A 55,469-nucleotide genomic window follows, 5' to 3' on the forward strand; every position below is an offset into this window, starting at 1 on the left:
CGCGCGATGGAGACCGCGGGCCTGTCGCCCAAGGACATCTCGCACGTCAACGCACACGCCACCGCCACGCCGATCGGTGACACCGCGGAGGCCAACGCCATTCGCGTCGCCGGTGTGGAGCACGCCGCGGTCTACGCGCCGAAGTCGGCGCTGGGCCACTCGATCGGCGCCGTGGGCGCGCTGGAGTCGGCACTGACGGTGCTGGCCCTGCGCGACGGGGTCATCCCGCCGACGCTGAACTACGAGACGCCGGACCCGGAGATCGATCTCGACGTCGTCGCGGGTGAGGCACGGTATGGCGACTATCAGTACGCCATCAACAACTCGTTCGGGTTCGGCGGCCACAATGTGGCCCTGGCCTTCGGCCGTTACTAGGCACGAACGAGTTCGACAGAACCGAGAGGACCGCGCCTGAGTATGGCTACACCGACAACAGGGAACGGACTCCCCGACGTCGTCGTGACCGGTATGGCCATGACGACCAGCGTCGCCACCGATGCCGAAGGCACGTGGCAGGCGCTGCTGGAGGGCAAGAGCGGCATCCGCCTGCTCGACGACCCCTTCGTCGAGGAGTTCGACCTGCCGGTGAAGATCGGCGGCCATCTGCTCGAGGAGTTCGACGGGGAACTGACCAAGGTCGAGAACCGTCGGATGTCCTATCCGCAGAAGATGGCCACCGTGCTCGGGCGGCGTGTCTGGGCGAACGCCGGGTCCCCCGAGATCGACACCAGCCGTCTGCTGGTGTCGATCGGGACCGGCCTCGGCGGCGCCGAGGCGCTGGTGTTCGCCTACGACGGCATGCGGGACCGCGGCATCACCGCCGTGTCCCCGCTGTCGGTGCAGATGTACATGCCCAACGGCCCGTCGGCCGTGGTGGGTCTGGACCGTGGCGCCAAGGCCGGGGTGGTCACCCCGGTCTCGGCGTGCGCGTCCGGCTCCGAGGGCATCGCGCAGGCGTGGCGCAACATCGTGCTCGGTGAGGCCGACATCGCGATCTGCGGCGGTGTCGAGCAGCGCATCGAGGCCGTGCCGATCGCGGGCTTCGCCCAGATGCGCATCGTCATGTCGACCAACAACGCCGACCCCGCCGGCGCGTGCCGCCCGTTCGACAGGGACCGCGACGGCTTCGTGTTCGGCGAAGCGGGCGCGCTGATGGTCATCGAGACCGAAGAGCACGCCAAGGCGCGCGGCGCCACGATCCTGGCGCGCCTGATGGGCGCGAGCATCACCTCCGACGGCTTCCACATGGTGGCCCCGGACCCCGACGGCGAGCGGGCCGGCTTTGCGATGAGCCGCGCCATCCAGCTCGCGGGGCTGCAGCCCAGCGACATCGACCACGTCAACGCCCACGCCACCGGCACCAGCGTCGGCGACGTCGCCGAGGGTCAGGCGATCAACAAGGCGATGGGCGGGCACCGGCCCGCGGTCTACGCGCCCAAGTCCGCACTCGGCCATTCGGTGGGCGCGGTGGGCGCCGTCGAGTCGATCCTCACCGTCCAGGCGCTGCGCACCGGCGTCATTCCCCCCACACTCAACTTGAAGAACCTCGATCCCGAGATCGACCTCGACGTCGTCGCGGGCGCGCCCCGGCCGGGCGACTACACCTACGCCATCAACAATTCGTTCGGTTTCGGCGGGCACAACGTCGCACTCGCCTTCGGCAAATACTGAAAGCAGGAGACACCTATGACCACCATCGAGAATCGCTCCGCCACCGACATCAACGAGTCCCTCGACCCGCGCGACCCGATGCTGCGGTTGGCGACCTTCTTCGATGACGGCACGGTCGAGCTGCTGCACGAGCGCGACAAGTCCGGCGTTCTCGCGGCCGCAGGCACCGTCAACGGCGTGCGCACGATCGCGTTCTGCACCGACGGCACCGTGATGGGTGGCGCGATGGGCGTCGACGGATGCAAGCACATCGTCGACGCCTACGACGTCGCGATCGACGAGCAGAGCCCGATCGTCGGCATCTGGCATTCCGGCGGCGCGCGGCTGGCCGAGGGCGTCAAGGCGCTGCACGCGGTCGGCCTGGTCTTCGAGGCGATGATCCGCGCCTCGGGGTACATCCCGCAGATCTCCGTCGTCGTGGGCTTCGCCGCCGGCGGCGCCGCCTACGGTCCCGCGCTGACCGACGTGATCATCATGGCTCCCGACAGCAAGGTCTTCGTCACCGGACCGGACGTGGTCCGCAGCGTCACCGGCGAGGACGTCGACATGGTCTCCCTCGGCGGCCCCGAGGCGCACCACAAGAAGTCCGGTGTGTGCCACATCGTCGCCGACGACGAGCTCGACGCCTACGAGCGGGGCCGTCGCCTGGTCGGGCTGTTCTGCCAGCAGGGCCACTTCGACCGCAGCAAGGCCGAGGCCGGCGACACCGACCTCAAGGCGCTGCTGCCCGAGTCGGCGCGCCGTGCCTACGACGTGCACCCGCTGGTCGAGGCACTTCTCGACGAGGGTGTGCCGTTCGAGGAGTTCCAGTCCCGCTGGGCCCCGTCGATCGTGGTCGGCCTGGGCCGGTTGGCCGGCCGCACCGTCGGCGTGATCGCGAACAACCCGCTGCGCCTGGGCGGCTGCCTGAACTCCGAGAGCGCGGAGAAGTCGGCGCGTTTCGTGCGGCTGTGCGACGCGTTCGGCATCCCGCTGGTCGTGGTCGTCGACGTGCCGGGCTACCTGCCGGGTGTGGACCAAGAGTGGGGCGGCGTGGTCCGTCGCGGTGCCAAGCTGCTGCACGCGTTCGGTGAGAGCTCGGTGCCGCGCGTCACGCTGGTCACCCGCAAGATCTACGGCGGTGCCTACATCGCGATGAACTCGCGATCGCTGAACGCCACCAAGGTGTTCGCATGGCCCGAGGCCGAGGTCGCGGTGATGGGCGCCAAGGCCGCCGTCGGCATCCTGCACAAGAAAAAGCTGGCCGCCGCCGCCCCCGAGGAGCGCGAGTCGCTGCACGAGGCGCTGGCCATCGAGCACGAGAAGATCGCCGGCGGCGTGGATTCGGCCATCGAGATCGGCGTGGTGGACGAGAAGATCGACCCGGCTCACACCCGCTCGAAGCTGACGCAGGCGCTCGCCGAGGCGCCGATGCGCCGCGGCCGCCACAAGAACATCCCGCTGTAGTCCCGCGAGCAGACGCGAACTCGAGTGATTCCGGGCCGGAATTGCTCGAGTTTGTGTCTGCTCAGCGGAGGTAGGCGAGCATCTCCTGCGCCGCGGGCAGCGCCCGCTCACGGTCTTCGGCGACGAGTCCGATGCGGGTGCGCCGGTCGAGGATGTCGTCGACGGTGAGCGCGCCTTCCTGAGCGACGGCGTGCTCGAATTCCGCTCTCGTCACATCGATGCCCTCGGCGACCGCGTCCGCGGGTCGCGGGCACGTTGCGCCGGCCACCACCGCGGGCGCCTCGACACCGTAGCGGGCCACCAGCGACGCGGGTAGCTCTCCCGAGTGCTCCTGTGTAGCAACGGGATTCGCGGGCGCACCCACCAGCGGGAGGTCGCGGGTGCGGCACGGCCCGGCAGCGAGCCCACGCAGCGCGACGGCGCGGTCCACGACATCCTCGGCCATGAACCGGTATTCGGTCAGCTTGCCGCCGATCACGCTCAGCACTCCGGTCGGGGACTCCGTGACCGCGTGCTCGCGCGAGACGTCGGCGGTGCGACCGGCACCGGTGTCGATCAACGGACGCAGCCCGGCGTAGGAGCCGACCACATCCGCGGGCCCGAGTGAGGTCGCCAGCGCCGTGTTCACGGTGTCGAGCAGGAACTGCACTTCCTGCGCCGTCGGCTCGGGCACATCCGGAATGGCGCCGGGGGCGTCTTCGTCGGTCAGACCCAGGTAGACGCGCCCCAGCTGTTCGGGCATCGCGAACACGAACCGGTTGATCTCCCCCGGTATCGGAATGGTCAGCGCTGCAATCGGATTATCGAACGCCGAGGCGTCGAACACCAGGTGGGTGCCGCGGCTGGGCCGCAGCCGCAACGACGTGTCGACCTGTCCGGCCCACACGCCGGTCGCGTTGACCACTGCGCGCGCCGACACCTGGAGCGTCTCCCCCGTCAGGGTGTCGGTCAGCGTCACCGAGGTTCCCGACGCCGCGCTCGCGTCGACCCGGGTGAGGATGCGGGCGCCGTGCTGCGCGGCCGTGCGTGCCACCGCGGTGACCAGGCGCGCGTCGTCGACGAGCTGGCCGTCGTACGCGAGCAGCGCACCGTCGAGGCCGTTGCGACGCACCGTCGGCGCCAACGCGATTGCCGCTGCGGCATCGACGCGGCGCGAGCGTGGCAGCACCGATGCGGGCGTGCCGGCGAGAGCGCGCAGACCGTCGCCGGCCGCGAAGCCGAACCGGACCAATGCCCGTGAGGCACGGTTCATCTCGGGGAGCAGCGGCACCAGCTGCGGCATCGCGTGCACGAGGTGAGGAGCGTTGCGCGTCATCAGGATTCCGCGCTCGACGGCGCTGCGGCGGGCGATGCCGATGTTGCCGCTGGCGAGGTAGCGCAGGCCGCCGTGCACCAGCTTCGAACTCCAGCGGCTGGTGCCGAACGCCAGGTCGTGTTTCTCCACCAGGGCCACCGACAGCCCGCGCGTCGCGGCGTCCAGCGCGATCCCGACGCCGGTGATGCCGCCGCCGATCACGAGCACGTCCAGCGGCGCGCCGTCGCCGAGCTGCTGCAGTTCGGTCGCGCGCCGCTGGGCATTCAATGCCGCACTCATGCGGTGAGGTATCCGTTGAGGGCGCGGGCCAATTCGACGTTGATGGCGTGGGCGTCGAGCAGCTTTTCGACCATCTGCGCGGACTGGATCGTGGACTGTGTGATCAGCAGGCACATCGCACCCATCTCCTGCGGGTCGCCGGGACGCACACTGCCCTCTTCCTGACCGGCCTTGATCGCTTCGGCGAGCGCGTCGATGAGGATCTGCTGGCTGGTGCCCAGGCGTTCGGCGATGTAGACCATCGCCAGGTTGGGCGCGTTGCGGATCACCGACTGCACAACGTCGTCGTTGCGCAGATGCTCGGCGACCGCCACCACGCGCTCGACCGTCGCCTCCCGGCCGGCGCCGCGATCGGGCACCTGCTCGAGCACCCCGGAGATGCGCACGGTGAGCAGCTCGGCGATCACCCAGCGGATGTCGGGCCAGCGTCGGTAGATGGTCGGGCGACTGACCCGGGCGCGCCGCGCGATCTCGGTCATGGTCGTCCGTTCGACGCCGTAGGCGAGGATGCACGCCGCCGCGGCGTCGAGAATGCGCTTTTCGACACTCGAATCGGAGTTACGGATTGACACCATCTGTAATACTGTAACGCATGTCCTCGCTCGCCGGCCAGCCCCCACATCCACCGATGGCATGGAACGCCTGGGGCGATCCCGCCGCGGCGAAGCCGCTGTCGCCCGGTATCCGCTCCCTGCTCACGCAGGCCCTCGGCATCGACGCCGAGCCCGCCGAAGAACCCACGCTCGAGCAGGTCAGGGTCCGCCCATCGGCTCTGTCGCCGAGTGACCGGGAGGGGCTCGCTGCGATCGTCGGCGCCGAGAACGTCCTCGTCGACGATCGTGACCGGCTGCTGCGCGCGGGCGGCAAATCCACGCTGGATCTGTTGCGGCGCAGGGATTTCGGCGTGCAGGACGGCCCGGACGCGGTACTTGTGCCCGGCGTCGACGACGAGGTGGCCGCCGTGTTGCGGTTCTGCGCCGACCACAGCATCGCGGTCGTTCCGTTCGGCGGTGGCACCAGCGTGGTCGGCGGCCTGGATCCGTTGCGCGGGGACTTCAAGGCGGTCGTGTCGGTGGATCTGCGTCGATTCGACGAGCTGCACTCGCTCGACGAGGTGTCGTGGGAGGCCGAGCTGGGCGCCGGCCTGACCGGCCCCGAGGCGGAGAAACTCCTGGGCGAGCGCGGCTTCTCGCTGGGCCACTTCCCGCAGAGCTTCTGCTTCGCCACGATCGGCGGGTTCGCTGCAACGCGGTCGTCGGGCCAGGACTCTGCGGGCTACGGCCGCTTCGACGACATGGTGCGTGGCCTGCGCGCCGTCACCCCGGCCGGGGTGCTCGACGTCGGCCGGGCACCCGCCTCGGCCGCCGGACCGGACCTGCGTCAGGTGCTCCTGGGCTCCGAGGGCGCCTTCGGCATCATCACCAGGGTGCGGGTCCGCGTCCATCCGGTCCCCGAGACCACGCGCTACGAGGCGTGGTCGTTTCCCGACTTCGCCACCGGCGCCGCCGCGCTACGGGCCGTCGCGCAGACCGGGACCGGACCGACGGTGATCCGGCTCTCCGACGAGGCGGAGACCGGCGTCAACCTCGCCACCACCGACAGCATCGGGGACGCCCAGATCACCGGCGGCTGCCTGGCCATCACAGCCTTCGAGGGCACCGAGGCGCACGTCGCCAGCCGCCACGCAGAGACGCGAGACCTGTTGAGCGCCAACGGCGGAAAGTCACTCGGCGAGGGCCCGGCACGGGCGTGGGAGCACGGTCGGTTCAATGCCCCCTACCTACGGGACGGGCTGCTGTCGGCCGGCGCGCTGTGCGAGACGCTGGAGACCGCGACGTCGTGGTCGAACGTCCCAACGCTGAAGGCTGCCGTCACCGACGCACTCACCCGCTCGCTGGCCGACTCCGGCACGCCGGCGCTGGTGCTGTGCCACATCTCGCACGTCTACCCCACCGGCGCGTCGCTCTACTTCACCGTCGTTGCGGCCCAGCGCGGCAACCCAATCGAGCAGTGGCGCGCCGCCAAGACAGCCGCCTCGGAGGCGATGGTGCGCGTCGGCGCGACGATCACCCACCACCACGCGGTCGGGGCCGACCACCGCCCCTGGATGCGCGACGAGGTAGGTGACCTCGGCGTCGCCGTACTGCGTGCCGTGAAGTCGACCCTCGACCCCACCGGAATCATGAACCCGGGCAAGTTGATTCCGTGAACCGGATCGTCGTCCTGACCAACCCGGCCTCCGGGCACGGCAACGCACGCCACGCGGCCGAACGGGCGATCAGCCGCTTCCAGGAACGCGGCGTCGACGTCGTCGCGCTCGTCGGGCGCGATCCCGCCCACGCGCGCGAACTCGTCGAGGGCGCGTTGGAGCGAGGCATGGACGCGCTGGTGGTGGTCGGCGGCGACGGCATCGTCTCGCTCGCCCTGCAGATCGTCGCCCAGACGGAGACACCCCTGGGCATCATCCCGGCCGGCACCGGCAACGACCACGCGCGCGCGTACGGCATCCCCACCGGGCCCGAAGCGGCCGCCGACGCAGTGGTCGACGGCGAGATCGGCACCTACGACCTGGGGTTGATCACCGGCGCCGACGGCACCCGGCGGTGGTTCGGCACGGTGATGGCGGCGGGCTTCGATTCCCTGGTCACCGACCGGACCAACCGGATGCGCTGGCCGCACGGGCGCATGCGCTACAACCTCGCCATGCTGGCCGAGATCTCCCAGCTGCGGTTGCTGCCGTTCCGACTCTCGTTCGACGGCACCGAAGTCGAGACCGAACTCACGCTGGCCGCGTTCGGCAACACCCGAAGCTACGGCGGCGGCATGCTGATCTGCCCCGGCGCGGACCCGACCGACGGGCTGCTCGACGTCACGATGGTCGCCTCGGCGTCGCGCACCCGGCTGGTCCGCCTGTTCCCGACCGTGTTCAAGGGCACCCATGTGAACCTGCCGGAGGTGACGACGCGGCGCGCCGCGACGATCACGGTCGACTGCCCCGGCATCACTGCGTATGCCGACGGCGAGTACGTGTGTCCGCTGCCCGTGGAGCTCACCGTGGTGCCGGGCGCACTCCGGGTCCTGCGGCCGGCTACCCCACGCCGCGGCTGAGCCAGCTGACCTCGGCGCCGACCCCGCCGTCGCGGTAGGCCTCGAGCGCCTCGTCCCACGCGGTGCCGAGCACGGAGTCCAGTTCGGCCGCCAGCGTGTCGGCACCCGAGGCCATCAGCGTGCGCAGCCGCATCTCCCCGACCATCACGTCGCCGTTGGCGCTCATGGCGCCGCTCCACAGGCCGAGTTGGGGGGTGTGGCACCAGCGGTGCCCGTCGACGCCGTGGCTCGGGTCCTCGGTGACCTCGAATCGCAGAACCGACCAGGACCGCAGAGCGTTGGCCAGCTGAGCGCCGGTACCCACCGGGCCCACCCAGTTCGTCACGGCACGCAGCTGCCCGGGCATGGCCGGTTGCGGCGTCCACTTCAAGTTCGCCCTCGCGTTGAGGGTCGACGACAACGCCCACTCGACATGCGGGCACACCGCCGCGGGTGAGGCATGCACGTACACCACACCCGTCGTCGTGTCGGCGAATTGATTCGCTGCACGCATCTGTTGCTCCTTCGGCTCCACGAGGGACGTCTTCCCCAACGACCTGGCGGTTTCCGAACGAGTCAAAAGATGCAGTTGTGTCTTCAGAGAGAATTGTGCCTTGTGAGACGCGTGTTGCGCTAGTCCGCCCGGTAATCTCTCAGAACTTCATCAGACAGGGCGGGCATCACGTCGTGCGCCCAATCGCCGAACGGCCGGTCGGTGAGCACGACCAGGGCCAATGCGGCGTCGGGGTCCACCCACAGGAACGTGCCCGATTGGCCGAAGTGCCCGTAGGTCCGCGGCGAGTTCTGCGCTCCCGTCCAGTGGGGTGATTTGCCGTCCCGTAGTTCGAAGCCGAGTCCCCAGTCGTTGGGCCGCTGCCTACCGAACCCGGGCAGCACCCCGTCGAGGCCGGGGAACTGCACCGACGTGGCGGCCTCGTGCATCCGCTCCGACACCAGGGCCGGTGTCAGCAGTTCGCCGGCGAACGCCGCCAGGTCCGCCACGGTCGACGTCGCGCCGTAGCCGGCCGCCGGGGCACCCCCCTCGAGGATCGTGTCCGACATCGCCAGGGGCCCGAACACCGATTCGGTCAAATAGTCGGTGAACGGGATACCGGACTCGCGCTCCATGGTCTCGGCGAGCACGGCGAAGCCGTGGTTGGAGTAGATCCGCCGGGTGCCCGGTGCGGCCAGTACCTTCGCCGAGGTCATGTCGTAGCCCGCGGCGTGCGCGAGCAGGTGACGCACGGTCGACTCCGGCGGCCCGGCCGGCGTGTCGAGCTCGAACACCCCCTCCTCGACCGCGATCTGTGCTGCGCGCGCGGCGAGCAATTTGGTCACCGAGGCGAGGGCGAAGGTTCGGGACTGGTCGCCGTGGTGGGCCAGGGTCCCGTCCGGCCCGACGACCGCTGCGGCCACAGTGGGGACGGGCCAGTCGGCCAGGACGTCGAGTGCGCTCATCGGTGATGAGCGTAGCGAGGCACATATTAGGGTTCAGGCATGACTCAAACGGTGCGCGGAGTGATCTCTCGTTCGAAGGGCCAACCGGTCGAAGTGGTCGACATCGTGATCCCCGACCCGGGGCCGGGCGAGGTCGTCGTCGACATCCAGGCGTGCGGGGTCTGCCACACCGATCTGCACTACCGCGAGGGTGGCATCAATGACGAGTTCCCGTTCCTGCTCGGCCACGAAGCCGCCGGCATCGTCGAAACCGTCGGTGAGGGCGTCACCAATGTCGCACCCGGTGACTTCGTGATCCTGAACTGGCGTGCGGTGTGCGGGCAGTGCCGTGCCTGCAAACGCGGCCGTCCGCACCTGTGCTTCGACACGCACAATGCCGCGCAGAAGATGACGCTGACCGACGGCACCGAGCTGACGCCCGCATTGGGCATCGGCGCGTTCGCCGACAAGACCCTGGTGCACGAAGGTCAGTGCACGAAGGTCGATCCGGCTGCCGATCCCGCCGCGGCCGGGCTGCTGGGCTGCGGCGTGATGGCCGGTGTCGGTGCGGCCATCAACACCGGCGCGGTCAACCGCGACGACACCGTGGCTGTCATCGGCTGCGGCGGCGTCGGCGACGCCGCCATCGCCGGGGCCGCGCTGGTGGGCGCCAAGCGCATCATCGCCGTGGACATGGACAACCGGAAGTTGGAGTGGGCCAGGCAGTTCGGGGCCACGCACACGATCAACGCCAAGGAACTCGACGCGATAGAGACGATCCAGGATCTCACCGACGGGTTCGGCGCCGACGTCGTGATCGACGCGGTCGGACGGCCCGAGACGTGGAAGCAGGCGTTCTACGCCCGCGATCTCGCCGGCACCGTGGTCCTGGTCGGTGTCCCGACCCCGGACATGACGCTGGAGATGCCCCTCATCGACTTCTTCTCCCGCGGTGGGTCGTTGAAGTCGTCGTGGTACGGCGACTGTCTGCCCGAACGCGACTTCCCGACGCTGATCTCGCTCTATCTGCAGGGCCGGTTCCCGCTCGACAAGTTCGTCTCCGAACGCATCGGGCTCGACCAGATCGAAGACGCGTTCGGAAAGATGCACGCCGGATCAGAAGACGTAGTGCTGCGCTCGGTGGTGCTGCTGTGAGCGCCATCCAGCGGTTGGTCACCAGCGGCACGTTCGAACTCGACGGCGGCAGCTGGGATGTCGACAACAACATCTGGCTCGTCGGCGACGACGACGACGTCGTGGTGTTCGACGCCGCGCACAGCGCGGCGCCGATCATCGAGGCGGTCGGCGGCCGCAACGTCGTCGCGGTGGTGTGCACCCACGGTCACAACGACCACGTCACGGTCGCACCCGAGCTCGGCAGAGCCCTCGACGCACCGGTCCTGCTGCACCCCGCCGACGACGTGCTGTGGCGGATGACCCACCCCGACAGCGACTTTCGAGCGGTGAACGACGGCGACTCACTGCAGGTGGCCGGTATCGAGCTGCGCGCCCTGCACACCCCGGGCCACTCACCGGGCTCGGTCTGCTGGCATGCGCCCGATCTCGGCGCCGTGTTCAGCGGAGACACCTTGTTCAACGGCGGTCCGGGTGCCACCGGGCGGTCGTACTCGGACTTCCCCACCATTCTTGATTCCATCTCGGGACGGTTGGGCGCACTGCCGGGCGACACCGTCGTCTACACCGGGCACGGCGATTCCACCACTGTCGGCGACGAGCTGGTGAACTACGACGAGTGGGTCAAGCGCGGCAGCTGAACCGCCTGGCAGGACAGCGTCACCGACCGTCGAGGATCACCGGACCGGGCACCGGCCGGGGCCGGCGCCCCGATCGGATCCACCATGCGATCGCCACGGCGAGCTCGAGCAGGCCGAGCGCGATCAACCCGCCGCAGACCCACAGCGCCCAGTCCGGTGAACTGTCCTTCCCGAAGGCCAGCCGCGGGTTGATGTAGCCGCCCACCGTTCCGCCTGTCCGGACGTCGTACACGCCGCTCTGGGCGATCTGCGCGGTCCAGATCCGCACGCGCACATCGTTGTTCACCGAGGTGGTCGAACCGATGACTTCGGTGAGCACCGGCTCGGGAACGCCGTCGGGTGCGTCGATGCCCAGCTTCAGCGGGGGCACCGGGAAACCGCCGTCGATTCCGCCCGGCACCGCGGTGTGGAAGTTGATCGTCACCTCACCCGCGGGCAGCGCCACCCGTCCCGACCCCGGCACCGGGACCTCACCGTAGGCATCGAAGTCGTCGTAGACGAAGGCGCTGAGCGCGAGTGTCAGGATCAGACCGACCACGCCGACGATCAGCATGATCGCGGCGCAGATCAGCGCGACGCGGGGGCCGAGCCGTCCCAACACGTGCGCCAGTGTCGCACGCATGGCTTTTCGTCGGCGCAGATCGCATGCAGCGACTACCGTCTCGAAGATGCCCGAGTCGAGCATCGTGGTACGACCGGAACCGGTCGACAGCGGCAGCTACACCGCTGGATCACGGCTGCAGGCCGCCGGGCTGTCGCGGGCGATCGAGATCTTCCGCGAAGCCGCCGCTGCGGTACCGCTACCCGCCCCGCCGCAGCCGATCGTACTGGCCGACTACGGCGCGGGGAACGGGCACAATTCGCTGCTGCCGATGGGCGCGGCGATCTCCGTGCTGCGCAGCAGAACCCGACCGGAGCACTCGGTGCTCGTCGCCCACACCGACCGGCCGAACAACGACTTCACCGCGCTGTTCCGGACCTTGGACGAAGACCCGGACACCTATCTGGCCAAGGACGCGGCGGCCTTCGCCTCCGCCGTCGGCCGCTCGTTCTATTCGCAGATCATGCCCTCCAACAGCGTCAACCTCGGCTGGAGCGCGTGGGCGATCCACTGGCTGAGCCACGTTCCCGCGCCGGTTCTCGGCCCGCACCTGCAGGTGGCCACCTGCGGTGACACAGAGCTGCAGGCGGCTTACGCCAAGCAGGCGGCGCGGGACTGGCACGAGTTCGTCGCGTTCCGCGGCCGCGAGCTGTGTCCCGGCGGTCGGCTCGTCGTGACGACGATGGGCGTCGGCGAGGACGGCGACGCAGGGTTCCGGCCGCTGCTCACCGCGATGGTCGATGCGCTCGCCGAAGCGACGGCTGCCGGGGTGGTCAGCGCCGACGAGGCAGCACGGATGTGCATCCCGACCGTGGCCCGGCAGGCCGCCGACTTCACGGCTCCGTTCGCGCCGTCGGGGATCTTCGAGCGGCTCGAGATCGAGCACCTGGAGATCGTCGACGCCCAGGACCGGTTCTGGGAGCGGTATCAGGCCGACAAGGACGCAGCAGAGTTCGGGGCGCGCTGGGCGGGCTTCGCGCGCGCGTCGATCTTCGCCGCGCTGACGACGGCACTGGAGGGCGGGCCGGCGAACCCGCGCGCCGCCGACCTGCACGAGCGGCTGGAGAAGGGCATCGCCGAACGGCTGGCCGCCGCCCCGGAACGTACCCGCATCCCCCTCGCCTACGTGGTGCTGGTCAAGCGGCGCTGAGGTCAGCGGATGGTGCCCATCCCGGGGATCAGCGGCAGATCCAACGCGGTGACCCAGCCGGGCGAGAGCGCGTTGACCGCGGGCACCGCGTTGAGGGCGCGCAACCCCGTGGCCAGACAGCCCGCCGCCGCGGCGTCGCGGCCGGACCCGTCGGTGAACCGGAACGCCGTCTCCTGGCTGATGCTGGGCGTGCCCTCGATGTCGACGCGGTACACGTCGTTCTGGTTTCCCGACGGCCACTCCGGAGCGGCGTCGTTGCCGATCCGGTTGACGTGTTCGAGCTGGATGCGCGTCTGCCCCTGATAGACGCCGTTGATCGTGAACCGCACCGCCGCAACGTTGCCCGCCTCGATGACGCCCTTGGCGGTCGGCCGGTCGACGGGGGTCACCCACTTCTCCCACGTCGTGGTGATCTCGTCGAGCATGATGCCGGCGGCGTGCGCGATCATCGGAACCGTTGCACCCCAGGCGAACACGAGGATGTCGGGATGCTCCAGCATCGCCGTGTACTCCGGTGGCCTGCCGATCCCCATCTCGCGGTCGTAGTCGCCGGTGTAGTTCGTGTAGTCCAGGAGTTCCGATGCGCGCACCGTGCGGACCTGCGAGCACAACCCCATCAACGTCATCGGGAACAGATCGTTGGCGAAGCCGGGGTCGATGCCGGTGGTGAAGCACGACGACTCCCCCAGTTCGCAGGCGACGGTGACGGGTTCGATCCAGTTGGGAGGATTCAGATGCATGGTCGGCCAGATCCACGGCGTCATCGCGGTGGAGCACACATCGATTCCGGCACGCAGGAACCGGGTGATGACCTCGATGTTGGTGTCGGCGTGGGCAGCGGTCGGCCCGTAATGCACCAGCGCGTCGGGTTTCAGCGCGATCAGCGCGTCGATGTCGTCGGTGGCGCTGATCCCCACCGGCGTCGGAAGTCCGCAGATCTCACCGACATCGCGGCCCACCTTGTCGGGGTTGCTCACGCCCACTCCGACGAGTTCGAAGCCGGGATGATCGACGACTTCGGCAATGACCATCTGTCCGACGAAACCGGTGCCCCAGATGACGATCCGCTTCGCATCCGCGTGTGTCACGGCGATTCCCCTAGAAGCAGCGCCGTAGTCCGCCTGGCTCACAGATCAACGGATATCGGTCGACCGGGGTCGACAGCGGCCCCTTGTAGGCCATGGTGAACGGGGTCACGATGATGCCCGGCGGCAGGCCGCAGTTGCCGTTGTGCTGGGTGCTGCGGGTTCCTGTCATCGTCGCATCGTCGAACTTGACCACCTCGACTGTCGGCGCCCATGAGCCGTCCGGGCACTGCATGCCCCGGTCCTTCGGGGTGGTGAAGGCCCACTGGCCGCCGGTGAGCACGGCGTCGCCGCCGATCAGGTCGCCGCCGGCCTGCACGTGTAAGCGACAGCCGACGGGCAGGTAGAGCGGCTCCCGCAGATCGCCGACGACGGGAACGCAGGACGGGAAGACCGTCCAGGTACCGGACGCGCCGCCGTCCTGAGTGATGGTGAAGACGCCTTCGATCACCTGGTCGGCCCGGGCGGGGGTGGCGGCGCCCAGTGCTGCGCAGACACCGAACAGAAGGGCGGCCAGGGTGCGCATCATCGTCACGCCGAGCAGTATTTCAGCCGGGCACGGACAAAGTCACCGGTTTGCCGGTTCGCGACTTCGGGTAGAAGACCGGCACTGGCTCGAGTACCGGGGTGGTGAAATATGACGAGGACGGCGGTGTCAACCGCTGTCCTCGTCATCTGTGCACTCATCGCGGCGCTGACCGGATGCTCGACGGGCAGCCGGGTCAACCTGGGTCAGGGTGCCGCCGGATCGCTGATCGCCGCGATCGCCGGGGAACCCGATCAGCTCGACCCCCACAAGACCACCGCCTACTTCTCGTTCGAGGTGCTGGAGAACGTGTTCGACACCTTGGTCGAACCCGACGAGAACCTGCAGATGCGTCCGGCGCTGGCGACGTCGTGGGAGGTCTCGCCCGATCAGCTGTCGTGGACGTTCCACCTGCGCCCGGGCGTCACGTTCCACGACGGCAGCCCGTTCACGGCCGACGACGTGGTGTTCTCCTACCGCCGGATCATCGACGAAAAGCTCGCCAACTCCGACAAATTCAGCGCGGTCACTGCGGTCGAGGCACCCGATCCGGCCACGGTGCTGATCCGGGTCAGCCGGCCGACACCGAACATGCTGACCAACCTCGGTGGCTTCAAGGGCATGGCGATCGTGTCGCGGCGCAACGTCGAGAGCGGGCAGATCGCGACCCACCCCGTCGGCACCGGCCCGTTCCGCTTCGCCGGCCGCAAGAGCGGGGACTCGATCTCACTGGTCGCCAACCCCGACTACTGGGACGGCCCACCCGGTGTGCCGGGGGTGGTGTTCCGTTTCATCTCCGAACCGTCGACGGCCCTGTCGGCGCTGCAGGCGGGCGAGGTGGACTGGACGGATTCGATTCCGCCGCAACGTGTCCGGCAACTGTCCGAGGACGATTCGATCCAGTTGGCGGTCACCCCGAGCAACGACTACTGGTATCTGGCGCTCAACGAGGCGAGGGCGCCGTGGAACGACGTGCGCGTGCGCCAGGCGATCGCCTACGCCATCGACCGCGACGCCATCGTCGCCGCGACCAGTTACGGCACCGCGAAGGTCAACGAGCTCGCCATCCCGGAGGGCAACCCCTGGTACACCCCCTACGACCGCTACCGCACCGGTGGCCTGGACAAGGCGCGGGAGCTGCTGGCCGAGGCGGGCGTCGCGCCGGGCGATCTGGACATGCTGGTGACCACCGAATACCCCGAGACCGTGACCGCGGCGCAGATCATCGCCGACAACCTGGCGCCGCTCGGGTTCACGGTGAAGATCCGCACCGTCGACTTCGCGACCTGGCTCGACGAACAGAACCGGGGGAACTTCGACATGCTGATGCTCGGCTGGCTCGGCAACATCGACCCCGACGACTTCTACTACGCCCAACACCACACCGACGGCTCGAGCAACGCCCAGAAGTTCTCCGATCCGGAGGTGGACAGGCTGCTCGACGCCGGCCGTGTCGAAACCGACCCCGCCGCCCGCAAGGCCGACTACGACCGGGCCGCCACGCTGATCGCCGACGAGGTCAGCTACATCTTCTTGTACAACTCCTCGGTGATCCAGGCATGGAACCCGGCGCTGACGGGATACGAGGCCCGCCGTGACGGCGCGGTGCGTTTCCGGGATGCCTCGCTGGACGGGGGCGGCGACGCCTCGTGACCACGGCCCTGACCCACCCGATCACCCGGTTCGTCGCGCGCCGGGTGCTGTACTCGCTGATCGTGCTGCTGGGTGTCACCGTCGTGGTGTTCGCCCTGGTGCACCTGGTGCCCGGCGACCCGGTACGCATCGCACTCGGCACCCGCTACACACCCGAGGCGTACGAGGCGCTGCGCAGCGCCAGCGGATTGGACCGGCCGATCCTGTCGCAGTTCTTCGGCTATGTCGGCTCGGCGCTCACCGGTGATCTCGGGGTGAGTTTCCGTAACGGTGACCCGGTGACCGTGACCCTGATGGAGCGTCTGCCCGCCACGCTGTCGCTGGGCCTGGCGGGCATCGTGATCGCCGGGCTGATCGCGCTGCCCGCCGGTACCTACTCGGCGCTGCGCGAGGGCCGCCTCAGCGACGCCATCGTCCGGGTGACCAGCCAGTTCGGCGTCTCGATCCCCGACTTCTGGTTGGGCATCCTGCTGATCGGCCTGTTCTCCACCACGCTGGGCTGGCTGCCCACCTCCGGGTACCGGCCGCTGTTCTCCGACCCGGCGGGGTGGCTGCACCACGTCATCCTGCCGGGGCTCACCGTCGGTGTCGTCGCGGCAGCGATCATGACCCGCTACGTGCGCGCCGCGGTGCTCGACGTCGCCGCCATGGGTTATGTGCGGACCGCGCGCTCCAAGGGGCTGTCCCCGCGGGTCGTCACGTTCCGGCACACCGTGCGCAACGCGCTCGTGCCCATCCTGACCATCACCGGGATCCAGCTCGCCACCCTGCTCGGCGGCGTCATCGTCGTCGAGGTCGTGTTCGCGTGGCCCGGCCTGGGCCGGCTCGTCTACAACGCGGTCGCCGCGCGCGACTACCCCCTGATCCAGGGTGCAGTGCTGCTGATCGCCGCGCTGTTCCTGGCGATCAACCTCATCGTCGACGTGCTCTACGCGGTGGTCGATCCGAGGATCCGGCTGGCATGACGACCACCGACAGCACCCGCGTCTCGTCGTGGCGGCTCCTGGCCCGCAACCCGGTCACCGCCGTCAGCGCGCTGGTCCTGCTCGCCGTCGCCATCATCGCCGTGTTCGCGAACGCCATTGCGCCGCACGGTGTCAACGACGTCGACGTACCCGATGCACTGCAGCCGCCCAGCGGGGCGCACTGGTTCGGCACCGACGAGCTGGGCCGCGACGTGCTCTCCCGGGTCGTGGTGGCCACCCAGGCGTCGATGCGGGTGGCGGTGATCAGCGTCGCGTTCGCGGTCGTGGTCGGCGTGACGGTCGGGGTGCTGGCCGGATACCGCGGCGGCTGGCTCGACACCGTGCTGATGCGCGTCGTCGATGTGATGTTCGCGTTCCCGGTCCTGCTGCTCGCGCTGGCCGTGGTCGCGATCCTGGGTCCCGGGCTGACCACCACGATCCTGGCGATCGGCATCGTCTACACCCCGATCTTCGCGCGGGTCGCGCGGGCCAGCACGCTCGGCGTCCGCAGTGAACCCTTCGTCGCGGTGTCGCATGCGATGGGCACCCCCGACCACATGATCCTGCGCCGGCACATCCTGCCCAACATCGCCGGCCCGCTGATCGTCCAGACCTCGCTGTCGCTGGCCTTCGCGATCCTGTCGGAGGCGGCGCTGTCCTTCCTCGGGCTGGGCATCCAGCCGCCGGAGCCGTCGCTGGGCCGGATGATCTTCGATTCGCAGGGATTCGTGACGATGGCGTGGTGGATGGCCGTGTTCCCCGGCGCGGCGATCGTGGTGATCGTGCTCGCGTTCAATTTGCTGGGTGACGGGCTGCGCGACGTGCTCGACCCGAAGCAGCGCAGCAGCGCCGAGGCCCGCGGGATGCAGCGATGACCGTGCTCACCGTGACCGACCTCGGGGTGCGCATCGGCGCACGCAGCATCGTCGACGGCGTCTCGTTCTCCGTGGACCGAGAGCAGACCGTGGGCATCGTCGGAGAATCCGGCTCGGGCAAGACGATGACGGTGCTCGCCGCCACCGGCCTGCTCGATGCGCCGGGGGCGCGCGTGTCGGGAGCCAGCACGCTCGCAGGCGAGCCGGACATGCAGCTCGTCGGTGCGCGACCCAAAGACCTTCGCCGCGTGCACGGTTCGCGGATCGGGTTCGTGTTCCAGGATCCGGGCACGTCCCTCAACCCCCTGCTGACGCTGGAACGTCAGATCACCGAGTCACTCGAGACCCACCGCGGGGTGACGCGTCGGGAGGCGCGGTCGCGGGCCGCCGAGCTGCTCGACGCGGTGGGGCTGCCGGACCCGCAGACACGGCTGCATGCCTACCCGCATCAGCTCTCGGGCGGTCAACGCCAACGGGTGATGATCGCCATCGCGCTGGCGTGCGATCCGGAGCTGCTGATCGCCGACGAACCGACCACCGCGCTCGATGTCACCACGCAGGCGCAGATCATCGAGTTGGTGCGCGCGCTGCAGCTGGACTTCGGCACCGCGGTGGTCTGGATCAGCCACGACCTGGGCGTCATCGGTCAGGTTGCCGACGACGTGACGGTGCTGCGCGACGGCGCCGTCGTGGAGCAGGCGCCGATCCTCGACATCTTCGACCGGCCCCGCGACGAGTACACCCGCGACCTGCTGGCCGCCCGTCCCGTCCTCGATGTCGCCGGCCCGCAGCCGAATCCGGACGCCGAGCCGCTCCTCGAGGTGGACGGCCTGGACGTCTCGTTCACGGTCACCACCCCGGTCGGCAAGTCCACCGTGCACGCCGTCGACGACGTCTCGCTGCACATCCGGCGCGGCACCACGCTGGGGTTGGTCGGCGAGTCCGGATCGGGGAAGTCCACCGTCGCCGCGGCTCTCACCGGCCTGGTGACACCCGACCGCGGCAGCGCGACGCTGGCGGGCACCGACATCCTGCACGTGAAGCGTTCCGAGGCCAAGGCGCTGCGCCGACGGATCGGCCTGGTGTTCCAGGACCCGTTCTCGTCGCTGAATCCCCGTGCCCGCGTGGAAGCCTCGATCGCCGAACCGCTGACGGTACATCGCCTGGTCGACGGTGCCTCGGCGCGGCGCACACGGGTCGCCGAGCTGCTCGACCTGGTCGGGCTGCCCCGCGAGTTCGCGCAGCGCTACCCCCACGAACTGTCCGGCGGGCAGCGGCAGCGGGTGAGCATCGCCCGCGCTCTGGCCGCCGAACCGGATCTGCTGATCCTCGATGAGGCCACCGCCGCTCTCGACGTCTCGGTGCAGGCCCGCGTGCTCGATCTGCTGGCCAGGCTGCAACGGGAGTTGGGCCTGGCGTATCTGCTGATCGGCCACGATCTCGCGGTGATCCGCACCCTGAGCCACGACGTCGCGGTCATGCGCAACGGTGCGGTGGTCGAGAACCGGCCCGCCGAAGAGTTGTTCGCCGACCCGGAGCACGACTACACCCGCGCGCTGCTCGCAGCAGTACCGCCGGTGCGCCCGCGCGCTGCGTTGTAGCCCTCCGTGAGAGGGTGCAGTCATGGGTCAACTCAGCGGCAAGGTCGCGTTGGTCACCGGAGCGTCGGCCGGCTTGGGCGCGGCGACCGCCCGGTTGTTCGTCGAGCAGGGCGCGACGGTGTTCGGAATCGCCAGGGACGCAACACGAATGGCCGAGGTGTTCGCAGACCTGCCCGGTAGCGGATACGCGTCGGTGGACATCTCCTCGCGGGAGGCGTGCGCGGCGGCGGTCGCGGACTGCGTCGAGAGGTTCGGCCGCCTCGACGTGCTCGCCAACATCGCGGGTTTTCACCGCATGCGGCACACCGCGTCGATGACCGACGAGGACTGGGACGTCGACCTCGCGGTGAACCTGACCGCACCGTTCGCGCTCTGCCGGGCCGCGCTGCCGCACCTGCTCGAATCAGGCGGCAACATCGTCAACGTGTCGTCGATCGCCGGCGTGGAGGGTGAGGTGTACTCCGCCGGTTACTGCGCGGCCAAGCACGGCCTGGTCGGCCTGACACGGGCACTGGCGATCGAGTTCACGAAGGAGAAGCTGCGGGTGAACGCGGTGTGCCCCGGGGGAATGCCGACCGCTCAGACCACCGAGTTCGAAGCGCCCGAGAACGCCGACTGGGACCTGATCATGCGTATCGCCTCGCCGCGCGGATTCATGGCGACCGAGGACGTCGCCAAGGTCATCGCGTTCTTGGCCAGCGATGACGCCGCCGCGATCCACGGCGCGGTCTACCGCGTCGACAACGGCAAGGGTGCGGGCTGAATCAGGAAGCGGCGCAGCATCTCTCGCTCGAGTTCCGGGTCGGCGAGGGGCCACACGACGAACGACAGCGTGACGCGGACGATCCACTGCGCGGCGGCACGGTCATCTGCGGCGTAGCCGGTCAGTTCCGCGGCGATGGCGGCCAGCGGTGATGATTCGACGAGCCATCCGATGCGGCCACCGCTTCCCGCCGACGCGATCAGCGCGCGTCCCAGGGGGTCTGCGCGAATACGGTCGAGCGCCACGACGACCGCGGTGACCGTTAGTTCCGAGCCCTCCAGACCGTCGACGGCAGATCGCACGTGCGCGACGATCTGCTCGGCGCTACGGGCGAGCACGGCGTCCCGGATCTGGTTCTTGCCGCCCGCGTTGCGGTAGATCGTCGCTCGCGAGCAGTGCACGCGGGCCTCGAGGGCCGCCATGTCGAGGGCCTCGATGCCGTGTGCGGCGATGAGCTCGGCCGCTGCGGCGTAGATGCGCTCGGCCGCCGCAGCGCGCCGATCGCCGACCAGCCAGTCGTTCGTCATCGCATCGCCCTTCTGAGATGTCCGACCGGCATGTTCTCACGGTGAGACGGCGATGACGCCGGATTCTTCCATCGCACCAGGTCAACCCGCGGTGGTGAGACGTCACGACTGTCGAGACCCGGAGCGACGCGTCGAGTTGACCGGTGCCCCTTGACCGCCGTCACCTCCGCCTCCCACCCTGACAGCGTGACTGGCGAACTCGGCGCGGCGCTGTTCGACGAGGATGCGATCCAGGACCCCGCTGCGCTGTACGCCCGGATGCACTCGGTCGGTCCGCTGCACCGCATCGGAGAATCCGACTTCCATGCTGTCTGCTCGTGGGATGCGGTGATCGAGGCGGTGGGCCGCACCGACGACTTCTCGTCCAACTTGACCGGAACGATGCTGCATCGCCCCGACGGCACCATCGACGTCTTCGGCATGGATGATCTCGGCGGTTCGACCCAGGTGCTCGCGATCGCCGACGATCCCGAACATGTCACCCACCGCAGGCTGCTTCTCCCCCACCTGGCTGCCAAGCGGATCCGCGAGCTCGAATCGTTCGTCACCTTCACGGTGGGCCGGTTGTGGGACGAGGCGTTCGATGGGGACCGGGTCGAGTGGATGTCCGCCGTTGCCAACCGATTACCGATGATGGTGGTGTGCCGGCTGATCGGGGTTCCCGACGACGACGTCGACCGGCTGACGGCGTGGGGCTACGCCAGCACGCAGCTGCTGGAAGGTCTGGTCGGCCCTGAGGAACTGGCGGCGGCCGGGGCGGCTGTCGGAGAACTGAGCTCCTATATCGCGAGCCTTCTCGACCGGCCGGCACCGGCGGGCACACTGTTGGCGGACCTCGTTCAGGCCTGCGCGGCAGGCGATGTCGACACGGTCACCGCGCAGGTGATCATGGTGACGCTGTTCAGCGCAGGCGGTGAATCCACCGCGTCGCTCATCGGATCGGCCACCCATGTCTTGGCGACCCGACCCGATCTGCAGCGCCGGCTCCGCGACGACCCGGCACTCATCACGCCGTTCATCGAAGAGGTGCTGCGATTCGAGCCGCCGTTCCGTGGGCACTACCGCCATGTACTGCGCGACTGCGAACTCCACGGATATCGGCTGCGCGCGGGCGCGCGACTGGTGCTGTTGTGGGGCGCCGCGAACCGGGACCCGACCCACGTCGAATCGCCCGACGAATTCCGCCTCGACCGTCGAGACAGCAAGAGCCACCTCGCGTTCGGCCGGGGCGCGCACTTCTGCGTCGGCGCGTCCCTCGCGCGGCTCGAGACGCGCCTCGTGATCGAGCACCTGGTGAGGCACACGCATGGTGTGCGCGCGGTGGGGCAGGCTCGTTGGCTGCCGAGCCTGCTGGTGCGACGCCTGGAGGCGCTGAACCTGTCGGCTCAGAACGGCGGTGGTTCGTAGGTTTCGGCCAGCCTGGCTTGGTGTTGTCGCTCGAGTTCGGCGTCGAGTTCCAGGCGCTGCCGCCGTTCGCGTGCCACCCGGTCCCGTCGGTCTTGCTCGCGGGTTGCCCTCCGTCGCGGCATCATTGCGGTCTTGTTCGAGGTGCCCGGCACACTCTCGGAATCACGGAGACTCCCAGTCGACAACAGGAGACTCGGAAAGAGTTGTCCGCCATGAGGATCAGTGACGTAGACCAGCCCGGTAGGCGCGATGAGCACAACCGTGCCGTCGGGCCGCTGCTCGTCACGCCATCCGTTGGCGCCGGTGTAAAAAGTCTTGATCAGATGATGAACTCGGCAGTAGAGCTTGGTGTTCGACGTATGCGTCGCACCCGCGGGCCACGGCGTCGTGTGGTCGACGTCACATCGCTGCGCCGGAGCGTCACAACCCGGGAAGCGACACGTCAGGTCCCGCCAGTGCAAGAAATCCGCAAGCTGGCGCGATGGCCGATACCCGCACTCCGCATCATCACTCGGCCTGCGGACGGGACGCACCTTGGCGCCCGCAGAGGCATTGCGCACCTCCTCGGCGGGCAGGATGCCGAAGCCGTCCAGATAGCCGGGTGCGTCGCTGCTCCCATCGACGGTCGCCTCCTCGGCCAGGATGTGCACGACTATGCGGGCCGCCGAAGCCTCGAGCGCCGCCGCGGAGCAATCCGGCGACGCACAGCAGCACGCCAACGTCGATTCACCGCGGCCGAGAGCACCGCACGCGGCTGCCCGCCGTTGCATAGCGGTGCGAGGATCGGCCTCGCACACCGTGGCGGCCAGCGCGTCGAGCCGCTTGTCCAATGCCGCGGCATCGAGCGCGTTCAGCCGCCCGCCGGCGAATGCTGTGCCGGGTACGTGGGGTTCCACACTGAAATACAGGTTGTCGCGGAAGTCCGGCGGGACTCGAACGCCGGCCGGGTCGAATGTTGCGACCCACTGATCCACCCGGTCTTTCAGCTTGTTCTCCGACAGACGCATCCAGCCGATCAGCTTGGGCGCGATGACTGCATCCAGCGCGGCGACAACGTCGCTCTCGACGTTGTCGGTGCGATTGAGCACGATCCGCACCATGCGTAGGTCGATCTCCCCGCGCGAGAAGACGGCCGCGACCCCGGGGAGGCGCGAATGCAGCGACACTGCCATGCGGACCTGGCTTACAGCGCGCGAACGGCTGATGTTCTGCGCGGCAGACACTTCCGCAGCCACCGCCTCGGTGACGTCGACAACCCAGTGTTCCGCCCCCGGATGCTCACGAGTCCTCAATGCGTGGAGCCGGGCCACTGCGGCGAGACGCTCAGCGATTGCGCGCGACTCCGCGCGAGCGGAGCAGCCCATTGCAAGGACGCAATCAATGGCGTCAGCCGAACCGAACATACGTGGCGCTCCTAGTGTTCTCATGGGCGCGTTCATGCTGGTCAGCAAGGTTTTGCGGTGCGATACAACGGGATCGGCGTTCCTTGGGTGAATTGAGGGACGCGCACGCGGTGTGCCTCTAGGTTTCGGGGTTACCACACCAACCGCAACCACAAGGAACGATCCGCGTGCGCGTCAGTACTGCATTTAACCGTCTGCTGGCCATTCCCGGAGCCACCGTCACCGACGTCGTGATCGGCGATGGCGACATCGAGGTCATGCTTCGGCCCCGAGCCCGGCTGATGACCTGTCCGTGCGGCAAACGGTGGCCCACCGCATACGATCGGCGCCGCCGGCGGTGGCGACATCTTGACCTGGCGCGTTGCCGGCTCTGGCTGGTCTATGACATTCGGCGAGTGAAGTGCCCCAAGTGTGGAGTGACCACCGAAGCGGTGCCCTGGGCCCGACCCCTAGCCCGCCATACCCGCGACTTCGAAGACATGGTGCTGTGGCTGGCTCAACGCACCGACCGCACCTCTGTATCGACGTTGATGCGCTGCGCCTGGGAGACGGTGACCGCGATCATCCACCGAGGCGTCGCCGAATTGCTCGACCAACGCCGACTCGACACGCTCTACCGTATCGGCGTCGATGAGATCTGCTACCGCCACCCGCACCGCTACCTGACGATCATCGGCGACCACGACACCGGCACCGTCATCGATATCCAGCCCGGACGAAGCAAGGAGTCCTTAACGAACTTCTATGACAGTCAACCTGATTCGATCCTCGACCAGATCGAAGCAGTCAGCATGGACGTCTCAAGCATCTACACCAGCGCCACGAAAGAACATCTCCCCAAGGCGGTCATCTGCTACGACGGCTTCCACCTGATGCAATGGGTCAACCGCGCCCTAGACCGCGTCTACGCCGAATCGATGACCGGACCCGGCCGGACCGCAATGAGCACCGCAGACTGGAAAACCGGACGCTGGGCGCTGCGCACCGGAGAGAACAAACTCAGCGACACCAAACGCGACCTGGTCAACCACATCACCCGCACCAACCGACGCATCGGACGGGCCTGGACCCTCAAAGAACAAGCCCGCGACCTCTACCGCTACGACCATCCACCCGGGGTCGCCCGCCAACGACTCAAAGCCTGGATCACCGCCGCCAAACGCTCCCGCATCCCCGTCTTCATCTCCCTCGGCAAACGCTTCCAGACCTACTTCGAGCCCATTCTGGCCGCCATCGAACTCCGCATCTCCAACGCCCTCCTCGAAGGCATCAACGCCACCACCAGGCTCGTCAACGCCCGCGGCTACGGCCACCACTCCGCCCAAACACTGGCCGCAATGATCTACCTCTGCCGCGGCGGACTACACCCCCAGCTACCCACAAAAACATGAGGAGCCGCACATACGTTCGATACTACCCAACGGGTCCGACAGATTTTGCCGCCCGAATTCAGCCGCCCCACACCGTCATCAGCGTCACGTAGCACGCCGTTCCGACCAGGATGCTCAGCAGCGCCCGCCGCTGCCACAGCTGCAGACCCGCCGTCACCGCCACGGACACGGCCAGCCACAACAGCTGCAGCGCGGTGTCACCGACCACCGTTTTCACCGAGTACAGCGCCAGCATCACCATCACGCCCACCGGCATGTGCACACTGAGGTAGCGCACCACGGCGCTGTGGCGCATGGGAGCCAGCGCCCCGAACGGCAGCGCGCGCAGCGCCCACGTCACCGCCGCGCTCACGCCGACGAGTAGCGCGATGTACCCGGTGTCAGGCATGGCGCGTCCGTCGCCGCAGCAGCAACAGCGCCGTGAACCCGGCGAACGCGCACACCAGCATCTGGCCCGGTACCAGCAGCCACGCCGCGGCAGCACACAGGACCGCCGCAACGGCGGTGACCCGGTCGGGCCGCTGCCGGTAGGCCTCGATGCCCAGCACGATGAACAGCGCGGTCAGCGCGAAGTCCAGGCCGACCAGCCGATCGATAGGCAGCACCTCGCCCAGCAAGCCGCCCAGAGCTGCGCCGGTCACCCACAGCAGGTGAAACATCAACTGCATGAACAGGATCGGACGGGTGGTCCACCCCTGCGCCTGCGGACTGACCGCAACTGCATACGCCTCGTCGGACAGCGTGTACGTGCTGTAGAGCTTCGCCCCGAGCCCCCGCACCCGCTGCAGCGGGAACGACAGCGCGTAGAAGATGTGCCGGGAATTGACCACCAGCGTGGTGAGTGCGACCGTCGCGACCGGGGCGCCGCCCGCCACCAGCGCGACCATCAGGAACTCGAGCGATCCCGCATAGATCACCCCGGCGAACACGGGCGCCCACCACCAGGCCAGCCCCGCATGCACCACCAGGAAGCCCAGCGCCATGCCCAGCGGGATGAACGCCAGACCCAGCGGCGCGACCAGCGTCAGCACCCGTCGCATCGCCGAACACCTCCTCCGATCAGTCTTCGGACGCTAGCTTGTCATGCGTGGATGTCTTCGATGAATGGCGACGCGGCGGAACGACTTTCACCTGGACGTCGACCACGCCCGCCAACACGGGCCGGCGCGTGGAGGTGTTCGCGCGCCGGTCCGGCACTCCGGGCGCACCGGCGCTGGTCTGCGTGCACGGCTTCCCGACGGCGAGCATCGACTTCCGCACCCTCGCCGAGCACCTGTCCGAGGACGTCGAGATCTTCACCCTCGACTTCCCCGGGTACGGGCTCTCGGACAAACCGCCGGCGCCCTACGCGTACTCCCTCTACGACGACGCGCGGCTGCTGCTGCACGCGATCACCGAGGTGTGGGGACTCGAAGACTACCGGATGATCACCCACGACCGCGGCAGCAGCGTCGGCATGATCGCCCTGGCGATGCTCGCCGACCGCGATGCCCCCATGCCGCAGGAGGTGTTCCTGACCAACGCGAACATCTTCTTGCCCCTGGCCAACCTGACCGCATTCCAGGTCGCACTGCTCGACGACGCCACCGGTCGAGCCACCGCCGCGGCGACGACACCGCAGATGCTCGCAGCCGGACTGGGCGCCACCACGTTCATGCCGCGTCGCGATCTGGCCGATCCCGAGATCGCCGCGCTAGCAAAGTGTTTCGCGCACAATGACGGCATCGCAGTGCTGCCGGACACCATCCGGTACCTGCACGAGCGCGCCGCCGACGAACAGACCTGGCTGCAGCGGCTGTCGGGGATCGACGTCGACACCACGCTGATCTGGGGCCTGCATGACAGTGTCGCGCCGCTGCGGGTGGCCACCCACGTCTGGCAGACGTATCTGCGGTCGAAGCCGGGCCGCAACCGGTTCTGGGTGGTTCCCGGGGCCGACCATTACGTGCAGTGCGACGCGCCGGCCGAGCTCGCGCAGATCGTCCGGCTCACCCTGGCCGGCGGCCAGGTGCCCCTGCAGACGCTCGGCGACCGTCCCGACGGGGCCGTGCTGGTCGACCAGTCAGACCGCCAGTAGCGTTGCAGGACTGGAGATTCCGACAGAGTCGAACGCCCTGGCGATGGCGGCTTGCTGAGCGACGGTCAGGCCCACCGACTGCGCGGCACTCTGCACCGCGGCGCGGCCGTCGCTGAACACCGAGCCTGCGCTGAGCCGGAACATGGCGCGGTAGAAGACCTCGGCCCAGGTGTCGTTCGAGATTCCCGCCGTCGCCGGATCGGTCATCATGAGATACGCGGCATGGCTGAAGATCGTGCTGTTGACGTGCTCACCCCCGTCGTCGAGGGTTCCACGATAACGGGTGGCGTAGGTGGCGCGATGGGGCCCGAGCGAGGTACTGATCGACGTGGGATCCGCGAGGTTTCGGATGGCGCCGAGCTCGGAATCCTCGGCGAGCAGCCAGCGGTCGGCGCCGGAATCGTTCTCGATCAGCACACCCATGATGTCGGCCAGCGCTTCGTTGAGCGCACCCGATTCACCGTAATCCAGGACCGACGCACCGGACTGTCCACCGACGACGTAGGTGATCACGGCGTGCGTGAATTCGTGGCCGATGACGTCGAGCGAGGCCTCGAGGTGACCGCCGTCGCCGAACGCGAACTGCTCGATGCTGGGATCCCAGAACGCATTCTGGTATCCGCCGTTCGGCTTGCCCGGGTTGTAGAGAATGCTCACCAGTACCGCTGCGCCGGCACCGTCGAACGATGTCCGCCCCAGCACGTCCCGGTAGTAGTCGTAGACCTCAGCGGTGTTGGCGTGCGCCGAGACCGCTCCGGTGTTCCACCCGAGCCAGCCGCGCTTGACCACCGTTCCCGGCAGGGAACCGCCCAGCAGACCGAAATACGGGAAGGAGGTCTTGTAGGTGGTGATGTCGCGGTCTCGGTCGATCAACCGCGACACCGTGGACCACGGTGTGGTGCGGACGTCGATGGCGAAGGTCCGCCGCTGCCCGAGCCAATCCCTCGCGGTGTCGGTGGCCGACACCGGTTGGATGGTGGAACGCGAGACGATGACGTCGCCGACGGCAGCGCCGTCCGCGCCGATCAGGACGGCGCGACCCGGCCGGGAGAAGCGGACACCGGGCACCGCGCCGACGACCTGCCAGGCCAGGATCGGCGCTGTCCGATTGTCGAGCGGGGCGTAGACCACCAGCTGCTGGTCGGCCATGCGGCGCAGCCGCGGCGTCGAGACATCAGGTGTGACGTCGAACGACGCCGACAGTCCGCGGTAATTGTTGAACAGTCCGGTCACGGCGCCGGTCGCGTCGGTCACCAAGATCACGTCGCTGCCCAGCACGGGCACACCGGCGACCGTCTCGGAGAGGCGATAGACGGTTTCGGCGTCGTCTCCGCGGCCGACGGTCGACACCGTGATCGCGTCCGGATCGGCGAAACCCTCACGTGCGCCCAGCGTGTGCGCCACACCGTTGAGCACCGCGGCCGCATCGGCCACTCCGGTCACGCGACGATCGGTGAATCCGCCGTCGATCGTCCGCACGGGGCCTGCGGCGGGGTCGTCGACGGTGTCACCGGCCGGCAGCGCGATGGTCACCTCGGTCGGCCGCCACCGCGGCACGTCGTCGATCGCAACCGTGAAACTGTCTGCCCGCCCGGCCTTTCCGGGGGTCGGGGTGTAGACGAAGCTGCCGTCGGCGTCGACAGTGACGGACCCCCAGGCGGCGCCCGAGCTGACGCTGTAGGTGAGTGCGGTGTCGTCTCGGTCCTCGGCGTTGAGGCTGCCGCGCACGGTGCCGTCCTCCGCCGCCTCGGCCGTGTCCGGCGTCGCCGTCGGTCTGCGGTTGCCGATGGTGTGCCGACGCTGCCGGAGCGCTTCTCGCCGCTTCTCGACCCGGGCGGCGCGTTGTTCTCGCAGCGTCGAGCGCGCCGACGACGACGCTTGGGTCGTCGATTCCGCCGATCCCGCCGAGCTGTCGGAGGGAACCGCCGACGCGACACCCGGCGTCATCACCAGAGCGACCCCGAATCCGAGCACCGCGGCACCGGTCCACACGCCTGTGAGCGATCGATGACAACTGGCCACGGTGTCCCCCTCCGGCGACGATGCTCGTGGCGGAACTTACCACCGTTGGAGCGAAAACCGACGGCGCTGACGACGACGCGATGCGGGCACTACGCTGACACGGTGAGTCTTCTACTCGGGCCGGTGCTGCGCCACGTCGGCGAGACGACTGCGACGGTGTGGGTACAGACCGACGCGCCGGCGGAGGTGGAGGTGCTCGGATGCCGGGCCCACACGTTCGAGGTCAAGGGGTGTCACTACGCCCTCGTCGCGGTCAGCGGGCTGACCCCGGACACCGTCACCGCCTACGAGGTGCGCGTCGACGGTGCGACGTGCTGGCCGGAGCCGGACTCGAAGTTCCCACCCAGCGTCATCCGCACGCGCGGGCCGGAGTCGGCCGACCGGCTGCGGGTCATCTTCGGTTCGTGCCGCTACCCCAAAACGGGCGAGGAGAAGCTGGATCGCAAACTCGGGCTCGACGCCCTGGACTGCTACGCCACCCGTCTGACCGATCTGCCCGTCTCGGAGTGGCCGGACGCGCTGCTGCTGCTCGGCGACCAGGTGTACGCCGATGAGTTGACTCCCGAGGGCCGCCGACGGCTCTCGGGCGGCCGGTCGGCGAGCCGGCGCTCGGACAACCACCGACCACCCGACGAGGTGGTGTCGTTCTCCGAGTACGTCGGCCTGTATCGGCACACCTGGGGTGACCCCGAGATCCGGTGGATTCTCTCCACGTTGCCGACGGCGATGATCTTCGACGATCACGACATCCGCGACGACTGGAACACGTCGTCGGCCTGGCGCGCCGAGATCAACTCCCAGCCGTGGTGGCGCGACCGGATCCGCGCGGGCCTGGCCTCCTACTGGGTGTATCAACACCTGGGCAACCTCAGCCCGGGTGAGCTGGACAGCGATGACGACTACCAGAAAGTGCTCGCCGCAGACGGTGACTGCTGGCCGCTGCTGTCCGAACTCGCCGACCGCGCCGACAGCGAGGTCGACGGGGACAAGGGCCTGCGGTTCAGCTTCCGATGGGATCTCGGCCGTAGCCGACTGGTGATGGTCGACTCCCGCAATGCCCGCATCCTCGACGGCGGCGAACGAAAGATGTTGGGCGACCGCGAGTTCGCCTGGGTCGAGGAGCAGGTGAGCGACCTGTCCGGGGTCGACCACCTGATCATCGGATCCTCGTTGCCGTGGCTGATGCCGCCCGCGATCGGCGATCTGCAGATCGTCAACGAGATCGGCGCAGCGCGCCCCGGGCTGCGTGGGCGCTTGGCCGAGAAGATCAGGCAGGGCGCCGATCTCGAGCACTGGCCGGCGTTCTTCGCGTCGTTCGTACGGCTGTCCACCATGATCGCCGGTGCGGCGCGCGCCACGGCCGACGGCCCGGCGACCATCTCGGTGCTCTCCGGCGACGTCCACCACAGCTACGCCGCTCGGGCCGACTTCGGCGAGCCCGACGGGGCGCAGGTGCACCAGCTGGTCTGCTCACCGGTGCACAACTACGTGCCGTCCTACGTCAAACCCGCGTTCAAGCTCGGCTGGTCGGCGCCCGCCGCCCGGCTGACCCGCCGCTGGGCACGTCGGGCGGGGTCACCGGAGTTGCCGGTGTCGTGGCGCAACCTCAGCGGGCCACTGTTCGGCAACACGATCGCCTCGCTGATCGCCGTCGGTCGCGGGGCCGACGTGGTGTTCGAGCAGCCCCGCGACGACGGCACCTTGGCCGAGGCAGCGACCATCGTGCTCAGCCCGCTCAGTGCACCCCTTCCATCTGGCGGCTGATCCACGGCGAGATCACGAACACGACCGCACCGGCGACCACGGCCACCGCACCGAGGATCCCGAAATACGCGGCCTCGCTGTCCGTGTCGTAGTAGCCGGCGAGCACGCCCGACATGGCCGTGCCCAGGCCGACCGAGAAGAAATACAGCGCCATCATCTGCGCCCGGAAGGCCTCCGGCGCCAGCTTGGTGGTCACCGACAGTCCGATCGGCGACAGCAGCAGCTCGGAGATCGCGAACACCGCCATGATCGCCATCACCAGCAGCGCCGGGGTGCTGCGGCCCGTGCCTCCGGCCAGCGGCACGAAGCACAGGAACGCCAGACCCATACCGACCACGCCGTAGGCGAATTTGCGCGGGGTGGTCGGCGCTCGGTTACCCAGCCGCGTCCACAGCAGCGCGAACAGCGGGGAGAGCAGGATGATCCACACCGGCTCGATCGAACCGATCCAGCTCGACGGGGCCGTCCACCCGAAGATCGACCAGTTCATCCGTTCGTCGGAGTACACGGCGAGCACGGTGAAGATCTGCTGGAACAGCGACCAGAACACCGCGTTCGCGACGAACAACGGGATGAATGCCCGCACCCGCACCCGCTCCTCCGAGTTCACCGACGGGCTGCGCAACATGATCGCGAAGTACGCCACCGACGCGACGACGATGACACCGGTGGTCACCTGCGAGAGATTGGCCAGCGTGACGAGGCGCAGCGCGATGGCCACGCCGATCACCACGACGACGCCGACCAGCACTGCAACGGTCTTGGCGACGGCGTTGCGCGGCAACGGGTTCGGCACCTCCCTGCCATGGCCCATCAGGTTGCGGCGGAACGCCACGTATTGCGCGAGACCCAGCGCCATCCCGACCGCCGCCGCACCGAAGCCGTAGTGGAAGCCGACGCGGGTCTGCAGCAACCCGGTGATCAGCGGGCCGACGAAGGCACCGAGATTGATTCCCAGGTAGAACAGCGTGAAGCCACCATCGGCGCGCGGATCCCCTTTCTCGTAGAGCGTGCCCAGCAGCGACGAGGCGTTGGCTTTCAGCGCCCCCGAGCCCAGGGCGACGCACACCAGGCCCACGCCGACGCCGGCCAACCCCGGGAGGATCGCGAGCGCGATGTGACCGATCATCACGACCACGCCGCCGTAGAACACGGTGCGCTCCATGCCGAGCACCCGATCGGCCACCCAGCCACCCAGCACCGTGGACAGGTACACCAGACCGCCGTAGGCGCCGACGATTCCGGTGGCCGTGCTCTGCGGCAGGCCGAGGCCGCCGTCGGTGACCGAGTAGTACAGGTAGTAGGCCAGGATCGTGAGCATCCCGTAGAAGGAGAACCGTTCCCACAGCTCGACTCCGAACAGGTTGGTCAGCCCTATCGGATGCCCGAAGAACGTGCGAGCTTTCTTGTCGTCTCGGATTGTCATGGGACCACCCTTACACTCGGCAGCATGCCTGTACCTGATACCCCGAGACCAGGCCAGGAATCCGTCTGGGACTACCCTCGCCCACCCCGGCTCGAAGAGTTCGCCGGATCCATCACCGTCGAACTCGGCGGGCAGGTCATCGCCTCCACCGAGCGAGCCTGGCGGGTGCTCGAAACGAGCCATCCTCCGACCTACTACCTCCCGGCGGATGCCTTCGCCGACGGGGTGCTGCGGGAGGCCGACGGCGCCTCGTGGTGCGAATGGAAGGGCCAGGCAAGCTATTTCGATCTGGTGACGGCGACGGCGGTGGCCCCCCGGGCGGCGTGGACGTACCGTCGGCCCACCCCCGGGTTCACCGCCATCGCCGGTGCGGTGGCCGTGATGGCCGCGGCCGTGGACCGGTGCACCGTCAACGGCGAAGAGGTGGTGCCGCAGCCCGGCGGGTTCTACGGCGGCTGGATCACGAGCTGGGTCGCGGGCCCGTTCAAGGGCGTGCCCGGCTCGATGGGGTGGTGATCCCTCAGCAGCCGAGGTCGATGACGGCGGCGGTGACGATGCCGTTGCCGGCCGACAGCGAGATGCCCATCTCCTTGTAGAGGGCGTTCACCGCGACCGGGGCCGGCTGCCCGCTGCCGAGGATGGCGCAGGCCATCGACCCCGCGGTGAGCAGCTGGTCGCGGGTCAGGGACGTGTAGATCGGTTCCAGGCCCTCGAGATAGCCGGCCGTATCCGCCGTGGCGGGTGCTGCCAGCGTGACCAGCGCTGCCATCGCGCCGGCCACACTCAGACCCATGTGCACTCGGTTCACTGTCCTCGCCCCCTGTCGTCGACGCACATCCTAAGCTGCCGGCAGCCCCGCGCGGGGTCTCATGCGTCGGACAGCCAACCGTACTGACGGCCGCAGTTGGCGCAGTCGACGTCGAGAAACCAGCGGGTCACCCGATCGGAGCCCGCCGACCAGGTGGGCTGAGACGAGACGACCGGAGCCGCGTGACCGCACTTACCGCACATCGCTTCGGTGGGGGCGCTCACTCCACGAACGTAACCGCTGGTAGCGCTCTTGACCAGACGATTGCGTCAACGCGGTGGATCGCCGCGCCACGCAAAACTGTTGACGTATTTGCCCATATCCAGTGCCAGCTGCACGTTGGCCCCTGAGGGTTTGCCGGGTCCGAAGTCCGGCCCGAATGGGTGGTAGGGGCCGACGACGGAGGCGATCAGCGCGAGATCGTTCTTCACCGCGGCCATGACGAGCACCCGCATATGGGTGTAGCTGCTCGTGGAGCCCTGCGGGAAGTAGTCGATCGCTTCGCCGAAGCCGGGCTGGTAGCCGACCATCGTGTTGGGGATCTCGTAGACGACGCGTCCGTCGGGGACGTGTTGCGCCGTCAGGTCGTCGACGACCTGACGGGCCGACCTGCCGCCGGCCGGCTGGCTGAACAGCCGGAGCGTGCCGCCCTCCCCTCCGGTGAAGTCGGCGACGACGCCGTCATCGCCGTTGGTGATGCGGTACGACGACCCCGCCGCCGGGTACGACACCGAGAACGAGCCGTCCGGCGCGGTGAACCGCGGATTGATCGCCACCGGGGTGCCGGTGGGTGGGCGACCACACTCGGGCGGACACACGAAGCGCACCGGCGGTGACGTCGTTCGCAAGGAGATCACGGCGAGCACCGCACCGACGAGTACCACCGGAAAGAGCCACAGCAGCAGGACCATTCGGCGCGACGGGCGGCGCACCGCCGCGGCGCGGCCGCCCGCGGCATAGCCGGGAAAGAAGGTGGTGGTGGTCAAGACGGTTCGCCGTCGGTGTCGACGCGCTGAGGTCGATCGGTGCGGCGCTGCGAGCGGGATGACCGCGACGACGCACGAGCGGCCACCCCGCACACCGGGCAGAACGCCATGTCGGGCACCACGTGACCGCAGTGCTCGCACAGCACCGGCTCATCAGCGACCGTCTCGTCATGCGCCTCGTGCAGCAGCGCCAGGTGCAGGCTGAGGCGCAGCAGGAGCAGCGCCGCTGCGGCCACCACGGCATAGAGGGCCAGCATCAGCCACTGCCGTGAGCGAGAGACGTCGACCATCCCGAGCGCGACGGACAGCGCGAGCACCGCGACCGCGAACGCCACCATCACGAAGCGGACCACGCCCGGGCGTTGATCTTTCTTACTCTCGGGGCGGGTGAACCACAGCGCCACGCCGACCAGACCACCGGTGGCCGCGGCGATCAGCGGCGCCGCGACACCCCGGATGCCGGCCTCCACCAGATAGAACGTGAGCGGTGCGTCACTGACCAGGCCGGTGTCCAGCTGCGGCACCAGCCGCGTCATCATGGCCGCACCGGTGAAGCTCAGCGCTCCGAGCGCGCCGATCATGAAGCCTTCCAACGACTCTCGGGTCGGCGGGCCGAGTAGACGGACGACGGTCACGGGCACCAGCATCAGGATCGCGCCGGCGAGCGGCAGCGCGGCGCCTTCCTGGAGCATCTGCGCGCCACTCATCCCCACCCCCACGGCAGCACCGGAGGGGCGGTCGAAGGCCGCGCCGGCCACGAGCACGAACCCGACGCCGAGCACCACCCCGAGCCCGACCGTCAACGCAAGGATCCGCGTCGGCAGATCCCGCAACGCGTCCGCCTCGCGCAGGTAGACGACGAACAGCGCGGGCAGGCCCAGCACACCCACCGAGATCAGGGCCGCCGGCATCCGTAGCAACGCAAAAGCCACCAGAGCGACCAGCATGACGCCCAGCGCAACTCGGAACGCGCCGCGGTGTGCCAGATGCGGGAACAGCGAACTCAGCAGCGACGGCGACAGCACGTTCTCACCGGGTGCGGCACCGAAATTGCGGATGCGCAACCAGTCCGGCCCCTCCCACTTGCGGGGCGTCAGATGGCACCCGCAGAGTCCGCAGAACTCGCCGTCTGGGACGTCGACCCGGCAGATCCGGCACTCGGTGGTCGGGAAGGGGCTGTCGTCGGTCATGAGTTCTCCTGTTGCACATCCGCGACGTCACGCACGAGGTTGTCCACCCGCGGGGTGCCGAGACCGGTGACCAGGTCGTAGCCGGGTGCGGCGTCGTCGACTGCGTTGCCGCCCAGCGTGACATCGCGGAAGGCCGGCAACCGCGCACCGGCGGCGATCCGGTACAGCAGCGGGTTGAGATCGCCCAGCGGGCGTCCTCCGGTGGAGAGCAGGTAGTCGTTCATCACCGCGGCCAGACCCGCCCAGATGGGCGCGGCCTGCGAGGTGCCGCCGCCGATGGTCGGCTGGCCGTCCAGGATGAAGCTCACCCCCGTGAAGGGGTCGGCCACCGCGGACACATCGGGTGTCAGCCGCTTGCCGGTGGCGCGATCGGCGGGGACGGCGCCTTCGACACCGCGCTGCCACGGCGGCAGGTCGAACAGTTCCGAGACGCCGCCGCTGGTGCCCAGCGACAGCGGTACGTCGAACCAGGCCTGCTCCCCCAGCCACGCGCCGGTGGCCGCGGTGGACAGCGTGGTGCCGCCGACGTTCACCATCTCAGGAAGGGACGCAACGGAATTGAGGCCGATGCTGTCCTGCTCGGGCGCCGACGACCAGTCGTCGCCGCTCTTGCACTCCAGACCGGCAAGGTCCCCGTTGGCCATGAACGCGGTCGTGCCCCGACCCGTGGCGGCGACCAACGCCGACTGCGCGGGCGCGAGATCGGTTGCGGTGAGCAGCTTGTCGCACCCCCAGCTGATGGAGAAGCTCCAGATCGCGCCGGGGAACTGCCGATCGACATCGGCCATCATCTGCCCGATCTTGACGTATGCGCCGTCACCCTCCACCGAGTTCCGCGCGTTGATCACGATCTTGCGGGCATCGGGGGCGATGGCGTGCACGACCGACAGGTCCATCGTGGTTTCTGCGCTCGGCTCGTCGAACGGTCCGCCGATCACCGTCGGCGTCAACGCGGGCAGGTTGTTGCGCGTGGTGAACTCGTCGAGGTCGGACTGCCGGAAGCCGCCGAAGGCGAAGACGGCGACCGTCTGCCCCTTGCCGGTGTGGCCGTCGGCGAAGAGCCGGTCGGACTCGTAGGTGGCGCGCAACGCCGTAGGCGTCAAACCGAATTCGGGCACGTCCAAGGGAAGGTCCCGCGGCTGGTTGTCCCGGAACGGCGTGTAACCGAGGAGGCGGCCGACGGAACCGACTTCCACGGTCACCGCGTCGGGAACGGCGGGTTGACGACGCGAGGCGTAGAACACCGTCCCGTGCCGTTCCCGATAGTCGTGGACGTCGACGCGGAAGGCCCGGGCCATGGCTTGGGCTCCGCCTTCCACGACCGCCCAGCGCTGCCCCGGTTGCCACTGCACGGACAACTCGTGGTCGTCGGCCCACTGCGTCAGGGAGACGGGGGCAACGGCATCACGCAACTCGACGACGACTTGTGCGGAGCGGTCGTGCGAGGGCCCGAGATCGACCGAATGGGCGAGAAGGGCGGCATACGGCCCGCCGATCAGCTGCCCTGGCCCACCGGCAGGGGTCGGCCGCACCGGGGCGACACTGGTGGTGAGGAGTACGAGGACCCCCACCACCAGTGCCGTCAAGCCCGCGACGCGGAATGCAGGCGTACGAACATCAGTGAGGATGGCTCACCACTGTCACTGTGGTGCGCGGGGCGCCCCCGGGTTCCTGCCGTTGTCGTTCGCGTTCGGAGGAATCGAGGTGAACGGGTTACCGCCGGCGGTGCGGGGCACGTTCTCCGTCGGCGACGCCGGGGGCGGCGTAGCCGGGGTGGTGGCCGGCGGGGTGGTCGTCGTCGTGGTCGTCGTCGTGGTGGTGGACGTCTCCGGGGCGTTGCCCTCGTTGGAGCTACACCCCACGGCCAGCCACGTCATCGCCGAGAGGGCGACACCGCCGGCGACCAGCGAGAAGCGACTGGTCCTTGATCTCATTCTGCGTTCCCATCTGTTCGTCGAGCCGCATGCTGTCCCAGATTCCCGGGTAGCGACTAGATCTTCACATTTTGCCGTCGTCTCGACCAGCGCAGGAGCGTTTTCCTGTGCAGCCGCTGTCAGCCAGCGCCCCGTAGAACGTCGCTGACGGTGGAACTCATCCCGGGACGGCGCGCGGGCCGTCCCGATGACGTCGTCGTCACGGTCATTGGTGTCGGCGACACCGCGAAGCGTTACGCCGTGTCGACCGTCGCCATACTGAGGGCGTGCAGATCGCGCTGGTGGTCCTGACGACGATCCTGTCGGCGGCGGTGATCACCCTCGGCGTGCTGCTCATCGTGGCGCGCCGCCAACTCGCGAGTGCCCGGAAGGAGTTGCGGCGTAGTCGTGAAGGCCTTCCGGCGGGCAGACCCAGGAGAAAGCCCGGGGTGGCTCCGCTGGCAGTCAGAACGGTCACGCACACGCTCAAGAGCGCCGACGCGCTGATCCGCCACGGCATCGTCGGCACCGTCCGCAGTTCGGTCGACGACCTGGCCGCGTGGGCGCGCGTCGAGCGGCCGGACCTGGCCCGCCTGACCGCCGACGGTCGGGTCGTCCTGATGTTCTCCGACATCGAAGGTTCCACGGAACGCAACGAATCGCTCGGGGACCAGGGGTGGATGAAGGTGCTCGAGCGGCACAACCGCCTCGTGGAACGCATGGTCGCCGACCATCGCGGCTACGTCGTGAAGAACCAGGGAGACGGTTTCATGATCGCCTTCTCCGCACCCGCCGATGCGGTGCGGTGCAGCCTCGCGATCCAGCGGGCGCTGCGCGAGAGCGCCGAGCGGTACGACGGCATCCGGGTCCGGATCGGCATCCACGTGGGTACGTCGGTGCGGCGGGGTGATGATCTGTTCGGCCGCAACGTCGCGATGGCGGCGCGCATCGCCGATCTGGCGTCCGGAGGCGAGATCCTGGTCAGCGACGACGTGCGGGAGTCGGTGGCCGGCGCCGACGGCATCGCGTTCGACGATCCCGTCGAGGTCGATCTGAAGGGGCTGCGCGGCACCCAGTCGGTGTCCTCGGTCCGCCTCGTGCCGTGAAACCCCAGGCCGCCGTGACACACTCCCGGGCATGAACGTCGAGGCCATCCTGCAGACGATCCCGCCGATCGCGGTGTATCTGGTCGTCGGCGCCATCATCGGCGTCGAGAGCCTCGGCATCCCGCTGCCCGGCGAGATCGCCTTGGTCAGCGCGGCGCTGCTGTCGTCGCGGCACAGCCTCGACATCAGCCCGGTGGGCGTCGCGGCGGCGGCCGCTCTGGGTGCCATCGTCGGCGACACCATCGGCTATTCGATCGGACACCGCTACGGGATGTCGCTGTTCGAACGGCTCGGCACCCGCTTCCCCACGCACTTCGGGCCCGGACATGTCGCGCTGGCCAAGGGACTGTTCCAGAGATGGGGCGTCTGGGCGGTGTTCTTCGGCCGGTTCATCGCGCTACTGCGGATCTTCGCGGGCCCGCTGGCCGGTGCGATGCGGATGCGCTACCCGAGGTTTCTCGCCGCCAACGCCGGCGGCGCCCTGGTGTGGGCAGGAGGAACCGTCGCCGTCATCTACTACGCGGGCATGGCCGCCGAGCGCTGGCTCTCACGGTTCTCCTGGATCGCTCTCCTCGCCGGGATCGTCATCGGCATCGGCGCGACACTGCTGATGCGCGAACGGACCTCACGTCTGATCGCGCAGCTGGAGGCCGAGAACGATTGGGAGACGCTGCGCCGGCACTAGCGCCGGCGTGAGAGCCCGACCATCGTGAACACCGCCGAGTATCCGCGCCACCGCTACCGGCCGCTCTATGCGGCCGGGTTCGTCACTGCCTTCGGGGCGCATTCCATCGCCGCCAATCTGGGGACGTATGGACAGCAGCAGCAGGCCAGCCTGCTCACGATCGGACTGCTGCTCGCCGTGTACGACGTTGCCGAGGTCATCCTGAAACCGGTCTTCGGCACACTGGTGGATCGAGTGGGGCCGCGCCCCGTTCTCATCGGTGGCCTGATCGGATTCGCCTGCGCCTCAACAGCATTCGTCGCCGCCGGCGATCCCGCGCTACTCGGCGTGGCGCGCTTCGGCCAGGGGGCCGCCGCGGCGGCGTTCTCCCCCGCGGCGTCCACCCTCGTGGCCCGACTCCAGTCACCCGGCGGTCACGGGCGACGGTTCGGCAGCTACGGAGCGTGGAAAGGGTTGGGGTACACGCTGGGACCGCTGCTGGGTGGGGCGCTGGTGACCGTCGGCGGGTACACCACGCTGTTCGCCTGCCTCGGCGGGCTCGCTGTGATCGTCGCCGCCTGGGCCGCGTGGGTGGTTCCCCGGGTCGAGCCGTTGCCGCGGCGGCGTTCCACCGTGGCGGATCTGGCCCGTCGTCTCACCCGGCGCGCATTTCTCGTGCCCACCCTGGTGCTCGCCGCGTCGACCGCTGCGCTGTCGATCGGCGTGGGTTTCTTCCCGATTCTCGCCGCGTCGGCCGGAGCCAGCGCGGTGCTCAGCGGAGCGCTGGTATCCCTGCTGTCGGGCTGCGCGGCGTTCTCCCAACCGTGGGCGGGCCGCGCGCTGGATGCCCGTCGCGTCAGCTACCGGGCGGGCGCCGTCGCGGGATCGGCCGTCTGCGGTGCCGGCTTCCTGCTGGCGGGGCTCGTGGAAGGTCCGGCCGGGCTGACCGTCGGCGCCGTCGCGATCGGACTGGGCGCGGGTGTGCTGTCCCCACTCGGTTTCGCGGCCCTGGCCGCGTCGGCGCCGCCGGAACGGCTCGGCGAGACCATGGGGTCGGCCGAGGTCGGTCGTGAACTCGGGGATGCCGGCGGCCCGCTGCTGGTGGGCGCCGTCGCCGCCGCAGCCACGCTCGGGGTGGGATGCGTGGCCGCGGCGGCGCTCATGGCCGGCGTGGCCGCCCTCTCGGCGGCGGCGAAGGACTGGCCTACTTCGGGGGCATCCTGATGCCGCCGTCGACGCGGACGACTTCGGCGTTCATGTAGGAGTTGGTGATCAGTTCGACCACCATCGACGCGAGCTCTTCGGGCTTGCCGAGCCGGCGCGGGTAGAGGACGGACTCGCCGAGCTTGGCCTTGAACGCCTCCGAGTCCGGACCTTCGCCGTAGATCGGCGTGTCGATCAGGCCGGGAGCGACGGTGTTGACGCGGATACCGACCGCGGCGAGGTCGCGGGCGACGGGCAAGGTCAATCCGACGACGCCACCCTTCGACGAGGAGTACGCCGCCTGACCGATCTGGCCGTCGAAGGCGGCCACGCTGGTCATGTTGACGATGGCGCCGCGCTCACCGGAGTCGGTGAGGTCGAGCCGGCTCATCGCGGTGGCGGCGAGGCGAATGCAGTCGAAGGTGCCGACGAGGTTGATCGCGAGCACCTTCTTGTAGGCGTCGAGGTTGTGCGCCGAGGAGAACTCGCCGTCCTTGCCGATAGTCCTTTGCGCCCAACCGATTCCGGCGGAGTTGACGAGGGTGCGCAGCGGTCCCAGGTCGACAGCGGTGTGGACCGCGTCTTTGATCTGGGAGGTGTCGGTGACGTCGACGCTGACGTACGCGCCGCCGATCTCGTGTGCCAGTTCCTGTCCACGCTCGGCCTGCAGGTCGGCGATGACGACGCGAGCCCCCTTCGATGCGAGGAGGCGGGAGGTGGCGGCGCCGATGCCTGAGGCTCCGCCGGTGACAATTGCGCTGGTTCCGTTGACGTCCACAGCCGGAGTGTAGGACAGGTGTCGAGAAGCCGATCGCGAGACACCCGCCGGGAGCGCTACCCCGACTTCGAGTTCACCTGCTGGGGCGTGATTCGCAGGGCCACCCTCGGCTTTCGACCCCGGGCGAGGATCGCTTCGATGGTGGTGATGACACGAAATTGGAGGCCGTACTTGCGACGGATGAGCTGCTCGACGCCGGCCACCGCCGCCGGTGATTCCTCGACGACGGCAGTGCCCAGCAGTTCGGGGTCGACCGGATCGACCTTGCCCATGCGGCTCGAGCGAATGACCACGACGCGCGGGTCGCGCCGCACCCGTTTGACCTTCCAGGCGTCTGACGGCGTCCAAACCACCAGGTCGTCGCCGTCAGAGGCGATCCACATCGCGGAGCCGACGGGAGTGCCGTCCCGTTTGTAGGTCACCAGTGAGACGAACTGCGTCTCGCCCAGGCGCTTGGCGAGCGCTGCCGCATCGTCCTGCATGCGGTCGACCCTACTGACGCCAGGCCCGTGACATCCGATTGTGTAGGGCGGGCGGGGCTCGAACCCGCGACCAATGGATTATGAGTCCACGGCTCTAACCGACTGAGCTACCGCCCCGTGCGCCGCACCATGGTCGCATACGGCCGCCGAGTGCACGGAATGTGATGCCCGCACTCGCAGGATGCATCAAACTCCGTGCAGTCGGGCGCCTTGAGCACACGCGCGCTCACGCGAAGACGGTCTGCCCCGTCTCGTCGACTTCGTAGCGTTCGGTGCCCTCGGTGACCCGCGGTGCGTCGGCGCCCAGCGCCACGGCGATCTTGTTGGCCGCGTTGCGCATCACGTCGAGGGTCAGCTCGAACGCCTGCTCCTCCGAGAAGTGCTCGTGGACGCCCGCCACGATGCGCTCGCCGATCTCCGAGGGCGTCCATATCAGCGCATCGACATAGCGCAGGGCCGCTTTGTGCGCATCGGACAGGTCGGCCGCGGCCTCGAAGTCCTCGATCTGCCGGTACATGTTTTCGGACCCGCCCTCGTCGAGCGCATGAGTTTCCCGCAGCGATCGGCACAGCCGGCAGTTGTGCGCGGCCGCGCCGCGCAGCCGTACCACCTCCGTGGTCACTGCGTCGAGGTCGCGCAGCCGCGCGACCGCCGGGACGAAACCGCCCAGCAGTGCGTCGACCGGATCCCCGTCGGGATTCCACGCCACCTCCGACACGACCCCCGGCGCACCGAGTCCGAGCGCGTCGCATCCGGCCCACACGCGTGGCACGAAGTCGGCGATGAACACCGATACCACGAAGCGAAACGCCCTGTCTCCGTAGGCATTCACGAAGCACTGTCGCTGGTTGTCGCCCACTCCGGTGACGTCGGTGCTGAACTGTTCGGCGAACGCGGCCAGCACCGTCTCCTCCTCGGAGTGCCCGTCGATGAGGTCCACCGGGACGGGCAACGGTGACAGCGAGAGCGCCCGCCCGCACGTCAGCCGGATCACGGTGTCGGCGCGGCTGTCCCCCGAGGACAGCGCGACGAGCTCGGCCAGCCGTTCGGGCAGCGCGCGGTCGCTCACCCCGGTGAGCTTATTGCGCCTGACTGACCGAGGACATGTGAAAGTCCGGAATTCGCAGCGACGGCATCTGCGCCCGGGTCGCCCAGTCGCCCCACTCGCGCGGCAACGTCACCTCGCTGACGCCGGCCTCGGTGGCCCGGCGCAGCAGATCCAACGGGCTCTCGTTGAACCTGAAGTTGTTCACCGCGGCGGTGACCTCGCCGTCCTCGACCAGATACACCCCGTCCCGGGTCAGGCCGGTCAGCAGCAGCACCGACGGGTCGACCTCGCGGATGTACCAGAGCGTGGTCAGCAGCAGCCCACGCTCGGTGGCCGCGATCATCTGAGCCAGGGAGTCCCCACCGCCGGTCATCAGCAGATTGTCGGCTCCCACCGCGACGGGCGCATCGAACTCAGCCGCCGCGGCGCGGGGATAGGCGAGCGCGTTGATCACTCCGTCGCGCAGCCAGTCGACCCGATCGATCGCCATGCCGTTGTCGAACACCGAGACCCGGTCCGACGACGTCGCGGCCGCCACGTACGGCGCACACTCCAGACCCGGCGCGTGCGGATCCGAGAACAGCGTCAGCGGGAGATCGGTCAGCCTCTCCCCCACGCGTGTCCCGCCGCCCGGGGCCGACAACGCCGAGCGGCCCTCCTGTGCGCCCCGACCGCCCATCGTCCAGGCCAGGTAGATCATCAGATCCGCCACGGCCGAGGGCGGCAGCACGGTCTCGTAGTGGCCCGCGGGCAGGTCGACGGTGCGATGCGCCCACGACAACCGGGTGTCCAGTTTCGCCAGCAGCGCATCGGTCGCCACGTTCGCGAAATCCGGGGTGCCCACCCCCGCCCACGCGCTGGCCCCGTCCCGCTTGGCGTTGATCTCCACCGAGCCGGTGGGCTGGGTGAAGCGCCGGCGCACACCACCGGAGGTGGCCACGAAGGTCGTCTCGACGACGTGACGGGCATACCCGAACAGCGTGTCGCGGCCGCGGAATCCGCGGGCCAGGTCGCGGGCGACGCCGGCGAAGACGTCGGCGCCCGTGTCCGGGATCGGGGCATCCCAGTCGGCCGGCGCGTCGGTGCCGGGCAACGCTGCGGCGTTGTCCCGCGCGGCGGGTGCCGCCGCGGCCGCCCGCTGCGACGACGCGACGAGCCCGGCGATCACCGACGGATCGACGGCGCTCGAGCGCACGGAGCCCACATGGGCGTGTTCGCCGCGGCGCACGATGGAGATCACCGTGGTGGTGCGGGCGGTGGATTCGCCGTTGGTGGTCATGGTGTTGTTGGCCCACCGCAGCGACGCCTCGACGCGGTCGGTGACCACGACGGTGGTCTCGTCGGCTCCGCCGAGGCGGGTCGCCTCGGCCAGCGCCGTCTCGACCACCTGCTGCGCGCTGATCATCGCGTGCCCTCGTCGCGGGTGTTGAGCACGTTGATGCCTCGGAACAGGGCCGACGGGCAGCCGTGGCTGACGGCCGCCACCTGACCGGGTTGGGCCTTGCCGCAGTTGAACGCACCCCCGAGGCGCCACGTCGACTGCCCGCCAACCGCTTCCATAGCACCCCAGAAGTCGGTGGTGGTCGCCTGGTAGGCGACGTCGCGGACCTGCCCGTCGAGTGCTCCGTCGCGGATCCGGAAGAAGCGCTGACCGGTGAATTGGAAGTTGTAGCGCTGCATGTCGATCGACCAGCTCTTGTCACCGACGATGTAGATGCCGTCCTCCACCCGCGCGATCAGCTCATCGGTGCTGACATCCTCGGCGGCCGGCTGTAGCGACACGTTGGCCATCCGCTGGATCGGCACGTGATGGGCCGAGTCGGCGTAGCTGCAACCGTTGGAGCGGCCCACACCGAGCCGGGGAGCGAACACCCGGTCGAGCTGATACCCCACGAAGAGACCGTCGCGCACCAGATCCCACTTCTGCGCGCGCACCCCCTCGTCGTCGAAACCGACCGTCGCCAAACCGTATTCGGCGGTCCGGTCGGCGGTCACGTTCATCACCGGCGAACCGTAGATCATCCGGCCCAGCTTGTCGGGTGTCGCGAACGAGGTGCCGGCATAGGCCGCCTCGTAGCCGATGGCGCGATCGTATTCGGTGGCGTGTCCGATCGATTCGTGAATGGTCAGCCACAGGTTGGTCGGATCGATCACCAGGTCGGTGGGTCCCGCCACGACGCTGGGGGCCTTCACCTTCTCGGCCAGCAGCGCGGGCAGCGCGGCGAGCTCGTCGGTCCAGTTCCAGATGTCGTCGCCGGCAACGGCTTCCCACCCGCGCGCGGTCGGCGGCGCCAGCGTGGACATGGTCTCGAACGTGCCGGCCGCGGTGTCGACGGCGACGGCCTCGACGGTGGGCAGGATGCGCACCCGCTGCTGGGTGATCGACGAGCCGAAGGTGTCGGCGTAGAACGTCTGCTCCTTGGCCGCGTGCAGCCAGGCCGAGACGTGGTCCACGCCGTCGGAGGCGAGCAGCCGGCCCGCGTAGTCGCCGAGCACGGCGATCTTGTCCTCGGCGGGTACCTCGAACGGGTCGACGAGATAGGTCGACACCCACGTCATGTCGCGGTACACGGGTTCGGGGGCGAGTTCGATGCGTTCGGCGTTGAGCGGGGCGAGTGTCGTCGCGACGCGCACAGCCCGGCGGGCGGTGGCCGCGGCCGCCTCCGGGCTCAGCTCGGCGTGCGAGGCGAAACCCCACGCTCCGTCGACGATCACCCGGACCGCCAGACCGATCTCGCTGTTCACCACCGCGGTTTCCACGTCGTGGTCACGCAACGCGATGGTCTCGGTGGTGATCGCGTGGATGCGTAGATCGGCGTAGCTGGCTCCGGCCTGTGCTGCCGCGGCCAGTGCCGCGTCGGCCAGTGCCTGCCGGGGCAGCGCCAGGAAATCGGCGTCGATGGTGTGGGGCGCACTCACGCCCATCACCGTAGTGGGTCAGTTGCGGGCGCTACTGGTGGGAAGCACCGTCAGCTCGAGCGCGAGGGCGGCGCCGCACACCACGGCGACGATCGCGAAGGCCACCCAGTCGCGGCGGGCCGGGCGCGACGGCGCGGCCGAAATCTGTCCTGCGCCACCGCGTGCGGTGATCGCGTCGCCCATCTCGTCCGCGCGTCGCAGCGCCACGGTGATCGCGGCGGCCAGCAGATCGATCAGTTCCGCGGCCCACCGCTTGCCGCGGCCGCGCCGGTGGGCGTCGACATCCGGCGGACGCAGCCGGCGGGCGGCGTAGAGCACGCTGAACTCGTCGATCAGCATCGGAAAGGCCCTCAGCGACAACGCCAGTGCCACCGCCCAGTCGTCGACGGGGATCCGCAGCGGCCGTAGCGGACGTCCGAGAGCGGCGACGGCAGGGGCGATCTCGGCGACGTTGGTGGTCCACGAGACCATCGCGCCGAGGCCGAGCAGCACGATCGACAGCGCGGTGATGCGCAGGAAGTTGAGCAGGCCGCCGAATCCGATCTCCGTCGATCCGACGGACAGCACCGGGCTGCCTCCGGCGAACGTGGCGGTCAGGCCGCCCAGTGCGACGAGAAACCACAGGAACCGGGGAATCGAGGGCAGCACGCCGCGCGGGATGCGGGCGAGCCGGGCCGACACCGCGATCAGCACCGCGACCGCGGCGATGGGCAACCATCCCGGATAGAAGGTGAGGAGAACGCCGATGGCGGCGACGATGATCAGCTTCGCCCCCGCCCACAGCTCGTGGATGACGGTGCGCCCCGGCACCGGCCGCAGCAGCACGACCTGACGACGCGGGCGGGCGCCACTCATGCCAGACCCCCGGCCGTGGTGGGCGCGGTCGCCAGTTCCCCGTCGCGCAGGTGCAGGGTCCGCGGGCACAGACCCTCCAGGCCCGCGAAGTCGTGGGAGATGACGACGACCGTCAGCCGCCGACGGCGGCGCAGCTCCTCGAGCAGACGCACCAGTCCCTGGGCGGACGCGGCATCCAGGCCGGCCAGCGGTTCGTCGAGGATCAGCGCGCGCGGGGAGCGGGCCAGGAGCCCGGCGAGCACGACGCGCCGCATCTGTCCGCCGCTGAGCTGGTCGATGCGCCGCGCTGCCAGAGTCGGGTCCAGACCCACCGTGTTGAGGGCGTCGGTCACCTTCTGTTGGTCGTATTTGGAGAATCCGGCCAGCGAGGCTATCTCCAGCGCGACATGGCTGCGCATGAGCTGCAGCCGGGCCGCCTGGAACGAGATCGCCACAGCACCGACCTGTTCGGACACGGGCGTGCCGTCGAGCAGGCACGCGCCGTGGCTCGGCACGGTCAACCCGGCCATGATCCAGGCCAGGGTGGACTTCCCGGAGCCGTTGAGCCCGTGGATCAACACGCCGTCGCCCTCGTGCACCGAGAAGTCGATGCCGGTCAACGCGGTCTTGGCCCAGGGCGTGCCGTCGCCGTAGATGTGGCCGACGTCGCGCAGCTCGAGCACCGGCGGGCCCGCTCGATGATCGGCGTCGGCGGCGGGATCGGGGCGGGGTGCGTGCACCTCCGCGGTCTCGACCATCTCCGGTCCGCTCACGTTGTCGGCGTTGGCGCCGTTGCCCGACAGCGCCACCGTGCGATCGGCGGCTTCGGCCTCGTCGTTGTAATGGGTGATGTGCACCAGCGCCGTGCGGTGGGCCCGGGTCAGCCCGGACAACACCGACATGAGGCCGTCGCGCCCCTGTTGATCCACCATGCTGGTCACTTCGTCGGCGATCAGCAGCGCCGGCTCACGGGCCAGCGCGGCCGCCACGGCCAGGCGCTGGAGTTCACCGCCGGAGAGGCCTCCGGTGTCCCGTTCGCCGAATCCGTCGAGACCCACCTCGCCGAGCAGGCGGTCCACGTCGGGGCTCGTGCCCGGCGGCAGACCCCAGACCACGTCGTCGGCGACGCGGGTGCCGAGCACCTGACTCTCGGGGTGCTGCATCACCACGGCGGTGCCACCGCTCTTGCCGAGTCCGACGCTGCCCGGCCGCTCGATGGTGCCCGCACCGGGTTCGCGGCCGGAGAGCACGAGCATCAGCGTCGTCTTACCCGACCCGTTGGCCCCGGTGACCGCCACGTGCTCGCCGGGTTCGACGGCCATGGACACCGGCCCCAGCGCGTCGCGCTGGGTGCCCGGGTAGCGGAAGCGGACGTCGCGCAGCTGCAGCGGTACCGGACCGACCGGTCCGTTGTCGGCGGGAGTCTCGAGCTTGTGCACGTCGGGCACCCCCATCAGCCGCGCCATCACCCGGGACAGCGCCCACCAGCCGACCAGGCTCACCCAGGTGATCGAGAACACGCCCACGACGAAGAAGAGCAGCGGCCAATAGTGCAGTGCGGTCGCGAAATCCCGCTCGAGGCGCCCCGCGGCGTCTTCGAGCTGGGGGATCCGACGCATGATCGCGGCCACCCCGGTGACGTTCGCGGTGACGGAATCGAAGATGAGCGTGCGCAGGCGGCTCAGCAGCGCCAGGGCCCCCACGATGAAGACCCCGAAGATCGCGCCGGCGACGAGCGCGGAGGCCACCACGGTGGGGGTGCCGCGACCGCGCCGTTTGACGATCCCGGTCAACCCGCCGATGTAGGCGCAGTTCACCACGGTCATGAGCCCGCCCATCCCGGCGATCAGGAAGGCCACCAGGCCACCGGCCACCGTCGCGGTGAGCACGACCCGCAGCCGGTAGCGATAGGCGAGCAGCCCCATCGGCACCGTGCCGAGCAGCGAGAGGCCGGCGGCGAAGGGAACGACCACCGCGATGATGGCGATGGCCGCGCACAGCGCCGCCATCACCGCGGCCTGCGCCAGCTCGACCGGTTTCAGCGAGCCCGACCGTCGCGGCGTGCGCTGCGAGGCGGCCGAAGTCATTTCACGATTCTGCCAGTCGGCCCCCCGAGGTGGATTGCATAGGAATTCTATGCAATTATGGACGGCATGTCCTCCACACTCGGTTCCGACCTGCTTTCGGTGGTGGCACGGCTCAACCGCATGGCCAACCAGCGGGTTCGCATCCCACTCCCGTTTGCCCAGGCCCGCCTGCTGTCCACGATCGACGACCGCGGTGAAGCGCGGATCTCCGATCTGGCCGCGCTGGATCACTGCTCGCAGCCCACGATGACCACACAGGTGCGCCGCCTCGAGGACGCCGGCCTGGTGACGAGAACCACAGATCCGCACGACGCACGGGCCGTCCTGATCCGGATCACCGAGCACGGCAAGGACACCCTGCGTCAGGCGCGCGCCGATCGCGGCGCCGCCGTCGACCCCTATCTCGAACGGCTCAGCGAGGCCGACCGAGCCTGCCTCACCGAGGCCGTGCGCGTGATGCATCGCCTGATCGACGACGCCACGTCCGCCGCGGTGTCGCACTGATCTCCCCACTGTCATCCCACTGATCGAAAGGAGTGGTTCGCCGGTGTCTGCCGACACACAGATGTGGCGCCAACCCAAGGCCGTCTGGGCCGTCGCCTTCGCGTCCGTCGTCGCGTTCATGGGGATCGGTCTCGTCGACCCGATCCTCAAGCCGATCGCCGACAACCTGAACGCCTCCCCATCGCAGGTCTCGCTGCTGTTCACCAGCTACATGGCCGTGATGGGCGTGGCAATGCTGATCACCGGCGTGGTGGCCAGCCGCATCGGACCCAAGCGCACGCTGCTGATCGGCCTGGTGATCATCATCGCCGGCGCCGGGCTGGCCGGACTCTCCGACACCGTGATGGGCATCGTCGGCTGGCGGGCGCTCTGGGGGCTGGGCAACGCCCTGTTCATCGCGACGGCGCTGGCGACGATCGTCAGTTCGGCGCGCGGATCGGTCGCCCAGGCGATCATCCTCTACGAGGCCGCACTCGGCCTGGGCATCGCCGTCGGCCCGCTCGTCGGTGGAGTACTGGGTGAAATATCTTGGCGTGGGCCGTTTTTCGGAGTGTCGGTCTTGATGGCCATCGCCCTGGTCGTGACCACGTTCCTGTTGCCCGCCACGCCACCCGCCGCGCGGGCCACCACGCTGGCCGACCCGTTCCGGGCGCTCGCGCACCGCGGGCTGCTCGGCGTCGCGGTCACCGCGCTGCTGTACAACTTCGGCTTCTTCACGCTGCTGGCGTTCACGCCGTTCCCCCTCGACATGGGCGCACAGGAGATCGGGCTGATCTTCTTCGGCTGGGGTCTGGCTCTGGCGTTCACGTCGGTCTTCGTCGCGCCGCGGCTCCAGCACCGCTTCGGCACCGTGCGCACACTGGTGATCAACCTGGTGCTGATGACCGCCACGCTCGCCGCGATGGCGGTGTGGACCGATCACAAGCCGATCCTGGCAGCCTGCGTCGTCGTGGCGGGCCTGTGGATCGGCATCAACAACACGCTGATCACCGAAACCGTCATGAAGGCCGCACCCGTGGAACGCGGTGTCGCCTCGGCCGCCTACAGCTTCATGCGGTTTTCCGGCGCCGCCGTCGCGCCGTGGCTGGCCGGCGTGCTCGGCGAGCAGGTCAGCGTCCACCTGCCGTTCTGGGTGGGCGCAGGCGCCGTGCTGCTGGCCGCGTTGGTGCTGACAATGACACGGACGCACCTGCGTCACATCGACGACGAGGAAACCGAGCTCGAGGAACTCACCGACGAGGCGCGCGCCGTCACCGTCGGCAACGAGAGCTGAGCGCTCAGGTCGCGGCGACGCCGATGAGGTGGCCGACGAGGTAGGTCGCGCCGATCGCGACCGCGCCGAACGCCAACTGCCGCGCCGAGCCGATGACCGGCGACCGACGGGTGATGCGGGCCGCCGCCGCGCCGGCCAGTATCAGCCCGAGGCCGCCGAAAGCCAGCCCGGCCCAGAGCGATTCGTAACCGAGCAGATACGGGATCAGCGGGATGATCGCGCCGATCGCGAACATCACGAACGAGGAGGCGGCCGCGAGCCACGGTGAGGGCTTGTCCTGCGGGTCGACTCCGAGCTCCTGGATCAGGTGAAAATTGATCGCCTTGTGATCGTCGCGGTGGATCTCCTCCGACGCCTTGGCCGCGGTCTCGGCGGACATCCCGAGCGAGACGAGCTTGGCCACCAGCTCCGCCTGCTCCGCCTCGGGCTGGCGCGCAAACGATTTCCGCTCCACGTGCACCTCGGAGTCGATCTGCTCGTTCGCCGTCGTGACCGAGGTGTACTCGCCGAGCGCCATCGAGAAGCTGCCGGCCAGCAGCCCCGCCACGCCGCTGATCACGACGGTGTGCGCCGAGGCGCTCGCGGCCACCCCGGCGATCAGCGCGGTGTTGCTGACCACGCCGTCCATCGCACCGAACGTGGCGGCGCGCAGCCACCCGCCGGTCACATCGGCGTGCCGATGGTCCTCGACGTGAATTCCTGCTGCGTCCCCCGGCGGCTCGGTCATGGCGATCATTCAACGCCGCGGCAGGGCGGCCCGGCAGAGCGGGTTCGGACGGGTTTGTGACATCACAGTTTGCGCGGCGGTTTCGAGGGCTACCGTCGAGATATGACCACCACTGCGGAGCATCTACGGAACTGCCTCGACGGCCGCTGGCGAGACACCAAGAACGCGTTGCGTAAAGAACTCAGCAACGACATCTTCCGACCGCACTACACCCCGAACACGGTCATCGCGCGTACCAAGGTAGCCGAGCAGATGCGGATCATGGCCTCGCGCGGAGCCGCCGAGGACGGTTTCAAGAAAGAGCACGGAGGCAACGGCGACGTCGGAGCCGCCGTCACGCAGATCGAGATGCTCGCGATGAGCGATCTGTCGCTGATGGTCAAGGCGGGTGTGCAGTGGGGCCTGTTCGGCGGCGCGATCGAGAACCTCGGCACCGAACGCCACCACGAGGCCTACGTCAAGAAGCTCATCGACCTCGAGGTGCTCGGCTGCTTCGCGATGACCGAGACCGGCCACGGCAGCGACGTGCAGTCGCTGGAGACGACGGCCACCTACGACCCGGCCACCGAAGAGTTCGTCATCGACTCCCCCACCCCGTCCTCGCGCAAGGACTACATCGGCGGCGCAGCCGAGACGGCGCGATTCGCAACGGTTTTCGCTCAGCTGATCACCCCGGACGGCGAGGGCCACGGCGTGCACTGCTTCGTCGTGCCCATTCGCGACGAGGCCGGCAACGACCTGCCCGGCGTCACCACCTCGGACTGTCACTACAAGGGTGGCCTGCCCGGCGTGGACAACGGCCGCATCCAGTTCGACAACGTGCGCGTCCCGCGCGAGAACCTGCTCAACAAGTACGCCGACGTCGCCGCGGACGGGACCTACAGCTCCCCGATCGAGAACCCGAACCGCCGTTTCTTCACGATGCTCGGCACGCTGATCCGCGGCCGCGTGACCGTCGGCGGCAGCGCCGGCGCGGCCGCTCGCGTCGCGCTGGACATCGCGACGCGCTACGCGCTGCAACGGCGTCAGTTCTCCGACCCCGATGGCGGCGAGGTGCTGCTGATGGACTACCTGGTCCACCAGCGCCGGCTGTTCCCGTTGATCGCCCGCTCGTATGCGCTGCAGTTCGCGCAGAACGAGCTGGTGGCCAAGTGCCACGAGCTTCAGACCGCCGACGACCCGGATCCCGAGGAACAGCGCGAACTGGAATCCCGGGCCGCAGGCCTCAAGGCCGCCAACACCTGGCACGCCACCCGCGCCATCCAGGAGGCGCGGGAAGCGTGCGGCGGCGCCGGCTATCTCGCCGAGAACCGGCTGATCGCGCTCAAGGCCGACACCGACGTGTTCACCACCTTCGAGGGTGACAACCATGTGCTGTTCCAGCTCGTGGCCAAGGAGCTGCTGACCGCCTACGCCGACGACATCAAGGGGATGAGCCCGGTCGAATGGGTGGGCTTCGCGGCCCGGTTCGCCGGCGAGCGGGTGCTCAAACGCACTGCGGCGCAGACGATCATGCAGACAGTCCTGGATTCGCGGCAGGACAACGAGGAAGAGGGCAGCCTCTTCAACCGCGGCACGCAGGCCAAGATGCTCGAAGACCGCGAGGAGTACATGACCGCGTCGGTGGCGCGGCGGCTGCAGAGCAAGTCCAAGGAGATGAGCGCCTTCGAGGCCTTCAACTCGGTGCAGGACCATGTGCTCCACGTCGCGCAATCCCACATCGACCGCATCGTGTTCGAGGCGTTCGTCGCCGGTATCGACTCCTGCCACGACCGGACCGCGCGCGAGATCCTGGGCCTGGTGTGCGATCTGTACGCGCTGACGGTGATCGAAGAGGACAAGTCGTGGTTCGTCGAGCACCGCTTCCTGTCCACCGAACGCGCGAAGGCGGTGACCCGCGCGATCAACGATCGCTGCAAGCGCCTGCGTCCCTACGCGGAACTCCTGGTCGACGGCTTCGGTATCCCCGAGCAGTTGCGCTACGCCGAGATGCTGCACCCGGAGCACATTCCGGATGCCGACGAGCACACCCGACAGGACGCCACCAGCGCGGGCGTGATCTGACTCAGGGCCCCGGTATCGGGTCGAGGATCGTCAACCTGCCGTCTTCGAGGGTGACGCGCGCCGATCCCACTCCGGTGGGGCAGCACGCCGCGTCGGCGCCCTGACGCCATTGATACTGCACGCGGGCGTCGTGATCGCCCTGCGCGGTGACGGTGATGTAGGGCCGCGGTTCCGGTGTCGGCGAACCGACGCCTTTGTCGCCGTCGAAGAACAGCACCTGCTGGGGGCTGTCGGAGGCGGCGCCGGAGCTCACCACCACCCAGTTCAACCGACAGTCGGCGGCGTGCCCGCGCGCGCTCTCGGTCCACGACGCCTGCGGCAACATCGAGATCTCGGTGGCCACCGACTGCGCGCTGGGCCCTGGCCCGCACGCCTGAGTGCTCGTCGGCGCCGGGCCGGGCGGGCTCCATCCGCATGCGGCCGTCAGCACGGCAGTCATCGCGACGACGGCAGACGAGATACGCATGCCGTCACGTTATCGGTCGACCTCGTAGCGCAGCAGGACCGTGCCGCCGGGGAACGTGCGATTGTCCACCAGTCGCAGCGAGATCCAGGACGGCAGCGGCGGGAAGAACGGCGTGCCGCCACCGACCGCCGTCGGGGCCAACACGATCCGGAACTCGTCGACCAGCCCGGCCTGTACGACCGGTGCGGCCAGCGTCGCACCGGCGATCTCGAGAGGACCGTCGGTCTCGGCTTTCAACCGCCGGACCACCTCGACCGGATCCCCGCGCTCCAGGCGGGCGTTCCCGTCGACCGACCGCAGAGTGCGGGAGAACACGACCTTGGGCATCGCCCGCCAGACGCGCGCGTAGTCGACGATGATCGGCGGCGCGTCCGGGTCATCGTCGGCCGTGGTCCAGTAGGGGGACATCAGCTCATAGAGGCGCCGCCCGTAGAACGCCAGCGCGGTCTGCCGCTCGAAATCATTCCAATACTGGTGCAGTTCGTCGCTCGGCGCACTCCAGTCGATCGACCCGTTCGCGTCCGCGATGTAGCCGTCGACGGAGACGTTGAAGCCGTAGATCAATTTCCCCATGGACGTCAGACTGCCCCGCGGCGCCGCACTCATCGCGGCGACCCGCTCGACGCCCATGTCGGGGACGAGTGTGACGCCGCACACAACTGCTAGCTGGTTGCTTGCAATAGCTAGCACGGGGGTATCAGTACCGGCACAGGTACGAAGCGACAAGGAGACAACGACATGGCCGACAACAACAGTGGACCGCTCGCCGCGGTGAACAGCCTCATCAACGGTGCGGTGGGCATCGTCAAGCAGGTCCTCGGAATCGTGTTGAACCGCGACAGCCTCCAGGAGGAGGGCAAGGCGCAACAGGACAAGGCCGAGGCCCAGAAGGACGTCGCGAAGAAAGAGGCCGAAGCCGAAGCAGCCCGCGCCGAGGCGAAGTCTCAGGAGACGCGCGAGAAGGCAGCCCGCAACAGCTGAGGGCACGAACACCGAGGGCCACACCCGTACCGGGTGTGGCCCTCGGTCTACGTTCTGGGCGCAGACCGCGATCACGGTGTGCGACGTGCGGGAAATCTGAGCTCCCCCGGCTGGACTCGAACCAGCAACCCTTCGGTTAACAGCCGAATGCTCTGCCAATTGAGCTACAGGGGATTGCCCTCCCGCAGACTGTGCGCCGCGGGCCAGAGAGCACTCTAGCCTATGGCGGGACGCGGTTGCCAATGCGTTGCCGGCCGGGCGCGCAGCCCCCTACGTGAGGCAGGATGGACGCCAGATGGGTGACGCGGGATCGGGTTGCGTCGCCCCGCGAGAACGCTGTGGAGGACTTCTGTGATCGGGTATGTCGCCGTTGCGGCCGTCGGCTACGTGTTGGGCACCAAGGCCGGACGGCAGCGGTACGAACAGCTCGCCGGCACCTACCGCGCCGTCACCGGCAGCCCGGCCGCGCGCGCGGTGATCGATGCGGGACGACGAAAGATCGCCGAACGGGTGTCACCCGATCCGGCGATGGTGGACGTCACGCCGATAGACCCCGGCACCGAGGTGTACGGGCCGGGGCAGGTCGAGCGACGCGCGGCAGGCGAGAAGCGCTAGCCGAAGTTGGAGTTGAACGACGTGCCGGGCAGCAGCGGCCCGGTGGTGATCCCACCGTTGCCGAACGCGACGCCCGGGGTGCCGACCAGCGCGGGGGTGCCGTTCGAGTAACCCAGGCAGTGTCCGTCTTCGAGGTTGCCGAACCACGCCAGGCACTTCGGGCCCGCCTGCGCGGTGGCATCGGGGCTGCTCAGGGAGGCGTACAACGGAACGGCGACAGCCGCCGCGGCGACCGCACCGACGACGACCCGGGCTGCGTGAGCCCGCATGATGTGCAGCATCGACAACTCGCCTTCTCCCCGACCGCAGACAACAGCAGACACACCATAACCCGGCGGGCCGGTTCATGCAGTCAGGTCGTCGCCACTTGCCTGTTCGAGCAGGCTGCGCCGGTAGGCCTCCATCGCGACCAGGTCACCGAACAGCGCGTGATACTCGTCGCCCTGTTCCACCGGTGACATCCGCTGCAGCTTCGACTTCACCTCGGCGATCTGGCGGCCGATCCAGACTTCCTGCAGGCGGGCCAGCACGCCGCCGATGTAACGGGGCAACCGCTCGTCGTCGGCGTTGATCGC

The 55,469-nt window shown here is 68.9% G+C and carries 57 protein-coding genes and 2 tRNA genes (2 of these 59 running past the window's edge); 26 read left to right on the top strand and 33 right to left on the bottom strand.

Annotation, left to right across the window (positions count from 1 at the left end; all coding sequences use genetic code 11):
• The 3 genes in view from kasA to ACXYX3_RS16125 are tightly spaced (at most 42 nt apart) and all read left to right on the top strand, a layout consistent with a single transcriptional unit that may run on beyond the window.
• Positions 1–375, top strand: partial view of a 3-oxoacyl-ACP synthase KasA gene (gene kasA / locus ACXYX3_RS16115; RefSeq protein WP_241205848.1) — the end only. 876 nt of this gene lie to the left of the window's left edge; the window shows 375 of its 1,251 coding nt (coding positions 877–1,251); the start codon falls outside the window, past its left edge; it ends in the stop codon at positions 373–375.
• Between the two features lie 42 nt (positions 376–417).
• Positions 418–1,671, top strand: a complete 1,254-nt coding sequence (gene kasB / locus ACXYX3_RS16120) for a 3-oxoacyl-ACP synthase KasB (RefSeq protein WP_241205849.1) — start codon at positions 418–420, stop codon at positions 1,669–1,671.
• Positions 1,672–1,686: 15 nt separating this feature from the next.
• On the top strand, positions 1,687–3,117 hold the full coding sequence (locus tag ACXYX3_RS16125) for an acyl-CoA carboxylase subunit beta (protein WP_241205850.1): 1,431 nt from the start codon (positions 1,687–1,689) through the stop codon (positions 3,115–3,117).
• 61 nt (positions 3,118–3,178) lie between these two features.
• Here ACXYX3_RS16125 and ACXYX3_RS16130 read toward each other — a convergent pair whose 3' ends face one another.
• Together ACXYX3_RS16130 and ACXYX3_RS16135 are read right to left on the bottom strand one after the other, a co-directional pair.
• Positions 3,179–4,711, bottom strand: coding sequence for a glycerol-3-phosphate dehydrogenase/oxidase (locus ACXYX3_RS16130; RefSeq protein WP_458608198.1), 1,533 nt, complete (start codon positions 4,709–4,711; stop codon positions 3,179–3,181).
• Positions 4,708–5,286, bottom strand: coding sequence for a TetR/AcrR family transcriptional regulator (locus tag ACXYX3_RS16135; protein ID WP_458608199.1), 579 nt, complete (start codon positions 5,284–5,286; stop codon positions 4,708–4,710). Before ACXYX3_RS16135 ends, ACXYX3_RS16130 begins: the two co-directional genes overlap by 4 nt.
• 53 nt (positions 5,287–5,339) lie before the next feature.
• Here ACXYX3_RS16135 and ACXYX3_RS16140 point away from each other — a divergent pair, with 53 nt between their 5' ends.
• Together ACXYX3_RS16140 and ACXYX3_RS16145 are read left to right on the top strand one after the other, a co-directional pair.
• Positions 5,340–6,920 (top strand): FAD-binding oxidoreductase, encoded by a 1,581-nt coding sequence (locus ACXYX3_RS16140; RefSeq protein ID WP_458612111.1) that lies wholly within the window; start codon positions 5,340–5,342, stop codon positions 6,918–6,920.
• The gene (locus ACXYX3_RS16145; protein ID WP_374238381.1) at positions 6,917–7,819 is read left to right on the top strand and encodes a diacylglycerol kinase; all 903 of its coding nucleotides are present in this window, start codon (positions 6,917–6,919) and stop codon (positions 7,817–7,819) included. Before ACXYX3_RS16140 ends, ACXYX3_RS16145 begins: the two co-directional genes overlap by 4 nt.
• On the opposite strand, the gene ACXYX3_RS16150 is transcribed toward ACXYX3_RS16145, so the two are convergent.
• Positions 7,800–8,312, bottom strand: coding sequence for a DUF3145 domain-containing protein (locus ACXYX3_RS16150; protein WP_221362439.1), 513 nt, complete (start codon positions 8,310–8,312; stop codon positions 7,800–7,802). The genes ACXYX3_RS16145 and ACXYX3_RS16150 overlap by 20 nt on opposite strands.
• Positions 8,313–8,431: 119 nt before the next feature.
• Complete coding sequence (locus ACXYX3_RS16155) at positions 8,432–9,256, bottom strand: serine hydrolase domain-containing protein (RefSeq protein ID WP_458608200.1); 825 nt, start codon at positions 9,254–9,256, stop codon at positions 8,432–8,434.
• Between the two features lie 39 nt (positions 9,257–9,295).
• On the opposite strand from ACXYX3_RS16155, the gene ACXYX3_RS16160 reads away from it, so the two are divergent.
• A complete protein-coding gene (locus ACXYX3_RS16160; protein ID WP_458608201.1) occupies positions 9,296–10,390 on the top strand; it encodes an S-(hydroxymethyl)mycothiol dehydrogenase in 1,095 nt (364 codons plus the stop codon).
• Positions 10,387–11,010, top strand: coding sequence for an MBL fold metallo-hydrolase (locus ACXYX3_RS16165; RefSeq protein ID WP_458608202.1), 624 nt, complete (start codon positions 10,387–10,389; stop codon positions 11,008–11,010). The genes ACXYX3_RS16160 and ACXYX3_RS16165 overlap by 4 nt, the downstream gene beginning before the upstream one ends.
• 19 nt (positions 11,011–11,029) lie before the next feature.
• On the opposite strand, the gene ACXYX3_RS16170 is transcribed toward ACXYX3_RS16165, so the two are convergent.
• On the bottom strand, positions 11,030–11,632 hold the full coding sequence (locus ACXYX3_RS16170; RefSeq protein WP_458608203.1) for an SHOCT domain-containing protein: 603 nt from the start codon (positions 11,630–11,632) through the stop codon (positions 11,030–11,032).
• A gap of 46 nt (positions 11,633–11,678) precedes the next feature.
• Between ACXYX3_RS16170 and ACXYX3_RS16175 the strand changes: the two genes are divergently transcribed.
• Positions 11,679–12,761: a class I SAM-dependent methyltransferase gene (locus ACXYX3_RS16175; protein ID WP_458608204.1), complete on the top strand. Its 1,083-nt coding sequence runs from the start codon at positions 11,679–11,681 to the stop codon at positions 12,759–12,761.
• A gap of 2 nt (positions 12,762–12,763) precedes the next feature.
• Here ACXYX3_RS16175 and ACXYX3_RS16180 read toward each other — a convergent pair whose 3' ends face one another.
• Together ACXYX3_RS16180 and ACXYX3_RS16185 are read right to left on the bottom strand one after the other, a co-directional pair.
• A complete protein-coding gene (locus ACXYX3_RS16180; protein WP_458612112.1) occupies positions 12,764–13,792 on the bottom strand; it encodes an NAD(P)H-dependent amine dehydrogenase family protein in 1,029 nt (342 codons plus the stop codon).
• A 67-nt stretch (positions 13,793–13,859) separates the two neighbouring features.
• A complete protein-coding gene (locus ACXYX3_RS16185) occupies positions 13,860–14,381 on the bottom strand; it encodes a hypothetical protein (protein ID WP_458608205.1) in 522 nt (173 codons plus the stop codon).
• Positions 14,382–14,483: 102 nt separating this feature from the next.
• Here ACXYX3_RS16185 and ACXYX3_RS16190 point away from each other — a divergent pair, with 102 nt between their 5' ends.
• From ACXYX3_RS16190 to ACXYX3_RS16210, 5 genes are read left to right on the top strand one after another with little or no spacing between them, the layout of a single operon-like run.
• A complete protein-coding gene (locus ACXYX3_RS16190) occupies positions 14,484–16,025 on the top strand; it encodes an ABC transporter substrate-binding protein (RefSeq protein ID WP_458608206.1) in 1,542 nt (513 codons plus the stop codon).
• Positions 16,022–16,990, top strand: coding sequence for an ABC transporter permease (locus tag ACXYX3_RS16195; RefSeq protein ID WP_458608207.1), 969 nt, complete (start codon positions 16,022–16,024; stop codon positions 16,988–16,990). The genes ACXYX3_RS16190 and ACXYX3_RS16195 overlap by 4 nt, the downstream gene beginning before the upstream one ends.
• A complete protein-coding gene (locus tag ACXYX3_RS16200) occupies positions 16,987–17,865 on the top strand; it encodes an ABC transporter permease (RefSeq protein ID WP_241205862.1) in 879 nt (292 codons plus the stop codon). Before ACXYX3_RS16195 ends, ACXYX3_RS16200 begins: the two co-directional genes overlap by 4 nt.
• Positions 17,862–19,466 carry an ABC transporter ATP-binding protein gene (locus tag ACXYX3_RS16205; protein WP_458608208.1) on the top strand — a complete coding sequence of 535 codons (1,605 nt, stop codon included), beginning with the start codon at positions 17,862–17,864 and terminating at the stop codon, positions 19,464–19,466. The genes ACXYX3_RS16200 and ACXYX3_RS16205 overlap by 4 nt, the downstream gene beginning before the upstream one ends.
• 22 nt (positions 19,467–19,488) lie before the next feature.
• On the top strand, positions 19,489–20,229 hold the full coding sequence (locus ACXYX3_RS16210; protein ID WP_241205864.1) for an SDR family NAD(P)-dependent oxidoreductase: 741 nt from the start codon (positions 19,489–19,491) through the stop codon (positions 20,227–20,229).
• Here ACXYX3_RS16210 and ACXYX3_RS16215 read toward each other — a convergent pair.
• Entirely contained in the window at positions 20,196–20,756 is a 561-nt protein-coding gene (locus ACXYX3_RS16215; protein ID WP_458608209.1) for a TetR family transcriptional regulator, read from the bottom strand. The two genes, ACXYX3_RS16210 and ACXYX3_RS16215, sit on opposite strands and share 34 nt — an antisense overlap.
• 186 nt (positions 20,757–20,942) lie before the next feature.
• Here ACXYX3_RS16215 and ACXYX3_RS16220 point away from each other — a divergent pair, with 186 nt between their 5' ends.
• Positions 20,943–22,163, top strand: coding sequence for a cytochrome P450 (locus ACXYX3_RS16220; protein ID WP_458608210.1), 1,221 nt, complete (start codon positions 20,943–20,945; stop codon positions 22,161–22,163).
• Here the strand turns inward: ACXYX3_RS16220 and ACXYX3_RS16225 are convergent.
• Positions 22,142–23,566, bottom strand: a complete 1,425-nt coding sequence (locus ACXYX3_RS16225) for an HNH endonuclease signature motif containing protein (protein WP_458612113.1) — start codon at positions 23,564–23,566, stop codon at positions 22,142–22,144. The genes ACXYX3_RS16220 and ACXYX3_RS16225 overlap by 22 nt on opposite strands.
• Positions 23,567–23,733: 167 nt before the next feature.
• Between ACXYX3_RS16225 and ACXYX3_RS16230 the strand changes: the two genes are divergently transcribed.
• Positions 23,734–24,957 carry an ISL3 family transposase gene (locus tag ACXYX3_RS16230; protein WP_458608211.1) on the top strand — a complete coding sequence of 408 codons (1,224 nt, stop codon included), beginning with the start codon at positions 23,734–23,736 and terminating at the stop codon, positions 24,955–24,957.
• Positions 24,958–25,015: 58 nt separating this feature from the next.
• Here the strand turns inward: ACXYX3_RS16230 and ACXYX3_RS16235 are convergent, their stop codons facing one another.
• Positions 25,016–25,345, bottom strand: a complete 330-nt coding sequence (locus tag ACXYX3_RS16235; RefSeq protein WP_458608212.1) for a branched-chain amino acid transporter permease — start codon at positions 25,343–25,345, stop codon at positions 25,016–25,018.
• Positions 25,338–25,997 carry an AzlC family ABC transporter permease gene (locus ACXYX3_RS16240; RefSeq protein WP_458608213.1) on the bottom strand — a complete coding sequence of 220 codons (660 nt, stop codon included), beginning with the start codon at positions 25,995–25,997 and terminating at the stop codon, positions 25,338–25,340. Before ACXYX3_RS16240 ends, ACXYX3_RS16235 begins: the two co-directional genes overlap by 8 nt.
• A 47-nt stretch (positions 25,998–26,044) precedes the next feature.
• Between ACXYX3_RS16240 and ACXYX3_RS16245 the strand changes: the two genes are divergently transcribed.
• Positions 26,045–27,034, top strand: a complete 990-nt coding sequence (locus ACXYX3_RS16245; RefSeq protein ID WP_458608214.1) for an alpha/beta fold hydrolase — start codon at positions 26,045–26,047, stop codon at positions 27,032–27,034.
• On the opposite strand, the gene ACXYX3_RS16250 is transcribed toward ACXYX3_RS16245, so the two are convergent.
• A complete protein-coding gene (locus ACXYX3_RS16250) occupies positions 27,020–29,026 on the bottom strand; it encodes a M4 family metallopeptidase (protein WP_458608215.1) in 2,007 nt (668 codons plus the stop codon). The genes ACXYX3_RS16245 and ACXYX3_RS16250 overlap by 15 nt on opposite strands.
• Positions 29,027–29,158: 132 nt before the next feature.
• On the opposite strand from ACXYX3_RS16250, the gene ACXYX3_RS16255 reads away from it, so the two are divergent.
• A complete protein-coding gene (locus ACXYX3_RS16255; protein ID WP_241205872.1) occupies positions 29,159–30,820 on the top strand; it encodes an alkaline phosphatase D family protein in 1,662 nt (553 codons plus the stop codon).
• Here the strand turns inward: ACXYX3_RS16255 and ACXYX3_RS16260 are convergent.
• Positions 30,792–32,246: a peptide MFS transporter gene (locus ACXYX3_RS16260; RefSeq protein ID WP_241205873.1), complete on the bottom strand. Its 1,455-nt coding sequence runs from the start codon at positions 32,244–32,246 to the stop codon at positions 30,792–30,794. The genes ACXYX3_RS16255 and ACXYX3_RS16260 overlap by 29 nt on opposite strands.
• Before the next feature lie 24 nt (positions 32,247–32,270).
• Here ACXYX3_RS16260 and ACXYX3_RS16265 point away from each other — a divergent pair, with 24 nt between their 5' ends.
• Positions 32,271–32,762 (top strand): DUF427 domain-containing protein, encoded by a 492-nt coding sequence (locus ACXYX3_RS16265; protein WP_458608216.1) that lies wholly within the window; start codon positions 32,271–32,273, stop codon positions 32,760–32,762.
• Between the two features lie 4 nt (positions 32,763–32,766).
• On the opposite strand, the gene ACXYX3_RS16270 is transcribed toward ACXYX3_RS16265, so the two are convergent.
• The 6 genes from ACXYX3_RS16270 to ACXYX3_RS16295 all read right to left on the bottom strand — a co-directional run bounded on the left by ACXYX3_RS16270 (position 32,767) and on the right by ACXYX3_RS16295 (position 37,164).
• Positions 32,767–33,039, bottom strand: coding sequence for a hypothetical protein (locus ACXYX3_RS16270; protein ID WP_241205875.1), 273 nt, complete (start codon positions 33,037–33,039; stop codon positions 32,767–32,769).
• A 74-nt stretch (positions 33,040–33,113) separates the two neighbouring features.
• On the bottom strand, positions 33,114–33,278 hold the full coding sequence (locus ACXYX3_RS16275) for a DUF7160 family protein (RefSeq protein WP_241205876.1): 165 nt from the start codon (positions 33,276–33,278) through the stop codon (positions 33,114–33,116).
• Positions 33,279–33,323: 45 nt separating this feature from the next.
• Positions 33,324–34,040 (bottom strand): hypothetical protein, encoded by a 717-nt coding sequence (locus ACXYX3_RS16280; protein ID WP_458608217.1) that lies wholly within the window; start codon positions 34,038–34,040, stop codon positions 33,324–33,326.
• Positions 34,037–35,230, bottom strand: a complete 1,194-nt coding sequence (locus ACXYX3_RS16285) for a zinc ribbon domain-containing protein (protein WP_458608218.1) — start codon at positions 35,228–35,230, stop codon at positions 34,037–34,039. Before ACXYX3_RS16285 ends, ACXYX3_RS16280 begins: the two co-directional genes overlap by 4 nt.
• A complete protein-coding gene (locus ACXYX3_RS16290; protein ID WP_458612114.1) occupies positions 35,227–36,807 on the bottom strand; it encodes a S53 family peptidase in 1,581 nt (526 codons plus the stop codon). Before ACXYX3_RS16290 ends, ACXYX3_RS16285 begins: the two co-directional genes overlap by 4 nt.
• Positions 36,808–36,870: 63 nt before the next feature.
• Positions 36,871–37,164 (bottom strand): hypothetical protein, encoded by a 294-nt coding sequence (locus ACXYX3_RS16295; RefSeq protein ID WP_458608219.1) that lies wholly within the window; start codon positions 37,162–37,164, stop codon positions 36,871–36,873.
• 266 nt (positions 37,165–37,430) lie between these two features.
• On the opposite strand from ACXYX3_RS16295, the gene ACXYX3_RS16300 reads away from it, so the two are divergent.
• From ACXYX3_RS16300 to ACXYX3_RS16310, 3 genes are read left to right on the top strand one after another with little or no spacing between them, the layout of a single operon-like run.
• The gene (locus ACXYX3_RS16300) at positions 37,431–38,249 is read left to right on the top strand and encodes an adenylate/guanylate cyclase domain-containing protein (protein ID WP_458608220.1); all 819 of its coding nucleotides are present in this window, start codon (positions 37,431–37,433) and stop codon (positions 38,247–38,249) included.
• Positions 38,250–38,280: 31 nt separating this feature from the next.
• The gene (locus ACXYX3_RS16305; protein ID WP_458608221.1) at positions 38,281–38,934 is read left to right on the top strand and encodes a DedA family protein; all 654 of its coding nucleotides are present in this window, start codon (positions 38,281–38,283) and stop codon (positions 38,932–38,934) included.
• Positions 38,935–38,958: 24 nt separating this feature from the next.
• Positions 38,959–40,137: an MFS transporter gene (locus ACXYX3_RS16310; RefSeq protein WP_458608222.1), complete on the top strand. Its 1,179-nt coding sequence runs from the start codon at positions 38,959–38,961 to the stop codon at positions 40,135–40,137.
• On the opposite strand, the gene ACXYX3_RS16315 is transcribed toward ACXYX3_RS16310, so the two are convergent.
• From ACXYX3_RS16315 to ACXYX3_RS16350, 8 genes are all read right to left on the bottom strand, one after another.
• Complete coding sequence (locus ACXYX3_RS16315; RefSeq protein ID WP_458608223.1) at positions 40,118–40,894, bottom strand: SDR family NAD(P)-dependent oxidoreductase; 777 nt, start codon at positions 40,892–40,894, stop codon at positions 40,118–40,120. The genes ACXYX3_RS16310 and ACXYX3_RS16315 overlap by 20 nt on opposite strands.
• 56 nt (positions 40,895–40,950) lie before the next feature.
• On the bottom strand, positions 40,951–41,376 hold the full coding sequence (locus ACXYX3_RS16320) for a PPOX class F420-dependent oxidoreductase (protein ID WP_458608224.1): 426 nt from the start codon (positions 41,374–41,376) through the stop codon (positions 40,951–40,953).
• 43 nt (positions 41,377–41,419) lie between these two features.
• Positions 41,420–41,493, bottom strand: a tRNA-Ile gene (locus ACXYX3_RS16325).
• Between the two features lie 109 nt (positions 41,494–41,602).
• On the bottom strand, positions 41,603–42,445 hold the full coding sequence (locus tag ACXYX3_RS16330; RefSeq protein ID WP_458608225.1) for a carboxymuconolactone decarboxylase family protein: 843 nt from the start codon (positions 42,443–42,445) through the stop codon (positions 41,603–41,605).
• Positions 42,446–42,455: 10 nt separating this feature from the next.
• The gene (locus tag ACXYX3_RS16335) at positions 42,456–43,829 is read right to left on the bottom strand and encodes a metallopeptidase TldD-related protein (RefSeq protein WP_458608226.1); all 1,374 of its coding nucleotides are present in this window, start codon (positions 43,827–43,829) and stop codon (positions 42,456–42,458) included.
• Positions 43,826–45,343, bottom strand: a complete 1,518-nt coding sequence (locus ACXYX3_RS16340; protein ID WP_458608227.1) for a TldD/PmbA family protein — start codon at positions 45,341–45,343, stop codon at positions 43,826–43,828. Before ACXYX3_RS16340 ends, ACXYX3_RS16335 begins: the two co-directional genes overlap by 4 nt.
• A gap of 18 nt (positions 45,344–45,361) precedes the next feature.
• A complete protein-coding gene (locus tag ACXYX3_RS16345) occupies positions 45,362–46,267 on the bottom strand; it encodes a CbiQ family ECF transporter T component (protein ID WP_458608228.1) in 906 nt (301 codons plus the stop codon).
• A complete protein-coding gene (locus ACXYX3_RS16350; protein WP_458608229.1) occupies positions 46,195–48,264 on the bottom strand; it encodes an ATP-binding cassette domain-containing protein in 2,070 nt (689 codons plus the stop codon). Before ACXYX3_RS16350 ends, ACXYX3_RS16345 begins: the two co-directional genes overlap by 73 nt.
• Before the next feature lie 66 nt (positions 48,265–48,330).
• Here ACXYX3_RS16350 and ACXYX3_RS16355 point away from each other — a divergent pair, with 66 nt between their 5' ends.
• Together ACXYX3_RS16355 and ACXYX3_RS16360 are read left to right on the top strand one after the other, a co-directional pair.
• Entirely contained in the window at positions 48,331–48,768 is a 438-nt protein-coding gene (locus ACXYX3_RS16355) for a MarR family winged helix-turn-helix transcriptional regulator (protein ID WP_458608230.1), read from the top strand.
• Between the two features lie 61 nt (positions 48,769–48,829).
• A complete protein-coding gene (locus ACXYX3_RS16360; protein WP_458612115.1) occupies positions 48,830–50,041 on the top strand; it encodes an MFS transporter in 1,212 nt (403 codons plus the stop codon).
• A gap of 4 nt (positions 50,042–50,045) precedes the next feature.
• On the opposite strand, the gene ACXYX3_RS16365 is transcribed toward ACXYX3_RS16360, so the two are convergent.
• Positions 50,046–50,768, bottom strand: coding sequence for a VIT1/CCC1 transporter family protein (locus ACXYX3_RS16365; protein WP_458608231.1), 723 nt, complete (start codon positions 50,766–50,768; stop codon positions 50,046–50,048).
• Between the two features lie 102 nt (positions 50,769–50,870).
• Between ACXYX3_RS16365 and ACXYX3_RS16370 the strand changes: the two genes are divergently transcribed.
• Positions 50,871–52,832, top strand: a complete 1,962-nt coding sequence (locus ACXYX3_RS16370; protein WP_241205898.1) for an acyl-CoA dehydrogenase family protein — start codon at positions 50,871–50,873, stop codon at positions 52,830–52,832.
• Between the two features lies 1 nt (position 52,833).
• Here ACXYX3_RS16370 and ACXYX3_RS16375 read toward each other — a convergent pair whose 3' ends face one another.
• Positions 52,834–53,298 (bottom strand): LppP/LprE family lipoprotein, encoded by a 465-nt coding sequence (locus ACXYX3_RS16375; RefSeq protein ID WP_458608232.1) that lies wholly within the window; start codon positions 53,296–53,298, stop codon positions 52,834–52,836.
• Between the two features lie 9 nt (positions 53,299–53,307).
• A complete protein-coding gene (locus ACXYX3_RS16380; protein ID WP_458608233.1) occupies positions 53,308–53,928 on the bottom strand; it encodes a dihydrofolate reductase family protein in 621 nt (206 codons plus the stop codon).
• Between the two features lie 108 nt (positions 53,929–54,036).
• On the opposite strand from ACXYX3_RS16380, the gene mbp1 reads away from it, so the two are divergent.
• Positions 54,037–54,279, top strand: coding sequence for a microaggregate-binding protein 1 (gene mbp1 / locus ACXYX3_RS16385; protein ID WP_458608234.1), 243 nt, complete (start codon positions 54,037–54,039; stop codon positions 54,277–54,279).
• Positions 54,280–54,380: 101 nt separating this feature from the next.
• Here mbp1 and ACXYX3_RS16390 read toward each other — a convergent pair.
• A tRNA-Asn gene (locus tag ACXYX3_RS16390) sits at positions 54,381–54,453 on the bottom strand.
• Positions 54,454–54,630: 177 nt separating this feature from the next.
• Between ACXYX3_RS16390 and ACXYX3_RS16395 the strand changes: the two genes are divergently transcribed.
• Positions 54,631–54,894, top strand: a complete 264-nt coding sequence (locus ACXYX3_RS16395) for a hypothetical protein (protein ID WP_241206261.1) — start codon at positions 54,631–54,633, stop codon at positions 54,892–54,894.
• Here the strand turns inward: ACXYX3_RS16395 and ACXYX3_RS16400 are convergent.
• Both ACXYX3_RS16400 and dnaG read right to left on the bottom strand, forming a co-directional pair.
• Positions 54,891–55,163, bottom strand: coding sequence for a DUF7155 family protein (locus ACXYX3_RS16400; protein WP_241206260.1), 273 nt, complete (start codon positions 55,161–55,163; stop codon positions 54,891–54,893). The two genes, ACXYX3_RS16395 and ACXYX3_RS16400, sit on opposite strands and share 4 nt — an antisense overlap.
• A 75-nt stretch (positions 55,164–55,238) precedes the next feature.
• A protein-coding gene (gene dnaG / locus ACXYX3_RS16405; RefSeq protein ID WP_458608235.1) for a DNA primase crosses the window boundary here: on the bottom strand, positions 55,239–55,469 show its 3' portion. It continues 1,728 nt past the right edge of the window; 231 of the gene's 1,959 nt are visible here — the last part of the coding sequence; its start codon lies off the right edge, out of view — the gene reads right to left on this strand; its stop codon occupies positions 55,239–55,241.

Source organism: Mycobacterium sp. Panama NTM2, assembly GCF_054355555.1.

What these genes read in the sequence shown, in the direction of transcription:
- kasB (WP_241205849.1), top strand. Translation starts at nt 418, where the DNA reads ATGGCTACACCGACAACAGGGAACGGACTCCCCGACGTCGTCGTGACC.
- ACXYX3_RS16125 (WP_241205850.1), top strand. Translation starts at nt 1,687, where the DNA reads ATGACCACCATCGAGAATCGCTCCGCCACCGACATCAACGAGTCCCTC.
- ACXYX3_RS16130 (WP_458608198.1), bottom strand. Translation starts at nt 4,711, where the DNA reads ATGAGTGCGGCATTGAATGCCCAGCGGCGCGCGACCGAACTGCAGCAG.
- ACXYX3_RS16135 (WP_458608199.1), bottom strand. Translation starts at nt 5,286, where the DNA reads ATGGTGTCAATCCGTAACTCCGATTCGAGTGTCGAAAAGCGCATTCTC.
- ACXYX3_RS16140 (WP_458612111.1), top strand. Translation starts at nt 5,340, where the DNA reads ATGGCATGGAACGCCTGGGGCGATCCCGCCGCGGCGAAGCCGCTGTCG.
- ACXYX3_RS16150 (WP_221362439.1), bottom strand. Translation starts at nt 8,312, where the DNA reads ATGCGTGCAGCGAATCAATTCGCCGACACGACGACGGGTGTGGTGTAC.
- ACXYX3_RS16155 (WP_458608200.1), bottom strand. Translation starts at nt 9,256, where the DNA reads ATGAGCGCACTCGACGTCCTGGCCGACTGGCCCGTCCCCACTGTGGCC.
- ACXYX3_RS16160 (WP_458608201.1), top strand. Translation starts at nt 9,296, where the DNA reads ATGACTCAAACGGTGCGCGGAGTGATCTCTCGTTCGAAGGGCCAACCG.
- ACXYX3_RS16170 (WP_458608203.1), bottom strand. Translation starts at nt 11,632, where the DNA reads ATGCGTGCGACACTGGCGCACGTGTTGGGACGGCTCGGCCCCCGCGTC.
- ACXYX3_RS16175 (WP_458608204.1), top strand. Translation starts at nt 11,679, where the DNA reads ATGCCCGAGTCGAGCATCGTGGTACGACCGGAACCGGTCGACAGCGGC.
- ACXYX3_RS16180 (WP_458612112.1), bottom strand. Translation starts at nt 13,792, where the DNA reads ATGGTCATTGCCGAAGTCGTCGATCATCCCGGCTTCGAACTCGTCGGA.
- ACXYX3_RS16190 (WP_458608206.1), top strand. Translation starts at nt 14,484, where the DNA reads ATGACGAGGACGGCGGTGTCAACCGCTGTCCTCGTCATCTGTGCACTC.
- ACXYX3_RS16200 (WP_241205862.1), top strand. Translation starts at nt 16,987, where the DNA reads ATGACGACCACCGACAGCACCCGCGTCTCGTCGTGGCGGCTCCTGGCC.
- ACXYX3_RS16205 (WP_458608208.1), top strand. Translation starts at nt 17,862, where the DNA reads ATGACCGTGCTCACCGTGACCGACCTCGGGGTGCGCATCGGCGCACGC.
- ACXYX3_RS16210 (WP_241205864.1), top strand. Translation starts at nt 19,489, where the DNA reads ATGGGTCAACTCAGCGGCAAGGTCGCGTTGGTCACCGGAGCGTCGGCC.
- ACXYX3_RS16215 (WP_458608209.1), bottom strand. Translation starts at nt 20,756, where the DNA reads ATGACGAACGACTGGCTGGTCGGCGATCGGCGCGCTGCGGCGGCCGAG.
- ACXYX3_RS16225 (WP_458612113.1), bottom strand. Translation starts at nt 23,566, where the DNA reads ATGTTCGGTTCGGCTGACGCCATTGATTGCGTCCTTGCAATGGGCTGC.
- ACXYX3_RS16235 (WP_458608212.1), bottom strand. Translation starts at nt 25,345, where the DNA reads ATGCCTGACACCGGGTACATCGCGCTACTCGTCGGCGTGAGCGCGGCG.
- ACXYX3_RS16240 (WP_458608213.1), bottom strand. Translation starts at nt 25,997, where the DNA reads ATGCGACGGGTGCTGACGCTGGTCGCGCCGCTGGGTCTGGCGTTCATC.
- ACXYX3_RS16260 (WP_241205873.1), bottom strand. Translation starts at nt 32,246, where the DNA reads ATGACAATCCGAGACGACAAGAAAGCTCGCACGTTCTTCGGGCATCCG.
- ACXYX3_RS16265 (WP_458608216.1), top strand. Translation starts at nt 32,271, where the DNA reads ATGCCTGTACCTGATACCCCGAGACCAGGCCAGGAATCCGTCTGGGAC.
- ACXYX3_RS16270 (WP_241205875.1), bottom strand. Translation starts at nt 33,039, where the DNA reads ATGGGTCTGAGTGTGGCCGGCGCGATGGCAGCGCTGGTCACGCTGGCA.
- ACXYX3_RS16285 (WP_458608218.1), bottom strand. Translation starts at nt 35,230, where the DNA reads ATGACCGACGACAGCCCCTTCCCGACCACCGAGTGCCGGATCTGCCGG.
- ACXYX3_RS16295 (WP_458608219.1), bottom strand. Translation starts at nt 37,164, where the DNA reads ATGAGATCAAGGACCAGTCGCTTCTCGCTGGTCGCCGGCGGTGTCGCC.
- ACXYX3_RS16305 (WP_458608221.1), top strand. Translation starts at nt 38,281, where the DNA reads ATGAACGTCGAGGCCATCCTGCAGACGATCCCGCCGATCGCGGTGTAT.
- ACXYX3_RS16320 (WP_458608224.1), bottom strand. Translation starts at nt 41,376, where the DNA reads ATGCAGGACGATGCGGCAGCGCTCGCCAAGCGCCTGGGCGAGACGCAG.
- ACXYX3_RS16335 (WP_458608226.1), bottom strand. Translation starts at nt 43,829, where the DNA reads ATGATCAGCGCGCAGCAGGTGGTCGAGACGGCGCTGGCCGAGGCGACC.
- ACXYX3_RS16350 (WP_458608229.1), bottom strand. Translation starts at nt 48,264, where the DNA reads ATGACTTCGGCCGCCTCGCAGCGCACGCCGCGACGGTCGGGCTCGCTG.
- ACXYX3_RS16355 (WP_458608230.1), top strand. Translation starts at nt 48,331, where the DNA reads ATGTCCTCCACACTCGGTTCCGACCTGCTTTCGGTGGTGGCACGGCTC.
- ACXYX3_RS16360 (WP_458612115.1), top strand. Translation starts at nt 48,830, where the DNA reads ATGTGGCGCCAACCCAAGGCCGTCTGGGCCGTCGCCTTCGCGTCCGTC.
- ACXYX3_RS16365 (WP_458608231.1), bottom strand. Translation starts at nt 50,768, where the DNA reads ATGACCGAGCCGCCGGGGGACGCAGCAGGAATTCACGTCGAGGACCAT.
- ACXYX3_RS16370 (WP_241205898.1), top strand. Translation starts at nt 50,871, where the DNA reads ATGACCACCACTGCGGAGCATCTACGGAACTGCCTCGACGGCCGCTGG.
- ACXYX3_RS16375 (WP_458608232.1), bottom strand. Translation starts at nt 53,298, where the DNA reads ATGCGTATCTCGTCTGCCGTCGTCGCGATGACTGCCGTGCTGACGGCC.
- ACXYX3_RS16380 (WP_458608233.1), bottom strand. Translation starts at nt 53,928, where the DNA reads ATGGGCGTCGAGCGGGTCGCCGCGATGAGTGCGGCGCCGCGGGGCAGT.
- mbp1 (WP_458608234.1), top strand. Translation starts at nt 54,037, where the DNA reads ATGGCCGACAACAACAGTGGACCGCTCGCCGCGGTGAACAGCCTCATC.
- ACXYX3_RS16400 (WP_241206260.1), bottom strand. Translation starts at nt 55,163, where the DNA reads ATGCGGGCTCACGCAGCCCGGGTCGTCGTCGGTGCGGTCGCCGCGGCG.